Source organism: Pseudomonas sp. ACN5, from assembly GCF_002303975.1.
Classification (GTDB): Bacteria; Pseudomonadota; Gammaproteobacteria; order Pseudomonadales; family Pseudomonadaceae; genus Aquipseudomonas; species Aquipseudomonas laurylsulfatiphila.
In genome coordinates this window covers 288,358-346,028 of the sequence record NZ_MRCP01000005.1, presented here as the reverse complement: position 1 = coordinate 346,028, position 57,671 = coordinate 288,358, and the positions used below count along the sequence as shown (strand labels likewise).

Annotated in this window: 52 protein-coding genes, 1 tRNA gene and 1 pseudogene; 23 read left to right on the top strand and 31 right to left on the bottom strand. The window is 54.3% G+C overall.

Annotation, left to right across the window (positions count from 1 at the left end):
• Window positions 1-272: 272 nt before the first annotated feature.
• The 6 genes and pseudogenes from BSF40_RS12565 to BSF40_RS12540 form a co-directional block, all read left to right on the top strand.
• Window positions 273-464, top strand: a pseudogene (locus BSF40_RS12565) (integrase); the annotation flags it as partial.
• 540 nt (window positions 465-1,004) lie between these two features.
• Window positions 1,005-2,261 (top strand): hypothetical protein, encoded by a 1,257-nt coding sequence (locus BSF40_RS12560; RefSeq protein WP_095965361.1) that lies wholly within the window; start codon window positions 1,005-1,007, stop codon window positions 2,259-2,261.
• A 42-nt stretch (window positions 2,262-2,303) separates the two neighbouring features.
• Entirely contained in the window at window positions 2,304-3,317 is a 1,014-nt protein-coding gene (locus BSF40_RS12555) for a glycosyltransferase family 2 protein (protein ID WP_095965360.1), read from the top strand.
• 8 nt (window positions 3,318-3,325) lie between these two features.
• Entirely contained in the window at window positions 3,326-3,721 is a 396-nt protein-coding gene (locus BSF40_RS12550; protein ID WP_095965359.1) for a GtrA family protein, read from the top strand.
• A gap of 200 nt (window positions 3,722-3,921) precedes the next feature.
• Entirely contained in the window at window positions 3,922-4,119 is a 198-nt protein-coding gene (locus tag BSF40_RS12545; protein ID WP_095965358.1) for a hypothetical protein, read from the top strand.
• A 204-nt stretch (window positions 4,120-4,323) separates the two neighbouring features.
• Window positions 4,324-4,728 carry a hypothetical protein gene (locus tag BSF40_RS12540; protein ID WP_095965357.1) on the top strand — a complete coding sequence of 135 codons (405 nt, stop codon included), beginning with the start codon at window positions 4,324-4,326 and terminating at the stop codon, window positions 4,726-4,728.
• Between the two features lie 133 nt (window positions 4,729-4,861).
• Here BSF40_RS12540 and BSF40_RS33505 read toward each other — a convergent pair whose 3' ends face one another.
• From BSF40_RS33505 to dbpB (BSF40_RS12520), 4 genes are all read right to left on the bottom strand, one after another.
• Window positions 4,862-5,059, bottom strand: a complete 198-nt coding sequence (locus tag BSF40_RS33505; protein ID WP_141249738.1) for a lysis system o-spanin lipoprotein Rz1 — start codon at window positions 5,057-5,059, stop codon at window positions 4,862-4,864.
• Between the two features lie 726 nt (window positions 5,060-5,785).
• On the bottom strand, window positions 5,786-6,148 hold the full coding sequence (gene queD / locus BSF40_RS12530) for a 6-carboxytetrahydropterin synthase QueD (protein ID WP_095965355.1): 363 nt from the start codon (window positions 6,146-6,148) through the stop codon (window positions 5,786-5,788).
• A 43-nt stretch (window positions 6,149-6,191) separates the two neighbouring features.
• A complete protein-coding gene (locus tag BSF40_RS12525; RefSeq protein ID WP_095965354.1) occupies window positions 6,192-6,629 on the bottom strand; it encodes a hypothetical protein in 438 nt (145 codons plus the stop codon).
• A gap of 32 nt (window positions 6,630-6,661) precedes the next feature.
• The gene (gene dbpB, locus BSF40_RS12520) at window positions 6,662-7,717 is read right to left on the bottom strand and encodes a DGQHR domain-containing protein DpdB (protein WP_095974524.1); all 1,056 of its coding nucleotides are present in this window, start codon (window positions 7,715-7,717) and stop codon (window positions 6,662-6,664) included.
• A gap of 181 nt (window positions 7,718-7,898) precedes the next feature.
• On the opposite strand from dbpB (BSF40_RS12520), the gene BSF40_RS12515 reads away from it, so the two are divergent.
• From BSF40_RS12515 to BSF40_RS12480, 8 genes are all read left to right on the top strand, one after another.
• Window positions 7,899-8,834 carry a hypothetical protein gene (locus tag BSF40_RS12515; protein WP_141249736.1) on the top strand — a complete coding sequence of 312 codons (936 nt, stop codon included), beginning with the start codon at window positions 7,899-7,901 and terminating at the stop codon, window positions 8,832-8,834.
• Window positions 8,831-9,952: a DGQHR domain-containing protein DpdB gene (gene dbpB, locus BSF40_RS12510; RefSeq protein ID WP_095965352.1), complete on the top strand. Its 1,122-nt coding sequence runs from the start codon at window positions 8,831-8,833 to the stop codon at window positions 9,950-9,952. Before BSF40_RS12515 ends, dbpB (BSF40_RS12510) begins: the two co-directional genes overlap by 4 nt.
• Window positions 9,949-11,247: a tRNA-guanine transglycosylase DpdA gene (gene dpdA / locus BSF40_RS12505; protein WP_095965351.1), complete on the top strand. Its 1,299-nt coding sequence runs from the start codon at window positions 9,949-9,951 to the stop codon at window positions 11,245-11,247. The genes dbpB (BSF40_RS12510) and dpdA overlap by 4 nt, the downstream gene beginning before the upstream one ends.
• Window positions 11,244-12,299, top strand: coding sequence for a DGQHR domain-containing protein DpdB (dbpB, locus tag BSF40_RS12500; protein ID WP_095965350.1), 1,056 nt, complete (start codon window positions 11,244-11,246; stop codon window positions 12,297-12,299). The genes dpdA and dbpB (BSF40_RS12500) overlap by 4 nt, the downstream gene beginning before the upstream one ends.
• A gap of 28 nt (window positions 12,300-12,327) precedes the next feature.
• Window positions 12,328-13,029 (top strand): 7-cyano-7-deazaguanine synthase QueC, encoded by a 702-nt coding sequence (queC, locus tag BSF40_RS12495; protein ID WP_095965349.1) that lies wholly within the window; start codon window positions 12,328-12,330, stop codon window positions 13,027-13,029.
• Window positions 13,030-13,092: 63 nt separating this feature from the next.
• Complete coding sequence (gene queE / locus BSF40_RS12490) at window positions 13,093-13,728, top strand: 7-carboxy-7-deazaguanine synthase (protein WP_095965348.1); 636 nt, start codon at window positions 13,093-13,095, stop codon at window positions 13,726-13,728.
• 277 nt (window positions 13,729-14,005) lie between these two features.
• Window positions 14,006-16,204: a hypothetical protein gene (locus BSF40_RS12485; protein WP_141249735.1), complete on the top strand. Its 2,199-nt coding sequence runs from the start codon at window positions 14,006-14,008 to the stop codon at window positions 16,202-16,204.
• Between the two features lie 10 nt (window positions 16,205-16,214).
• Entirely contained in the window at window positions 16,215-22,643 is a 6,429-nt protein-coding gene (locus tag BSF40_RS12480) for an AAA domain-containing protein (RefSeq protein ID WP_095965346.1), read from the top strand.
• A gap of 28 nt (window positions 22,644-22,671) precedes the next feature.
• Here BSF40_RS12480 and BSF40_RS12475 read toward each other — a convergent pair whose 3' ends face one another.
• The 14 genes from BSF40_RS12475 to thrS all read right to left on the bottom strand — a co-directional run bounded on the left by BSF40_RS12475 (window position 22,672) and on the right by thrS (window position 41,405).
• A complete protein-coding gene (locus tag BSF40_RS12475) occupies window positions 22,672-23,394 on the bottom strand; it encodes a hypothetical protein (RefSeq protein WP_095965345.1) in 723 nt (240 codons plus the stop codon).
• Window positions 23,391-26,681: a hypothetical protein gene (locus BSF40_RS12470; protein ID WP_095965344.1), complete on the bottom strand. Its 3,291-nt coding sequence runs from the start codon at window positions 26,679-26,681 to the stop codon at window positions 23,391-23,393. The genes BSF40_RS12475 and BSF40_RS12470 overlap by 4 nt, the downstream gene beginning before the upstream one ends.
• Window positions 26,674-27,579, bottom strand: coding sequence for a hypothetical protein (locus BSF40_RS12465; protein WP_095965343.1), 906 nt, complete (start codon window positions 27,577-27,579; stop codon window positions 26,674-26,676). The genes BSF40_RS12470 and BSF40_RS12465 overlap by 8 nt, the downstream gene beginning before the upstream one ends.
• A gap of 10 nt (window positions 27,580-27,589) precedes the next feature.
• Window positions 27,590-30,154 (bottom strand): DEAD/DEAH box helicase, encoded by a 2,565-nt coding sequence (locus tag BSF40_RS12460; protein WP_095965342.1) that lies wholly within the window; start codon window positions 30,152-30,154, stop codon window positions 27,590-27,592.
• Complete coding sequence (locus tag BSF40_RS12455; protein WP_172435697.1) at window positions 30,142-33,444, bottom strand: SNF2-related protein; 3,303 nt, start codon at window positions 33,442-33,444, stop codon at window positions 30,142-30,144. The genes BSF40_RS12460 and BSF40_RS12455 overlap by 13 nt, the downstream gene beginning before the upstream one ends.
• Window positions 33,445-33,951: 507 nt before the next feature.
• Window positions 33,952-34,028: transfer RNA gene (locus BSF40_RS12450), tRNA-Pro, on the bottom strand.
• 89 nt (window positions 34,029-34,117) lie between these two features.
• Window positions 34,118-34,474, bottom strand: coding sequence for a MerR family transcriptional regulator (locus BSF40_RS12445; RefSeq protein WP_003179985.1), 357 nt, complete (start codon window positions 34,472-34,474; stop codon window positions 34,118-34,120).
• Window positions 34,455-34,757 (bottom strand): integration host factor subunit alpha, encoded by a 303-nt coding sequence (gene ihfA, locus BSF40_RS12440; protein WP_002553164.1) that lies wholly within the window; start codon window positions 34,755-34,757, stop codon window positions 34,455-34,457. Before ihfA ends, BSF40_RS12445 begins: the two co-directional genes overlap by 20 nt.
• 3 nt (window positions 34,758-34,760) lie before the next feature.
• Complete coding sequence (pheT, locus tag BSF40_RS12435) at window positions 34,761-37,139, bottom strand: phenylalanine--tRNA ligase subunit beta (protein ID WP_095965340.1); 2,379 nt, start codon at window positions 37,137-37,139, stop codon at window positions 34,761-34,763.
• 26 nt (window positions 37,140-37,165) lie between these two features.
• Window positions 37,166-38,182 carry a phenylalanine--tRNA ligase subunit alpha gene (pheS, locus tag BSF40_RS12430; RefSeq protein WP_095965339.1) on the bottom strand — a complete coding sequence of 339 codons (1,017 nt, stop codon included), beginning with the start codon at window positions 38,180-38,182 and terminating at the stop codon, window positions 37,166-37,168.
• 109 nt (window positions 38,183-38,291) lie between these two features.
• Window positions 38,292-38,648: a 50S ribosomal protein L20 gene (rplT, locus tag BSF40_RS12425; protein WP_007905879.1), complete on the bottom strand. Its 357-nt coding sequence runs from the start codon at window positions 38,646-38,648 to the stop codon at window positions 38,292-38,294.
• Between the two features lie 28 nt (window positions 38,649-38,676).
• Entirely contained in the window at window positions 38,677-38,871 is a 195-nt protein-coding gene (gene rpmI, locus BSF40_RS12420; RefSeq protein WP_002553160.1) for a 50S ribosomal protein L35, read from the bottom strand.
• Window positions 38,872-38,931: 60 nt separating this feature from the next.
• Window positions 38,932-39,483, bottom strand: a complete 552-nt coding sequence (gene infC, locus BSF40_RS12415; RefSeq protein ID WP_172435703.1) for a translation initiation factor IF-3 — start codon at window positions 39,481-39,483, stop codon at window positions 38,932-38,934.
• Window positions 39,483-41,405 carry a threonine--tRNA ligase gene (thrS, locus tag BSF40_RS12410; protein WP_007975710.1) on the bottom strand — a complete coding sequence of 641 codons (1,923 nt, stop codon included), beginning with the start codon at window positions 41,403-41,405 and terminating at the stop codon, window positions 39,483-39,485. The genes infC and thrS overlap by 1 nt, the downstream gene beginning before the upstream one ends.
• Before the next feature lie 374 nt (window positions 41,406-41,779).
• Here thrS and BSF40_RS12405 point away from each other — a divergent pair, with 374 nt between their 5' ends.
• Both BSF40_RS12405 and BSF40_RS12400 read left to right on the top strand, forming a co-directional pair.
• Window positions 41,780-42,082: a hypothetical protein gene (locus BSF40_RS12405; RefSeq protein WP_095965338.1), complete on the top strand. Its 303-nt coding sequence runs from the start codon at window positions 41,780-41,782 to the stop codon at window positions 42,080-42,082.
• 291 nt (window positions 42,083-42,373) lie between these two features.
• Complete coding sequence (locus BSF40_RS12400; protein ID WP_003179963.1) at window positions 42,374-42,586, top strand: cold-shock protein; 213 nt, start codon at window positions 42,374-42,376, stop codon at window positions 42,584-42,586.
• Between the two features lie 70 nt (window positions 42,587-42,656).
• Here the strand turns inward: BSF40_RS12400 and BSF40_RS12395 are convergent, their stop codons facing one another.
• Both BSF40_RS12395 and BSF40_RS12390 read right to left on the bottom strand, forming a co-directional pair.
• On the bottom strand, window positions 42,657-42,977 hold the full coding sequence (locus BSF40_RS12395) for an I78 family peptidase inhibitor (RefSeq protein ID WP_095965337.1): 321 nt from the start codon (window positions 42,975-42,977) through the stop codon (window positions 42,657-42,659).
• Window positions 42,978-43,147: 170 nt separating this feature from the next.
• Window positions 43,148-43,453 carry a hypothetical protein gene (locus tag BSF40_RS12390; protein WP_007975706.1) on the bottom strand — a complete coding sequence of 102 codons (306 nt, stop codon included), beginning with the start codon at window positions 43,451-43,453 and terminating at the stop codon, window positions 43,148-43,150.
• A 133-nt stretch (window positions 43,454-43,586) separates the two neighbouring features.
• On the opposite strand from BSF40_RS12390, the gene BSF40_RS12385 reads away from it, so the two are divergent.
• On the top strand, window positions 43,587-43,799 hold the full coding sequence (locus BSF40_RS12385; RefSeq protein WP_095965336.1) for a hypothetical protein: 213 nt from the start codon (window positions 43,587-43,589) through the stop codon (window positions 43,797-43,799).
• A 33-nt stretch (window positions 43,800-43,832) separates the two neighbouring features.
• On the opposite strand, the gene BSF40_RS12380 is transcribed toward BSF40_RS12385, so the two are convergent.
• The 8 genes from BSF40_RS12380 to BSF40_RS12345 form a co-directional block, all read right to left on the bottom strand.
• Entirely contained in the window at window positions 43,833-44,861 is a 1,029-nt protein-coding gene (locus BSF40_RS12380) for a nucleoside hydrolase (protein ID WP_095965335.1), read from the bottom strand.
• Window positions 44,862-44,904: 43 nt separating this feature from the next.
• Window positions 44,905-45,309, bottom strand: coding sequence for a D-ribose pyranase (gene rbsD / locus BSF40_RS12375; RefSeq protein ID WP_095965334.1), 405 nt, complete (start codon window positions 45,307-45,309; stop codon window positions 44,905-44,907).
• Window positions 45,306-46,223 carry a ribokinase gene (rbsK, locus tag BSF40_RS12370; RefSeq protein WP_095965333.1) on the bottom strand — a complete coding sequence of 306 codons (918 nt, stop codon included), beginning with the start codon at window positions 46,221-46,223 and terminating at the stop codon, window positions 45,306-45,308. Before rbsK ends, rbsD begins: the two co-directional genes overlap by 4 nt.
• Before the next feature lie 75 nt (window positions 46,224-46,298).
• Window positions 46,299-47,318 (bottom strand): LacI family DNA-binding transcriptional regulator, encoded by a 1,020-nt coding sequence (locus BSF40_RS12365; protein ID WP_095965332.1) that lies wholly within the window; start codon window positions 47,316-47,318, stop codon window positions 46,299-46,301.
• 3 nt (window positions 47,319-47,321) lie between these two features.
• On the bottom strand, window positions 47,322-48,299 hold the full coding sequence (locus BSF40_RS12360; RefSeq protein WP_095965331.1) for an ABC transporter permease: 978 nt from the start codon (window positions 48,297-48,299) through the stop codon (window positions 47,322-47,324).
• Window positions 48,296-49,849 carry a sugar ABC transporter ATP-binding protein gene (locus tag BSF40_RS12355; protein ID WP_095965330.1) on the bottom strand — a complete coding sequence of 518 codons (1,554 nt, stop codon included), beginning with the start codon at window positions 49,847-49,849 and terminating at the stop codon, window positions 48,296-48,298. Before BSF40_RS12355 ends, BSF40_RS12360 begins: the two co-directional genes overlap by 4 nt.
• Before the next feature lie 55 nt (window positions 49,850-49,904).
• A complete protein-coding gene (locus BSF40_RS12350) occupies window positions 49,905-50,876 on the bottom strand; it encodes a sugar ABC transporter substrate-binding protein (protein ID WP_095965329.1) in 972 nt (323 codons plus the stop codon).
• Window positions 50,877-51,068: 192 nt separating this feature from the next.
• Window positions 51,069-51,530 carry a hypothetical protein gene (locus BSF40_RS12345; RefSeq protein WP_095965328.1) on the bottom strand — a complete coding sequence of 154 codons (462 nt, stop codon included), beginning with the start codon at window positions 51,528-51,530 and terminating at the stop codon, window positions 51,069-51,071.
• A gap of 352 nt (window positions 51,531-51,882) precedes the next feature.
• Here BSF40_RS12345 and BSF40_RS12340 point away from each other — a divergent pair, with 352 nt between their 5' ends.
• From BSF40_RS12340 to BSF40_RS12330, 3 genes are all read left to right on the top strand, one after another.
• Entirely contained in the window at window positions 51,883-52,971 is a 1,089-nt protein-coding gene (locus BSF40_RS12340; protein ID WP_007975695.1) for an asparaginase, read from the top strand.
• A 180-nt stretch (window positions 52,972-53,151) separates the two neighbouring features.
• Window positions 53,152-53,421: a DUF1654 domain-containing protein gene (locus BSF40_RS12335; RefSeq protein ID WP_095965327.1), complete on the top strand. Its 270-nt coding sequence runs from the start codon at window positions 53,152-53,154 to the stop codon at window positions 53,419-53,421.
• Between the two features lie 4 nt (window positions 53,422-53,425).
• Window positions 53,426-54,115 (top strand): endonuclease, encoded by a 690-nt coding sequence (locus BSF40_RS12330; RefSeq protein ID WP_095965326.1) that lies wholly within the window; start codon window positions 53,426-53,428, stop codon window positions 54,113-54,115.
• A gap of 85 nt (window positions 54,116-54,200) precedes the next feature.
• Here BSF40_RS12330 and BSF40_RS12325 read toward each other — a convergent pair whose 3' ends face one another.
• On the bottom strand, window positions 54,201-54,566 hold the full coding sequence (locus BSF40_RS12325; protein ID WP_095965325.1) for a penicillin-binding protein activator LpoB: 366 nt from the start codon (window positions 54,564-54,566) through the stop codon (window positions 54,201-54,203).
• Between the two features lie 250 nt (window positions 54,567-54,816).
• Here BSF40_RS12325 and csrA point away from each other — a divergent pair, with 250 nt between their 5' ends.
• On the top strand, window positions 54,817-55,008 hold the full coding sequence (csrA, locus tag BSF40_RS12320; RefSeq protein ID WP_007975691.1) for a carbon storage regulator CsrA: 192 nt from the start codon (window positions 54,817-54,819) through the stop codon (window positions 55,006-55,008).
• Window positions 55,009-55,172: 164 nt separating this feature from the next.
• Here the strand turns inward: csrA and BSF40_RS12315 are convergent, their stop codons facing one another.
• The gene (locus tag BSF40_RS12315) at window positions 55,173-55,628 is read right to left on the bottom strand and encodes a DUF2214 family protein (protein ID WP_095965324.1); all 456 of its coding nucleotides are present in this window, start codon (window positions 55,626-55,628) and stop codon (window positions 55,173-55,175) included.
• Between the two features lie 203 nt (window positions 55,629-55,831).
• On the opposite strand from BSF40_RS12315, the gene BSF40_RS12310 reads away from it, so the two are divergent.
• Window positions 55,832-56,584 carry a carbonic anhydrase gene (locus BSF40_RS12310; RefSeq protein ID WP_095965323.1) on the top strand — a complete coding sequence of 251 codons (753 nt, stop codon included), beginning with the start codon at window positions 55,832-55,834 and terminating at the stop codon, window positions 56,582-56,584.
• Between the two features lie 92 nt (window positions 56,585-56,676).
• On the opposite strand, the gene BSF40_RS12305 is transcribed toward BSF40_RS12310, so the two are convergent.
• Window positions 56,677-56,871: a hypothetical protein gene (locus tag BSF40_RS12305; protein WP_095965322.1), complete on the bottom strand. Its 195-nt coding sequence runs from the start codon at window positions 56,869-56,871 to the stop codon at window positions 56,677-56,679.
• A 251-nt stretch (window positions 56,872-57,122) separates the two neighbouring features.
• Here BSF40_RS12305 and BSF40_RS12300 point away from each other — a divergent pair, with 251 nt between their 5' ends.
• Window positions 57,123-57,329, top strand: a complete 207-nt coding sequence (locus tag BSF40_RS12300) for a hypothetical protein (RefSeq protein ID WP_095965321.1) — start codon at window positions 57,123-57,125, stop codon at window positions 57,327-57,329.
• Window positions 57,330-57,671 lie beyond the last annotated feature (342 nt).

Sequence of the window (57,671 nt, the reverse complement as noted above, 5' to 3'; positions counted from 1 at the left end):
CTTTTGACGCCTGAAATCGATAGTTGGACATCCATACCCCCCGAGCTACCATCAGGGAATGGATGATACTGACCAGGGCAACGTATGAGCACCGAACCTAAGCACGGATGGAAATGGGCTTACCAAAAACTGCGTGGGCTGAACTGTTCACGCGGGACAGCCTTCTACAGAGCAACGCTTTATTCCCTTCGGGGTGATACGGGGTCGTTTTACGTTGATCGCAGCTGGGAGAAGGTTCGCCTTCGACGCTGATTGCAACACTCGTTTTGGGACTGCTGATCGATGTTTTCAACCACACCGCGGCAAAGGGGCTGTGCCCGGACATCCCGGCCGTCAGCACGATCAATCGCATCGAGAAGAAACAGCGCAAACGCGATACCGTCGAAGGTCTTAAAGCGATCAGGGAAAAGGCGCCAGCCTGGCTACAGAACGCGATTGGTTTTGCGCAGGTACAAAAAAGCCGATCTATCTGATCGGCTTAAGTGTCTGATTTTACTCAGGAATAATGGTCGGGACGGAGTGATTCGAACACTCGACCCCTAGCACCCCATGCTTGCAAGGGTGATAAAAAGCCTTAAAGAACAACCCATTACGTAGACGTCCACTGCAATCGACGTTCTACGCGGCTCAGCTGAGTTTTACGTTTCCCCGCAAAAGTCCCTACTGACCTTCAAGGGGAATGCCTCTCCATCTACGGCGTCCTGCCGACCGAACACCATCCCCCTCTTTTATATAGGCTGGACCACCACGACTGCACACACGGGTGGCCGTCGACATCCCACACACCGCCCTGCGTGAAAGCACTGGCATCCCCCCTGACAGACGAGCATCCAACAGCGGCGAGCTTGGGCCCAACCACGATACGCACCATTGAGTCGGAAGCTCATGGAGTGCGGTGTCACCGAAAGAAGCAGCACCAACGTCCAGCGGGTATACTCGCCGACTTCAAGATATTTTCTATCTCACCACTCGTGCAAGAACGTAATATAGAGGGAAGAACAATAATGACGTCTCTTAAACCTGCTGAGCCCATCAGCAACGATAGACGGGAGCACGCCACAAACAAATTCGACATCATTTCTAATGCAAAGTCGAAACGTATGACCAACTTAATAGCCTATGTCGCACTACTGGCAATTTGTATAACTATATTTGAACCACTGATAAGCACGCTATCAGCAAATGCATTTGACTACGTTGTTCACTTGAGGTGGGCAAGCGAAATGGAACTAGGCCAAAAGCTGATACTTCCACACCCGCTGTATCACCTACTTTCAATTCTCACAAAGAAAATATTTCTTATTACCTATGCGCAGTCGTCAACTGTCGTAATAGTGTCGTCGATATTTTTTCTTTCAGTTTTAAACTATAAAATACTGGCAGAGAGCATGCATGCAATCATCGCCATACTGTTCTCAGTCTGCCTCCTCCTTGTTACTCCACTGCAACTGTTTTTCCCTATCGACCAGCACCTCTATTTCGGCTATATCGGGATCAGCATTTACCACAGCCCTACCATGCTGCTTTTAAAGCCTCTCTCCCTCCTTGCTTTCCTCTATGCTCTCAAATCGGCCAACAGCACATCGAGCAACGGCTTATCCAGTGGCATCGCACTTGCCATGGCTTTGTTTTTCTGCGGAGTTTCAAAACCAAACTTCTTGATTATTGTGCTGCCTGCCTTTGTATTATTTCTTTTGGTCACCCACAGACTGAAGCCAGCCCTGACGAGCAAATACATATATCTCTCATTTTTTCTCCCGATCTTCGCAGTGCTTGGTCTACAGTTTTTCCAAACATTCTTCTTCCAGGATCTTTCGCAAGCTACGGGTAGCACGGAAAGCCACATCGTGGTTATGCCTTTTGAGACGATGGCTCACTACTCCAACTTTCTGCTACCGAAATTCATCCTGTCGATAGCATTTCCACTGCTGGTTTTTCTGTGTTACCCAAGAAGCTTCATACAAGATAAGGCTGTAATTTTTTCTTCCTGCTGCCTTTTCATGGGCTTGGTTCTTACGTACTTCTTCGCAGAAAGCGGTTCCAGAATGTATGACGGAAATTTCTGGTGGAGCGGACAAATGGGGCTTTACCTGGTATTCCTATTTTCTGTCGCCTTCTTGTTCAAGAATACAAAAGCCCTGACCAAGAAGAAAATCGATAAAGCAAAGTACTCTCTTTGCTTGGCACTATTCTTTTCGCACGTAGCATTCGGTGTGTTTTTTTACAGACAAGAGCTTCTTTTTAATGCGAAATTTTGGTAAAGAAGTCAGTCGAGCCCACAATTTAATAAGACATAAAATACTATGACACCAAAAGCGGCCGGGCCACATATTTCAGTCATTGTTCCGGTTTACAAAGCCGAGAACTCACTTGACGAACTTTATTCAAGATTAAGAAAGTCCCTTGAAGATATTTCACTCGATTTTGAGATTTTGTTGGTAGAAGACTGCGGAGGCGATCGCTCATGGCAGATAATAGAGCGCCTCGCCGAGGCCGACCCGCGAGTTCGTGGCATTCAGCTAAGTCGCAACTTCGGCCAGCACTACGGAATTACCGCCGGTTTGGACGCCTGCCGAGGGCAATGGGCTGTCGTAATGGATTGCGATCTTCAAGACCGTCCTGAAGAAATTCCACGCCTCTATGCCAAAGCCCAAGAAGGCTACGACATTGTTCTAGCCTTGCGAGGAAAACGAAGCGACCCCCCGCTCAAACGAGCAACCTCCTGGCTGTTCTACAAGACGTTTAGCTACTTGGCTGACTTTGAATACAATGGCGACAGCGGCAACTTCCGCATAATTTCTCGGAAGGTTGTAGATAACGTCTGTCAAATGCGAGAGCAGCTCCGCTTTTTTGGTGCACTGGTTCACTGGACAGGCTTTGCCAGTACAGGAATTGAGATTGAGCATGCGGAACGCCTGGATGGGAAAAGCACTTATACGTTTTCAAAGCTTTGGAATTTGGCTATGGAAACAATTATCGCGTACTCAGACAAGCCACTTCGACTTGCGGTAAAGCTCGGTTTCACCATGGCATTATTGTCATTTATTTACGGAGCCTACCTCATATTTACCACCATGCTCCATGGTGCAGTTGTGCAAGGTTGGACCAGCCTTATGGTCTCTATATTCTTCATCGGCGGCATTGTGATCTCGATACAAGGTATTGTTGGAATATATGTCGGAAAGACATTTGACCAAACCAAGCGGCGCCCCTTGTACATCATAGGTCAGAAAACCTACGAATCGCGACGAGAGATACACGACATGACTGTACGTAGCTCACAGCCAGCGTTTCCCGCCGAAGAAGATAGAGGGTAGTTGACCGAATGAGCTTTTTCACCACGCCTGCTTTTGGCCAATTAATCCGCTACGGCATCGTCGGCCTAGTTAACAACTCCTTGCTTTATCTCGGATATCTATTGATCGTCTATTCAGGGAGTGGCGAAAAACTGTCAATGACACTGATGTATCTAACAGGTGTCGCTATTGGCTATATCGCGAACTACAAGTGGACATTTTCTCAGAGAAAAAATCGAGGAGCATTAATCCGTTACGTGCAGATGCATGTAACCGGGTACCTGATTAACTTCTTGCTCCTGTACACCCTTGTCGACACTCTGCATTACCCTCACCAGATCATTCAGATTTTTGCGATAATAACAGTGGCGTTTTTTGGATTTTTCACCTGTAAATACTTCGTTTTCCGCGAAAGCTCGACATGAATACAAGGAGTATTCATCATCAAAACAAAACACGAACTGCCGATCCGCCAAGCCACACTGAATCAGGTCGCAACCTATTTGGCATTGCTATTGATCATACCCCTAACTGCTACAAAGCGGGCCCGGGCTTCGAATGGCGCTCTAAAGGTGCATCTGCACTACTTTTGCCTTCCGCATAACCATGCCCTGACCTGACAGGCATGAAGACTGCACTCAACCAGTTCATGCAAGGTGCTGCTGCCAGCCCGGTGTGCGCCAGCAACAGCCCATTCGATCGTGCCGACACTTGGACCATCATCGACAAGCAGGACTTCGCCATCCAGATCGAAAGCCAGCAGAGTGGCGCTCGATTCTGGTTTATTCCTGAATGGATCATCCAGGATCATCGCCATCAGTGAAGCGAGTCGTAGGCTTGCTCGCAGGTCACTCCCCGGGCTCGGGCTTGGTCAGCAATTGCAGCCAGATCGCCCGCATCGATGATCAGAAACTCATTGGGAGTACGCTGGGCCAAGGTAAGCGCGTCCATACAGGCGCCACTTGCGGCCGTCATAACTCCAGAGTAACTTTGCACGCTGATCAGTTCTCAAAGGGATGGGTTTAGAATGGAAATCATCATAACCACATTGCTGATTGGCTTTTCTTTGGGGGCCGTCTGGATTTTTGCGTTATTCATTGGGCTATGCGTCCAGGTCAAGCAGTGGTGCCATAATTGGACCAACGACACCCATTTGCCGGTCGAACCGAACATGGTTCTTGAAAAAGTGCTGGTGTTCGTTGGTGCGAGCAGTTTTGACCGATTCACCTGCGCCTTGGTCATCCTGAATGCCCTGGTGCTCTGGCCTTTTTCCCTCGTCCTAGCAGTTCCGGCAATCAGAGCCTTTCGCCAGCGTGAGCGGCGCAGGGTTGAAAAATCACTGATATGTCAAAGCGAACCAATGCATCTCTCGCCAGACACGTCGACGCCTCTCGAAACAGCTATTAATAGTCGCTCAGCCTCGAACGCTTGATTATGTAGGTGCAGCGCAATCCGCCACCTCCCCCGCGGCAGTGACAGCCCTGCGGGAGACAGCAATAGCAAAAGTATCAGGCTGATTTACTAGCGCATACCACACACATTGCGCACATAACTTTGAAGCGCCTTCAAGGCTGCTTGGTCGGCAATGATCCCAGCGCGGATATCGAAAACAGTCGATCCAGAAGCTGCAGAGAGTTCGACGGTTCCTGCATCGCCCAGGCTGGCGGGGCTGGTGGAACTGGACACGCCCCCACTACTGGAGCGACAACTTCCCGCGATGCGCAGCCGGCGAGCAGTGTCAGCAGCACGGCGCAGCTTTTCATTTTCAGCGAGGCCATTGGTCTTTTCCTTCTGAGCTTTCTGGTCGAGATCAGCAAGTGCCTTCTCGGCGGCCTGCTGCTTCTCTGTTGCTTGGCGGGCCTGCTCGGCACCAGCGTTGGCGATCTTGGCGAGGTCCGCCTGCCGGCCAGCCTCAGGCCATAGTGTGAGTTAGCAGCGGATTTGGCACCGACCAGGACCTTGCAAGGGATTCCGAGCTGACCGCTATAAGCCGCGGCCGACGGATCTTTCGAGGGTTCAGCGGCACTCAATCGGTGCCAACTACCTGCAAAATGGTTTGTCACCAAAACAGCAAGAAGTCGGGTGAATTTGCGGTCTGTTTGGCACTGCGATTTGGGCCCAAAAACGTCGAATTTGGAGGTATTAGTCAGGGGCTTGACGCTTTGGTTTGATTCCAAATCGGCCCCTGGGCCTTGTGATCAAAGGGTCTTCAGGAGGCCCACAGCCCGTCAGCAATCAATTCGAATAGATGCGCCCTCCCCGCGCTCTGTTCCGTTTCCCGAGCGCACAATCGGAAGTCCGGCTTTCGCTGCTTCCGTTTGTCTTTAAAGGCACGGCCCGCGTGACGTACAGCCGGTTTCGCTGATTTGGGATGGTGACCTGTGCCGAGCTAGACAAGAAAATTAACCACCAAACTCGACAATGAAAGCCTACACCTATCCAGTGAACTACACACGGCACATAGTTCTACTTTCTTTACACGAGAGTGGTTATACCTCCGGCCCTCTATAAATACATCCACTTGTACATGTCTCGTGAATACGTATTGCGGATAGCTCTGGAAGCAATGGCTTTAGTTCCTGCCAAACCCAAACGGCTAAAATCTCGCTCGTCGGATTTTCCAGTCCGGGAATTTCATTAAGATAATTGTGATCTAAGCGTTCATACAGAGGCGCGAAGATTTCCTTTATCTCGGAAAAATCCCTGACCCAACCCGACGTTCTATCGACAGGGCCATCAATATAAATTGCAATACGAAAGGAGTGACCATGCAGACGCCCACATTTGTGCCCTTCTGGAACATTGGGCAGTCGATGAGCGGCCTCAAAAACGAATTCTTTAAAAATCTCCACTGATTCCTCCCGTATCTCAAGCAAAAAAAAACAAACAGCTAGACTAAACCTTCCAAGACTCAAGATCGACGCATAACGCTTCAAACAAAAACTCTACAACTTTGGCTCGCCCCTCACCCAGCGCTGACGCAATGGTGATAACAGAAACCAAAATGGAGTTAACAGTGCGCAAATCGGTTACATCACTCAAACAATTCAATATTTTTTCGAGTTTCCCCAACATAGCGGCTTGGGAAAAATCTAATCCCTGCACCACATGGGTAGATGGCGTCAGGTAGAGAATATTCGCACGCGTCCGCAAACCGTAGGCTTCAGTCAGCATGCCATACCCTTCCGAAGGGAAAGCTTCGTCCTGCCCTGCGAGCCTCCTCAATGCCTCCTGAAAAGCCATGGACAGGTGAAGAATGACTTCTGAGAACTCTTTTACACTGGCGTCACTGGCCAGGGCTGGAGACAGATCCGAGGAAACCAAAGTAGTCATAATGCCTCCTAAATATTAGTAATGAGCACCAGTTAGCTAGGTACGAGTTCCGAACTTCGAACCACCCTGGTCAAATGATCAGTCAAAAGATGAATATCACCATGTAAATTCTGAACTCCATTCCATGGCCGGTTGCCTGTTTTAAAGGACCACTCTCCCGAATCGAGCGTCCAAGCTGTATATCCTTGTAGCTTTCTAAGGCCTAACTTGAATACTGGGGCCAGTGGCGCTCCTGTAGCACACAACTGCTCCATGACGAACCCCATGGAAATAATCCCCGCGCTATGGACGAGACGAGAGCTTTTAGGTGTGTGACCATGCCAAGCATTTCCAAACACCTCCTGGACCGCTTGGAAAAACTCACTGATGGCCAAGAAACACCGATCCTCACCTCCCGACAACTCAATCACCTCCCGACAGTAACCGTCAGATAGGGAATTCATTACCAGTTTCTGGAGCGACGTATCACCGATGACCCCTGAGGGGTTGGTATGCTGCTTAATCTGTCCTTGCAAAGAAGATCGATCGTCATAATTCAGCATTTCCACGATGCGGGCTGCGCGGGCGCGGGAAGTCATTCTGAATGGAAGGCCGCTGACAGACGGGAGCAGTTCATATACCAGCGACTTCGGTAATGGACTGGTGTTGTTGACGAGAATGAATTGCCGGCGAAGCTCTTCCTGATTTTCACACACAAGAGCAGACACCAGTAACTGGAACGAACTCCCCTCGAGCCCAGCTAACGCAGATAGGCGCTGCTGACCATCCACAACGAACCCAGGAGGGCCGGATGAAATATCCACCTCAATTTCTGCATAGGCTCCATTTCCTTCCACCACCCGGACTCCACTGGTAAACGCTAACACCACAGCATTGGGCATTACCGCATCGGGACGGGAGAGGTAGTCGCGGATCTCTCGTATGTGCTTGGACACCTGTGGCCGCTGAAAGCCATGAAGGGCGCCACGATCATCACGCTTGACTCGGTCGATGCTAGCGATCGCCAAAATCTGCTCAACGGTAGCCGCAAACGATACCACTTGGTGGGTTGGGCTCTGTAACGCCTTGATTGCGCTGAACTTAAGCAATGAGTCTCTTCCTTCATCGAACGGCCCCCCAGAAAGAGGGGTAGCAGCAGTATTGAGGCTCTTATACCAACCCTTCCGCATAAAAACTAGCCTAAGCGCATTGGCCCATACAGTTATTAAATGGTAAATTGTCAGCCTCAGATAAATGCAAGACCAGTCAAAACAGGCCTACAGTTTTCCCATGAGAACCGTCATCATCACCAACTGCACCAATCGAAAACGTCTCGACGGCCTGCCGCCGGTGGTGCTGAACGACGAGTGTTATTCATCGATTGCAGCCATGGCAAAGGCGTGGAAGGGGCAAATAGACGAACGTCCCACCACTCTGATGGCATCTTCACTTTACGTGGGCAGAAGCGTTTCTGACGCGAGGCGTGTAGCAACGAAGTTGGACGCGAAGCTAATGTTTGCGTCGACCGGCTTAGGGTTGATTGAAGGCGATCAGAGATGTCCACCGTACAACCTGACGGTGGCTCAGGATCCGAATTCTATCATCCCACGCCTCGAAAAATTGGGTGTGCGCGCATCAGATTGGTGGGAAGCCGTGAATGTCACCCAATCAAAGGGAAGCGCCCTAGCGGACCTCGTCAGCCAACCCGACATCGACTTGGTGCTCATTGCCCTCTCTTCAAACTATGTCCAGTTGATAGGCGAAGACCTTGGAAAAATCAGGGACACGCAGATCGACAAGCTCAGAATATTCACTTCGCGCCCAGGCATCGAGATGCTCCCCAGCCATTTACGACGCATAGCGATGCCCTATGACGAACGCCTTGAAACCTCAACACTACCAGGCACTCGCAACGATTTCCCTCAGAGAGCCCTGCGTCATTTCATTGAGATTCTTGAACTGTCGAGTGCTCCTGCTGAGATCGCTCGAAAGAGCGTCAGCGCGGCGATGGATCTTTTATCCCTAGCAAAAACGACCATCCGGCGGCGCGCATCGGACAGTGAAATTGCCTGCATGCTTGAGTGTGTGTGGGCTGACTACCAAGGCAGTTCCACCCGATTGTTACGCTACTTAAGGGACGACGCCCTAGTGTCGTGCGAGCAGTCGCGCTTTCGGAGGATCTGGCAGGACATCAAAGGTCAAGACAGCATAGAGAGCAAAGCATGACGAGCGAAGATGCGATTGTGGTGCGTGCGCTACGCACCACGCAAGGCGACAACCTTGATGTGTATGCATTATTCATCAGGGGATCTGACCTGGTCCGAATTGCCGACATCAGCCGCCTGTCGCGCGAAGACAGCAGTCCCCTCAAGGGTTTTCAGCGCCCCGAGATTAAGAGTCATGTCAAAGGGATCACTGAGTACCTCAATCAGGGAAATGTACTTTTTCCCAATGCAATTATCTTAGCGCTGTCTCCTGACCTGCGTTTTGTTGCAGCACGCGGAAGCAAGCCGACAGGCGACGCGGGGCTTTCGCAAGCGGGTACGCTGACGATCCCTATCAGGGAGGAAGGAATGAGGTCTGCCTGGATCGTGGACGGGCAACAGCGCTCATTGGCGTTGGCGAAAGCGGCCAATTCGGATCTTCCTGTGCCAGTGATCGGTTTTGTATCCGACAGCCTAACCACCCAGCGCGAGCAATTTATTTTGGTCAACAAGGCCAAACCCTTGCCCACTCGACTGATCAACGAACTACTGCCGGAGACAGGCAGCATCCTTTTGCCCCGCGAACTGAGTGCTCGCAAGGCACCAGCTGAGTTGTGCGGGCTTCTTAGCCGCGATCCCAACTCCCCTTTCCACAAACTCATAAAGCGGTCGTCCGAGCAAAATAGCAAAGCAGTGATCACTGACACCGCTGTAATAACGATGATCCGTAATAGCATCAGTAATCCGTTGGGGGCGTTGGCTCCCTACACCTCCAGCATCGACGGTGCGGCGAACGTTGAGTCCATGTACAACCTACTGACGACCTTCTGGCGAGCAGTGCGTGATACGTTTCCAGAGGCGTGGGCACTTGAATCCAAGAGCAGTCGACTCATGCACTCAGCGGGGATCATAGCCATGGGAGTGCTTATGGATCGGATCTACGCCAAAATCGGTGGTCAGCGCGAAACCTACGAAGCCGTGCTACAAGAACTGGCCAGAGTAGCCCCTTACTGCGCATGGACAACAGGTCAGTGGCCGATGATTAATGTCCAGTGGAATGAAATCCAAAGCACCCCTCAAGATATCAAGGCGCTGCAAGAAACCTTGATCCGCCTCTATATGACCAGCGCTCACCAATGAAATTTTTATACGCCGACACCCAAGACTACGTAGACCCGGACTACGATTTCATCAACGATCGAAATGCGCCGGGCCGGAAGAGATACTGGGATGACCAGTATGCGCACGAAATGATGACCCCCGTCCCTTATGATGGGCTCTTGGTCTCGATGAGCGCAGTGCGACCTGCAAATGGCGTCGCTAATTCAAAGGTTCGGTACTCGACTTCCGAGCAGCAGCGCTTCCTCAGAGAAGGCGCGCGCAAATTTCTACGACTCGATGGCATTCAGTTCAAAGATACGATGGTCCTAGGTGACTGCGGGGCTTTCGCCTATGTAGAGCACCCTACCCCCGCGTATAGCCCAAGCGAAGTAGTAGAGTTCTACTCAGATGCGGGATTCACCCACGGTTGCTCACCGGACCACATCATATTCAACTGCGACTCCAGCAATCCTCCAGCGCTGAGCCAGTCGGAAGATGTGCTGTTTCGGTACGAAATTACGCTCAAAAATGCGCAAGAGTTTCTGCGTTTAGTGAAGGAGGCGGAATGGCCTTTCGAACCTCTTGGAGCGGTGCAGGGTTGGTCTCCTCAAAGCATGGCGAACGCTGCAAAACAACTCGAAGACATGGGTTATCGCTACTTGGCGATCGGAGGTCTAGTACCTTTGAAAGTCGATCAAATCCATGAGGTTTTGAAAGAGCTTCGAGCGGTCCTTAAGCCCGAGACAAATATTCATCTGCTGGGTTTTGCTAAAGCTGAGAACATCCATGAATTCACCGGATATGGCATTACCAGTTTTGACTCAACCTCCCCCCTTATACGCGCATTTAAAGATGCGAAGTGTAATTACTACATGGGCAACAATACAAGCAAACTGGATTACTACACTGCTATCCGCATTCCTCAGGCGATTGAAAATCCACGCCTGATGCAAGGAATAAAAAAAGGCACTCTGAGCGCAGAAGAGTTACAAATCAAAGAAAAAGCGGCGTTGCTAGCGATCCGCGACTACGATAAAAACCTGCTCGACTTTGATTCAACTTTAGCCGTGCTAGTAGACTATCTCCGACTGACTCTTTCCGGATCGATATCATCATCAATAGAAATGGAAAAAGAAATCGACAAGCATGTCCGACTAATCTCACCCACGCTGAGAGATAAACCGTGGCAAAAATGCCAATGTTCGATTTGTCAGTCCGCGGGTATCGAAACTATTATCTTTCGAGCCAGCAATCGAAACAAGAGACGCGGATTTCATAACTTAGGCGTGTACCACCGCCACCTTCAGAAAACCCTGGAACTTTCGAAACAATGATCTATCGATTTAAGGGTGTGCGCGCCCAACAGGCCTCAGGGCATGATGTATTTTCGTTTGCGGCCACTCCAAATGAAATTTTAGATTTTTCTGAAATTGAGAGAGTCGGCCGCGATGAAGAAGGCCACCTCAAAGGCTTTCAGCGCCATCAAGTCGCGTCGCACATCAGAGATATTCGTGACTATCTTCAGCGCGACGATGCATTGCTTCCTAACGCAATTATTTTGGCCTTTCTGGATGGGGTAACGATTAAAGACCTCGGCGAGGGTATTGTAGAAATCATTATTGATGCTACCGAATCAAAACCAGGCTTTGTGGTCGATGGACAACAACGACTTAGCGCCCTTGCGACGATGGAAAAACCTGGATTCCAGGTATTTGTATCTGCATTGATTTGTAAAGACTACAACGAACTGCGGCAGCAGTTTGTGCTCGTCAACAATACGAGGCCGCTGCCAAAATCGCTGATCTATGAACTTTTACCGACTGTTGACGGCCTGCCAGAACGGTTCACGAGTCGTAAATTCGCTGCTCGCATTATTGATTTGTTGAATTTTCTGCCTAACTCCTCTCTATTTGGCGAGATCAAACAACATACGAATCCTAGAGGAGTACTAAGCGACATGGCGATGCAGAAGTTCGTGATGAACTCTGCGAATGATGGCGCGATTCGTAGCTTCATGAAGTTTGATGACTTTGAGGGGCGCAGCATCGAACTTATCAATAACTTCTTCCATGCAGTGCGTGTAGTTTTCAAATCGGAATGGGAAGGACTAGCGCCCAGGAATTCACGTTTGAAACACGGGGCGGGCCTGGTGTCTTTGAGCTTCGTTATGGAGTTGCTTTACTCCGATCAAGGCACAACCAGCAAGGAAGGTTTTATCAAAGGTCTAAAACTTTTGAAACCTCATACGGCATGGACAAGTGGCGATTGGCACATTTCTGAAACCGATCGACGCCCCTGGAATGGTATCCAGAACACGCCCACTGATATCGGACTACTAACTAAGTATCTGACCGAAAAACTCAAGCAAGAACTGAAACGACGCTAAATCCGGACCCAGTTCCGAGGAGAGCAGTATGCACACCAAAGCCTTAGTTTTATTCTCAGGCGGACAAGACTCAACCACCTGCCTTGCCTGGGCGCTGGGACGTTACGAGCACGTCGAGACCATTGGCTTTGATTATGGCCAGAGGCATCGAATCGAACTCGAATGTCGGCTGAATATCTTGCAGGAGGTACGTAACAGATTTCCGAACTGGGCCAAGCGACTCGGCGAGGATCACGTGCTTGACCTCAAATTACTCGGCCAAATCAGCGATACGGCGATGACCGCTGAGAAAACCATAGAGTTTGAAAAGAATGGACTTCCCAATACGTTTGTACCCGGGAGGAATCTGCTGTTCTTGACGTTCGCAGCCACTATTGCCTACCGACGGGGCCTCACAGTACTAGTCGGAGGAATGTGCGAAACCGACTACTCAGGCTATCCAGACTGCAGGGACAACACCCTTAAAGCCACCCAGGTGGCCTTGAGTCTCGGAATGGACGCTCCCGTGATCATTGAAACCCCCTTGATGTGGCTCGACAAAGCTCAGACCTGGCGTTTGGCTGAAAACCTAGGCGGTCAAGATTTTGTTAGCCTGATTCAAGAAGAGTCCCACACCTGCTACCTCGGGACTCGACAGCAGAAACATGATTGGGGCTACGGGTGTGGTACGTGCCCAGCTTGCGAACTGCGCAAAACTGGATATGAGCAGTACATTCAAGAACGAGATTGATGATGGTTCAGCGGTGGCGGATCAGTGCACTCGCCACCTACTTGAATCAGATGAGTAAACAAAATGACTTACAGCATCAAAGAAATGTTTTACACCCTTCAAGGGGAAGGCAACCAAGCGGGTCGACCCGCGGTATTCTGCCGATTTTCAGGATGTAACCTCTGGTCGGGACGAGAACAGGACAGGGCTAGCGCGATCTGTACATTCTGTGACACGGACTTCGTGGGAACAGATGGTCAAGGTGGGGATAAATTCAAAAATGCGGAAGCTCTTGCCCATGCCATTGATTCGTTTTGGCCAATATCCCACCAGAATCATAAGTATGTGGTATTGACCGGCGGAGAACCTTTACTTCAGGTCGATGACGCATTGGTAGACGCTCTGCACAAGCTAAACTTCAGCATAGCTGTTGAAACCAACGGCACCGTCGCTCCCCCCTCGGGTATAGACTGGCTTTGTGTTAGCCCAAAATCAAGCGCTCAATTAAAGATCACCCAAGGTGATGAACTGAAGCTTGTATTCCCGCAAAGTGACTCCATGCCATATTTGTATGAGCACCTAAATTTTAAACATTTCTACCTTCAACCAATGGATGGCCCACATGCAAAAAAAAACACTGAGGCCACTGTTGATTATTGCAAGAGCAACCCTAAGTGGCGACTTAGCTTGCAGCAACATAAAATATTGATGATTCAGTAGAAATTACTTAACTCAGCCTTAACGCAGGATACAACTGCTTCCCTCGCGGCTGAACTGCTTGAGAACGACCTCATCCTATATCGCAGAAAAAGCATCGCACGTCGTTAGAAAATATATAGTAGATCTCGTCCCTACCCTACCTCTTGCGGTCGCATCGCAGGTCTGCAATGCTCGGGATACAAATCTCTATTTTGAGTTTCGAATGCCCCTTTCGCTTAGCGCTTCTACGATTAAATCTTGGTTTCAGTACCGCTGCGAGCGCAAGACGCGCTACGAAATGATGGAATCCAATGAATTGGTCACTGCCGGTGTGGACAAGGTACCCACGGATGTTGGCGCATGGGCTAGCCTAGGGAACGAGTTCGAAACTGCCATCGTACAAAAACTTATCGCCACGGGACAAGCCTTGCCCCTTGCCCCTGGCGAAGACAAACTGAGCCAAGCACGTACAGAAGCTTTTTTACGAGGCAGCCTCCCGCATAATTATGCCCCACAGGCAACTCTAGACGCCCGCCGTACTGCGAGTACCGCGCTGAAGCTCCCAGACGGGATATCTCTTCGTCGCTCGTTTCCTGATCTCATACGAGTCGATCGTAGCGTAGAGCCGCCTGTATTCAGTATTATCGACATCAAAGGCACTCAGTCCGCTCGTGCGTTTCACAAAGCTCAAGTGGCTTTTTACGCCGAGTTGCTTGAAAAGCTTCTGGTAGATTTGCGAGTGCCTGGAGTTATTTCCTCTCAAGGAGAAATCTGGTGCATCAAGGAAGGAACCCTTGCAGACGAAGGCATACATCGGTCTGAGGTTTTTGACCTACAACCCTACCGCCGACTCGTGAAAGACTTTTTTAGTCGTGAACTGCTAACAATCAGTCAAAAAGAAGTATCACATTATCGCGATGACACTTTTTTCCACATCTACTACAAATGCGAACAGTGCCAATACCTGCCGCACTGCATTAAAAGCATCAATAAAGCCGATGCCGCGGATAGAGATATCTCAGCTGTTCCTGGACTTACCCACGAAGGCAAAAAAACGTTACTGCGTAGAGGAATAAGCAATTTAGGTGCGCTCACTGAAGCCGATCTTAACGCCCAAAGCCCTAACCTAAATTGGTCACTACAGCGAAGGGCTGAAGTATTGATCGCCCGTGCAAAGGCTCAGACTCAAGGAAGGCTTCAACGCATTCCGGACCTAGCGACATATTTAATGCCTCCGCGCGTGGACGCGGCACTCTACATTGTTGCGGACTATGACCCGGTAGAAGACAATTTAGTCACCCTCGGATACCGATTCAAGAGCGCGACTAAGAGTCACTCGATAGTGCGCGTACTGAAGGAAGGTGACAAATCAGCAGAAGCGAATGCAATTTCTGATGTTATGGGCAGTCTCATTGAAGACCTCACCGCGATTGATTTACATAATCAACAACACGTTGGAGATCTAAATGCGGAATTGCACGCACATATATTTCTGTTTGAGCCGACAGAAGCTCAGTACTTGCAGAACGCCATCGGTAGACATTTAGACGACCCAAGGATTAGAACTGGGCTACTGCATGCGGTGAGGCTCTTTCCGCCTGAAGATTTGGTACCAGAACCGGAGTTACGCGGTATACACCACCTTCCTGCGACAGCGCTCAGAAGCGTGTTCGAGCAATTGTTTGCATTGCCTGTACGAGTATCCTATGACCTTCGCCAAGTCAGCGAGGCGATCGCCGTCTGCGACGCGAATTTCTGCAACGTTTATAGGCCGCACGGACCGTTCCGGCGCGAGTTTTCATCGCTCTTAGCCATGGATGTAATTCGAGCTCTTCGTAACTCAGAAGATCGAGGAAATCTTGAAGCGATTGAAGCAGATGTCGAGGCTCGGCTTGAGACGACAGCGTCACTAGTTGAATGGTTACTTGAGGAAAACCTTAACTCCGCAAAACGTTTTTTGAGACTTAACAAAAGGCCATTTCGCTTCCAAACTATGCTCGACCCACTAAACGCGAAGGACTTGGACATATTGCAGGCATACGAGTTGCTAGAGGCGCGCTCGTCGATGCTAGCTACGCTGGTTCGGCTTACTCAGGCGTTCCCGCAACGACGCGCAAGCGGACAGTGCATGGCAGAACTCAAGCTTTTGAAAAGTGGCAATACTAACGGAAAACTATGGTTACTCTTCAAAATACCTCTGGAAAGCCAAGATAGCGATATATCCTCTGATGATTTCGCTCTAATTTTGACGAACGATGATCCTGATATTCGCCTCAACCCATATCGCTGGGGCGAATGCCGAGTATCGATCGCCCCTAGGCAAGATAAACACCAATTCGACAGTATCCTCGTGACCATTCACAAGCCACAAGACAAACCGCTATTTCAGCAGTGGCTACGCGAAATCGAGGGCCCAGGCTGGTTCCTTGATCGGGTTTACGAAGACTTCACCAGCTACCGCGCTCAAGAATTTCTAGCCTACCTTGACGCTAAATAGAGTCCCGCCCGTGCAAACCAAGGATGACATCAAGCTTTTCCTTCGCAACCCCCAAGAATTTGCGTCCACGCTGCTCCCGAACGATGCCGAACTGTGGATGCAAGGCCTGACCGAGGTGGTGGAACCAGCAATTAATGCTCGAGAACAAGATAAGCCACTACGGCAAGCGCAGCGCGATGCCTGGTTGGGGCTTTCTAATCAACGGGTAGGACTCATTCTTGGACCGCCTGGAACCGGTAAGACTCATGCTCTCTCATGGATGACAACTGGATATCTAGAAGCTTGCCGACGCAGTGATACGCCCTGCCGGGTTTTAGTGACAGCATTCACCCGGAACGCTATTTCAAATCTCATGGAAGGCCTCACGAAGCGCCTATCTAAGCACCTTCCAGTACCAGTACCAATGTACTACCTAGGGAAACCTGCCGGCCCTCTGCCTGAGGGAGTTGAACAACTACCTGCCATCAGTGATAGCTCAATTGACGAGATCTGGAATAAGCTTTCCGAACCACATGCGATCTTAGGCTGCACGGTCTGGCAACTGAATCGGCTTATCACAAAAGCTCCGAAGCCACCAAGCGATGGCCATACAGTTGCGCTATTTCGGCTCGTCTGCATGGATGAGGCCTCCCAGATGTTGGTATCGCAGGGGCTTATGGCGCTTGCGGCGCTGGCACCAGGCGGGCGCGTATTAATTGCGGGCGATGATCGCCAACTGCCGCCGATTCGTGAGGAACACAAGCACCATTCCTCCGGCCCTCGGCTAGGCGGATCGCTGTATTCCTTTTTGCGCTCCTGCAATACCAGCGAATTCTCGCTAGACGAGACATTTCGTCTCAACGGACCTCTAACCCGATATCCCCAGCGCAAGTTTTACGAAGGTAAATATTTTAGTGCTGCGCCTGTTTACGAACGTCGTTTAAACCTACGATCGAACTGGCGCGAGGGACTACAGGAATGGGAACAGCGTGTTCTCGACCCCGAACACCCATTGTGCGTCCTATTGCACGACGGCCCTTCTGCCGCTACTAGCAATGAATTCGAAGCAAAGCTTACCGCTCATCTTACGAGGCTTCTTCGAACCCGACTTGAACCAGGAGACTCAGACGACTCTGACCAAGCTTTTTGGGCCGAGCGCCTTGCAGTAGTAAGCCCTCACCGAGCGCAGAATGCCCTTATTCGCAAACTTCTTGGTGATAGCCGAGGCAGCAAGGTTGTGGTCGAGACAGTTGATCGAATTCAAGGCAAAGAACGCGATGCAATTATTGCGAGTTACACAGTTGCAGACTCAGAGTTTGCGTTGGCTGAAGCAGATTTCATCTTCAGTCCACTTCGGCTGAACGTCACTATCACTCGGGCACGCTCAAAGTTCATACTGCTCGTGTCGCGTAATTTGCTGGATGCCGTTCCGTCCGAACAGGACCAACTCGACTCGGCTCAAATTTTACGAGAGTTTGTATTCGAGGCCCGAGACGCAGGACAGATCGGACTCCCACTACCAAATGGGACGCCTGTTCAAGTCAATATTCGACTGGGCAGTTTCGATGAGTCCAGCGAATTACCGCAGATCAGCACACTACCAAATCCTTTGGTTGTCGACCTTCCACCGATGAGCGCTTGGCTCCAAAGCATGCTGGCGACGATTCGTAGTCAAGCCATGTCGGACAATAAGGGTGTAGCACGCGACTATCTTTTGGCAAAAGCGTTAGCTAGGCAAACAAAGGAAATTTTGTCAGATCTGATTACACTTCACCGACATGGCGTTATTAGCCTAATTCCTGTTCAGACCCAACACGGCGAGTACTTTCGTATTTATCCACTGGAACCTGCGCGCCGACTCTATAATATCGCCAAAGATACGCTTCTGGCTCACTTGGAAGAAGTGATTCAGCAGACTCGCAATGGTCGATTTCCCCCGCTCTACTACCTAGTGAGAGACCGCTTTGACTGCTTAAGCCCAGACGGTAGCGATTTGTTACATCCGATCTGTGCAGACTTGGCAGCGCAGGGCCTAGTCTGTTTCTCCCAGGATAAGTACCAGCGTCTCGTTGTGGATTTGAGTGGAAACAATCCGGAATCAAAAGAAAGAGACATTCCACCAGCCCCCCTTGATGAAAAATTGTCTGACGTTGACTTTAGCGTTCTGAATCGCCTTGAGGATTTGGAGGCCCGCCGAATAAATTTCGGAGTCTTTGAGGGCTGGCACAATATAGGAGGACTGGCAGAGAGTCTTGTCTTAAGCAAATCGGCAGTAGCAGGAGCAGTGCGCCGCTTAGAACTACATGGCCATTTGCTGCATACCGAAGATGGGCGACTGCGAAGCCGTATGGCCGAACTTGCACGCGAAGTGCGCTATGTTAAGCAGCGCTTCACTCCCGAAGACTCTGACCGACGACCTTTTCTCGTTCGAGGACTTAAGGTTGAGATACGCAATCGCAACAAGCCGAAACCTACTCACCTCTTAAGCACTGTTGTTGCTCAACTCAAAATTTTGGTGGCTAAAGAACCACTGTTTTCAGTTGCGGTTGACGCTTTATCGGCCGCACTATGTCGCGATTGGAAGGTCGAAGACCCCACGTTACGAGGCTTTCAAGCACGTTCTTTACTTACATTAGTACCCGCTTGGATGCAAACAGACGAAGCCTGTGATCGGTTTGTCATAACTGCAGACACAGGAGCAGGCAAGACCGAAGCTGCCTGTCTACCGCTTATCATCGGCGCGTTATATGATCGGCTACGACACATCCATGGCACCCGAGCCATTCTCGTCTATCCCCGTGTGCGTTTGGCGGCGAATCAGGCCCAACGCCTAACCCGCTACTTAGCTGAACTCGCCGTAGATCCTTCGGTGCCCTTACTAACAATTGGACTTCAGAACGGTGACGTGCCTAGAAGCTTCTCCCTCAAAGTAAATGAGGAAGTATGGAAGCCCGGCGTAGGAGCGCCTGGATGTTATGAATTTCCCTTCTTCCATTGTCCAAAATGCGACTCTCTCCTGCATTTAAATCCAGGAGCAGGCATCAAGGGTGCCGACCGCCTCGCGTGTATCGGAGCTAAATGCGACTGGGGGTACAATGGATGGATCGGAAGCAAGCAAGGCCTAATAGAAACTCCACCAGCATTGTTTTTACCGACAACTGAGTCTCTACACCAGTGGTTAGGAGATCCCAGGTACGGATCTCTCTTCGGGGATCACCCAGAGCATGCACCTCCGAGAGCGCTACTGGCTGATGAGATTCACCTCTACTCGCATATTCACGGTGCACAAATCGGATATGCATTACGACGACTAATGGTGCGAGCCGAGGCTAACGGCGGAAAATGTCTCGCCATCGGTATGAGCGCCACACTCGGCGAACCAACCGAAGTGTGGCGTACTCTGGCAGGAGGTAACGCCGTCACGGCAATCCAAGTTGACGATCACGAGCGCGAACTCAGTATCGAGGGCCGCGAGTACTTCTACTTCATTCAACCAGAAGTTGAGTCGCGAGGTAAGGACATCGCGGGCGCTTCCTCTACCATTCAAAGTCTGATGGTACTGGCTCATGGCATGCGACGGCGTACGGGTACAGAAGGTGGTTTCCGCAGTATCGTCTTTCTGGACTCGGTCGATAAAGTCAAGCGTCTGCACCACGACTATCAGGATGCCGAAGAGAACAATAATCTAGCGCGACTTCGCACCTATTCTTTCCCAGACTCCGCCACTGGTGGCCTGCGTCAGCACTGCTGTAAACAGCCCATTGGCTGCGATTGCTTTACGAAGGGTGAATGCTGGTTCTTCGCCGCCAACGACAATCGGCAATGGACGGCAAACGGACTTTATAAGCCGAACTCCCCCCTAAAGGTTACTAATAGCCCGGTATGGTCTGGTGCCGGTGCTCGTGCCGAGGAAATGATAAAAGACAGCGATATCGTCTTTGCTACATCATCCTTGGAGGTCGGTTACGATGACCCAGATATGACCCTCGTTTACCAACATTATGCCCCGGTCAATCTCGCAAGCTTCATTCAGCGGAAAGGTCGTGGAGGACGCGGGGCAGACGACAGGCCCTTAACCGGAATTACATTGTCGCCCTACTCAGCCCGCGACAGTTGGTATTTTAGAAAGCCTCAAACCCTCCTCGACAGTAAGCACTTTGAAGTACCACTGAACATGACCAACCACGCTGTCGTACGTGGTCAAGCCATCACTCTGGTATTAGATGTAATCGCCCGTCACGAGGCAAAAAAACAATTGTCGGGAATCGACGGATCGGGTTGCCTACACCCGAGTGTAGCAACCAACGCGGATAGAGCTTTGAAGCAAATATTCGGGAACAGCGTCTATTCCATTCTCGATACCGTTTGCTTAGATACCTTCTGGCGGACAGTCCAACTGGCGGCAGAACACCCACTCCAATCTGCAGAGAATGCCAACCAGAGGCGTGCCTGGACACCTTGGGTACCCAAAACTCTATTTGAGACCGTGAACCTCCCAGTACTTACAGTGCATTTTGAGCGGGAGCAAAAAGACGAATGCGTAAATGAGGATATTTCCCTGGCGCTCAATAATATTGCTCCGGGAAACATGACGCACCGCTATGGAAGTAGGGAACTTCACTGGCGAGCCCCTTCCGCTGGGCGTCAGCCCTGGCTGGATGCACAGGAAATGGCCGATGCCAATCAACTCGACTTTGGCGGTGCGGATGCCCTATTGCAGTTGCTTCCAGCAGAGGCACGTAAAGAAATCGGCAAAAGCAGCAGCCTGCATCCAGTTGTATTCTGCCCAAGGCACGTAAAAGCTGAAATTGGCGGTAAGTTGCAAGGTCAATGGGTCTCTCGATGGCAGGCAAATACAGACTACACAGAGCTCTTTCAAATTCCTGCCGGCACCCAAACATTGGATGAGGCGCTGAAGGTTCATCACAAGAGCAGCGGCCAGTTACGAGGTTTTCCAGTTATCCAAGCCGACGCCTCGTCTGCGCACAGCAATGACCCAGGAGTGCTATCTGGGATAATCGAACGGTTGGACATCCATACCGGTGGCACACTTACACACGTTGAGAGCGGACTACAACTGGCCCGTGTATATTGGGGTGCTGATAGCGAAGTTCGATTCTGTGATGCACGTGTAGATTCACTACAGATCAGCCAATTGTTCACCCACCCAAAGACTCTCGAAGCGGTGCTCTTCGGTTATCGAGTAACTACTGAAGGTGTCCGATTCCACATCGATAGTGCAGCCCTTTCTCGATTTGTCGATCATGAGATCGCGGCAATGAGTCCCGATAGTGAAGAGGGCAAGTGGTACCGCCTACAAATGCTGCGATATATCGTTCAGCGGCGTGCACGGAGCGTCGACATGAATAGCTATCAGGCCCAGCGAGCCGCCGAAATTATTGCGGCAGCAGCAGGTAACCCAACTCTGCGCAAGAAACTCCTACAACTGACTAAACTATGGGACAGGCGACGTGTCCGCGAGTTGTTCTTGCAGACCTATCAGGAGGTACTTCATCAGCACCCCTTGCTGTCCGAGCGCCGCACCGAACAGGTCGCGGAGGCTGCGGGTTCACAAGCCTTCCAAGATTTGCTGAGGGAAGTGTTCACCAACCTAGAGAACCCAGAACACTTTAAAATGTATCTGCGCAGCCTTGTGTTGCATAGTCTAGCGATTCGCCTTAAGCACGCTTTTGTTCTGCACGGGCGAGGGGACGAACGCCGTGTAGTGTGTCACGCTAAACTACCAATCCAATTTGGCATGGCAGCAGACGATATCGTAACGATCGCCGAGAATGGTGAGTATGGAGATGGAACTACACGCACATTCGGGGGACGGTTGGATGATGCCCTCAAGGATCTTGCTGAGGGTTTCCTCACTGAATGTCCCAATGCAGCCGAAGATGCGCTACTAGCACGGGCATGGCAAATGAAGGAGAACCACCCTCAATGGAGACTCCTGAGCCCTCGGGATGCCACAACCCTCGATAGTCTTAGGAGAGATCTTCGATTAGCCGAAAGCGACGAAGTCCCATTCCATACTTTGCTACGTGTGTTGTACGGCGTTGAGTCAATCGGCGACTATGAGTTCGCCTATTACGATCTATGGAGTGAGGCTCGACATATTGAAGATGCGTTGCGAGAACAAATGGGGCGCCAACCCTCGACCTGGGAGTTAGTAAGTGCGGTTGTCGGACGTGCTAGGGAAGGATCTGGAGCAACCCCCACTACACACGCTCTACTGCATTGCTACGCCAGCATTGAGGACGCGAACCAGGAAGACAGCTTGTCAGCAGAAGCACGTCTAGCCGATCAGATTTATCGAATAAGTGGCCACCTGTGCGTCGATGGGTGCCAGGCATGCTTGCACACCGGCAGCGACATTATGCCCGCCGGTATAGTCGAGGCCGCTGTTAGTCGCCGACTGCTAAAGAAATTCGTAGACGCGAACCTACGACAGTAGGCTGAGATGAATACCGAGGCATTGCCGCCTACGCGCTTAGGGAAATAGTTAGCAATCCGACCGCGTGATGTTGTTCAAGCCAGGGCAAAACGCTACCGTTAATACGTGACAAGGGTAGCGCGCCCTGGCTGATGTCTTGCAAGAACGCTAACACGGCTTCATCGGCACCAAAACTATCGAGTTCATCCCGCATAACTTGGCGCTCAGACCGTAACCGTTCGACCTCGACGACAACCTGAGTTGTCGAACGTTTGTTTACCTCTTTTGCTTGGCGTCCTAACATCTCCATGCGTTTTCCCAACTCTCTCGTCTCATCTACCTTGCTGAGGACAGCGCCAAGCGCCCCTATACTGGCGAACTCGCGCTGGATCAGCCTTTCAAACGCTTGGTTCACTGCTCTTTTGAGAGCACCGATCTCTCGCTCAAGGTTCGATACGTGGTGGCGAACGTCAAGATAATCTTCACGACTATCGACGCCTGCCAACCGACTACCAAGTTGCTGAATGCACTTTAACTCCGTCCGCACTTCCTCAGGGAGATCTAGATACTTCGTGCACATGGCGAAGTAGACCTCAACTTCTCGAAGTAACTCAACTAGAGACTCGCTTTGTACTACTTGCTCATATGCCTTAACTAATGCATTTCCAAAAAAGGTTCGTTCCTTTGCCGCCGGAATATCCTTCAGCAACACCTCCAACTCCTCCAAAGGTGCGAGTTCGACATCTGTTGCGTTTTCGAGCACTACATTCATGACATTTTCTCCAAGTCCGTAAGCATCCCTGCAGCAGAGTCCTGCACCTGCAGACCAAATTGGCGTACCCGCGTAGAATCTCCGCTGCTAGTTCCAGAAGTGCCAATAAACTCAAGGGCGTAGTCATAACTCCGCTTAATTGCGTTCTCTCCAAGTGTTAGCAGATCTCGAGCCTGCCGCATGTCGCCTGCTGGTGCTTCAATGCATTTCGCAAGTTTGTCAGCTAACCCTAGTTCCGGTTCGCTGCAATTATCCTCAAGAGAATCCAGCAGAAAGGCTTCTACTCGTCCAGCTGGAGAGCTTTCATTATCATCGAAAAAGTTATCGCTCTTGGCCTTAGTGTAGGCCCCCTTCCAGTCCTTGATTGCATCGGGCGCAGCCTGTGGCAACTGCTTACTAACTTCCACAAGTGCATAGTCGATCCTTTCGACGTGATCGCTCAGACTGCGACCGCGCATCATTGCGAACAGCGCCTGACCACGGTTCTTTAGCCGTTCGCCTTCGTACCGAGGGAGATCCTTTAGACGCCCATCAATCTCCTTAACCAAATCAATAATTTGTGCCATTGCATCTAGCCCTGGGCCCACTTCCCGAGGCGTGGGGGAAAGCCGCAAGCTCTCCTGCATCTGCAGAAGAGCACGAACCACCGCACCAGCATCAGCCACGCCATAACCCCTCCCTTCTCCCTGACGCAACGAGAGCGAAGACCGCAGATTCTCGCGCAGAAGCTTGTGATTTTTATCGGTTTTGGTAAGAACCTCGTTCCAGGAATTAACGCGATCCGTCGGGTTGGTAGTCGGACGGCCTTCATCGCTAAGCAAGCGAACAAATTGTTCAGCTAGCGGTTGATCTGGCTTGACGTCGCCACGGAGCCACGCCCTCGCCAGGAGTACTTGGGCGATACTGCCAGCCACCTGCCAAGGCTCCCCACCATCTAAAGCCAGTAAGCGACGCTCTAGATGTGCTTGAGCAAGTTCGGCCACCCGCCGAAGCATCCGAGAATGAAGGCGGCGATAGGCCTCCTCCACATCGGCTTGCAACTCGGAGCCCGACAATAAGGTGACATGCGCCTCAAGCCCCAGAATGAGCCATTTTTCTTTGGGTACCACAAAGTTACGAACGTCACTTTTGCGCTCGCCCTCGAACTTAATATTGTTCTCAGTGAACACGCGATCAAACAGCCAATCGGAGACGTCGAAACGATGGCGAGGCAGTCCTCTGACCAAGCTGTTGAGCAAACCTTCCCAATCATTCAGACTTCCCAATCGCCCGCCAGAGCGCCACTCTGTGAGCTCTTGTACCATCTCCTGCCATTTGTTCCGAATGGAAGCAGTCTTTGCCCCTTGTGAACGATGGGTAGCAGGTTGAGCCGTCCGGGGAGTGCTCGATGAGGGGGTTCGGCGCAAGGCGGGGGGATCAAAGGACTGCCCCAACTCTTCTGTTGTATCGGTCCTTCCAACTTCACTAGCCACCTGGGTCCTGACAGAAATCGTCCCGCTCGCTGCCGGCATGGCAGTCGCTTCCCCTGGCCAAGGAAGTCCAAAACTTTCAAAGATGGGCGCTGGGATTGCTGCAAACGCTAAGCCCTCATTCCACAGAGTTGTACCTTGCGCACCTGACGTCCCCCAGAGCGTGACAAGCCGCCGTAAGCGCTCTGCGATTTCCGGTTCATTGCTAGCCGCATACGATAGTTGGTCCTCAAGCCTTGCAGTGACTCGCGTAGCTTCCTGGGGGAGCCAATCGCTACTTTCCACCTCAGATGGAGGAAATATTCGATCATCGAGGGTGGAAGGCGTGAGCAGGACGGGGCCCAGAACGCCTTGGATCATCCCACGCGGAGTCTTGAGCGTCATGCGACCCGACGGATCCGATAGAGCCTCATACATCGTCGTAAGAGCTTGCGAAGTTAACGGATAAAGCCCGACCCCCTCACTTGCCCCAAAGGCTTGATGACAACCAAGCCTAACTAGGCACTGATCGCATCGATTGGGGATTTGGTCTTGCCTCGCGCCATTATTCCGCCACTCATCCAGAGCAGTGAGGCCCACCCGTATAGCCCGCAGATAGTTCGCGGCGAAGTGCTCCCGACTCTCGGACGTTAGCAATTGGCTGGTCTCAAGAAACTGCCCTCTATCGCCCTCCCGACCGAGTGTCACACGGTGGGTGATCCTGCCAAGATAGTTGCCTCGCAGGGAATTCATATAATTCGGTGTCAAGCCCACTACAGAGATTAAATCGCACAGATCATCACTCTGTCTTGTGGTGCTGTCGGTCACGAGGACGTCGATCAATTGGCTGTCAAGACCCTCCCAAGCAGTGATGTCTTCCAGTAGCAGTACTAGGCGTCGCTCTTCGCTCTTCAGTCGACGACGCAGCGTTAGAAAGATCTCCTTGAGCCCGTCCATAGAGATGCCCAATACATTCTGCACACCATAGTCGCGACGCCGGTTCAGCGCCTCCATGAGTAGGCAGGAATAAGGAACATCATTCTTCAGATCAGCCAGCACCTGGTCCGGAGTGTCATTAGCTTCAAGTTGCGCCAATATCGCTCGACTTTCGTGGCGTAGCTTTCTGAGAAACATTAGTGCCCTTGGCGGACAGTCCCGAACCGCAGGCTCAAGCTGACCTAATTCGGCGATGTCGTACAAGTTAAATCGCGCTACTGCCTGGTCCCGTTGCCCCCCCATACCAGCCATGATTTTAAGTACGCGTTCGGGTCCTTTCCAGCGCTCTTGCACGACAGCCGAATCCAGCAATCGTGCCAGATCATGTTTTCCGCATTCCTTAGCATCATCTAGCGGTTGTTCAAAATGTGCTTCAGCCATGCTAGCGGCAAGTGTGCGCTGAAATACATGAACGCGCCCCTCAAAGCTAGCTTCTAGCCGCTGCCCTAATTGATCAAAGAGGTTGCCATACTCGCCCCCAAGTGCATTTTTTAACTCTCGTAAGGCCCCCGGCAAGCTACCGTCGGCGCGCTGGATAAGCAGCACCATGTCCTTCTTTGGCCACTTGACCTTCATCCAACGAATCAGATGCGACTTGCCAGAACCCGGTTCGCCCTCCACTACACAGAAGACGTGACGATTTTCTGGACGCGCTAGTGCCTGCAGAACGCCTTCATCAGTCCCTTCGTCTACATCACTGGCGCGCGCGCCACCGATCGCAAGATTAGTAATGGACTGGTGTACCGCTAAAAAAGCACCTTCGCGGTTAGCTAAAGCTTCCGTCTGGAGAATTTCACGCGCAGCCTGTGCACTCCAACATGCTTTGTAAGGAAGCTCAGGCATGATTATCGGCTCCCAGTGTAAATCTGATGCTAGTAACGGCCCGAACTGGGTGGGCTTCACCCACTAGCTCATACATACCGGCCGTATCCCCAACAGCAATTAACTCAATGCGGCCATCGTCATGCAGATCCCTTAGCGCATTACTCAACACTCGGGAAAGCCTCCGGCCCATGGGGCGCAACCCCTCCCGCTGGGCAAGGTCGATGAACAACGTTCCCCCGTCGATGTAGGGCATTCGTTGTCCGAGGCTGACGAGAAAGTCTGCGAAAACATGTTCGGTAACCGGTGAAAGCGTGTCGACCAATACAGAAAGCTCTCTTTCTAGACGCTCAGTAATTGTTGGGTATAGCGCCCCACGTGCCTGTTGTGGCATAGCGAGCCCCATAAAAGTTACCCACCGAACCCAAGGCGTCAGCTTTGTACTATTAAACCGGCGCTCCTCCTCCGAGTCTGCTCGCAGCGCCTGGGCAAGGACCGTATCGGCCAATTCAGTGTTGTTTCGCTCACGAATCCAATGGGTCCCACCGTATTTTTCAGTAAGAATGACGATGGCGGCATATGCCTCGAGCACCACGTAGTCGGCATGGCCAGAAGGCAACTGGCAGAGTGTTTGATGTACCGCATCTGCAAAGCCGTCGAAACGAAGAGGTACGTTCTCTAAGAGTAAGCGGTAGCCACCATCGGTGGCAGCAATCAACCCTACACTAGCAGCCGCGCCGATTGTCTGGCTTAAAGCGGTAGCGTCCGGACCCGGTGCGACAGAGGATTCAGCCGTAAATTGCGGATTCATCCACTGCGGCACTTCATCGCGCTTCATCCATCCACCGTTAGCGTCAAGCAAACGAAGAAGAGACCAAATGCGCTCGGCGGAACCCTGAATGTCTGACAACAAACTCATAAAAATAACCTCACAAGACTAGTCTCCTCGCCATTGACTCAAGCGCTCGCTCCCGAATCGGTGCGACAACAGAGGCAACCTGCGCCATTGGTCGCCCCTCAACTTGCAGATCAGATGATACGACCAGGACAAAACACTGTTCGCGCGCCGCGTCTTCCAATGACTCAAGTCGCTGCAAAAGCTGGCGGGGATTTTTGTAGTCAACAGAAACAAGTACTGCAGTAGGCAAATTAGCAATCGCGGCATCCGCACGTTCAAGCGTCTCAAAATCATGCACGAAACCAAATTGGCAAGGTGAGTCCTTCAGCAATAATGAAAGCCGCTCCGCAACCCCGGACGGCGCAACAAACTGCTCAATGCCTGCTGCAGCCAGGCGGATTACGAGATCCCTCAACCCCTCTCCGAAATGCTCATCCAGAGGATGCACAACGCTTACGCCTGCGACGAAAGCATGAGGTTTGAAAAAGCACGGCTCCGACCAACGAGCCTTCAAGCCATGGAACGTGACTTCCTGCGGGGGGGTAAACTCGTTGCGCCGGCAAAATTCGCACCGTCCGCAGGGATCGACGATATTCGAGCCCGCCTCAACTAAATCAAACGTTCCAGTAAGTATGCAATTTGGTTCGCTTCCATCTATTAAGCAACGAAAGTGTTCAAGGTCTTCACGAGATGCTTGCTGCTCCGCGTCGCGAAGCGCTATCACTGGCACCCAGCGCAGGTCCGTGGCTAATGGCGACTCCAAAAGCCAATTGGCTAGGAGGGTAATCCGCCATACAGGCATCTCAGCGCTATCTTCCACCACATCCACTTGCAATAGCCCGCCACGCTGCAGCAGGTTGAGCAAACTCATGTTCCAAAGCCGGTGGTAATCCCCCTTAATGTCGCCCGATTTATTCCGGCCGGCGTCCAGGACCATGGCAAACCTTGGCTCCCCAGTTTTTTCGTCTGGACTGGAAGTCTGTGCATTAGCTAGTAATGTTTGCCACCGTGATGCCAATAGCTCAGGTGTCAACCAACCGGAGACAGCCTGCCGCAGCGCCAATCTCCAGTCATCATCACTGCCGGCGCTACCAACCCACAGGATAACGGCTAGTCCCTGATGTCCGTCGCGGGAAGCGCGACCAATCTCCTGATAGTAACGTGCCGGGCTTTCAGGCACGCAAGCATGAACCACCGCTCGGACATCGCGCTTATCTATGCCCATACCAAAGGCCGACGTCGCCACCACCAGATCGAGTCGGTCGGCCAACCAATCGTCAACAACCCGCTTACGCTCTCCCTCGCTGCCCATTTCACCGGTATATACCGCCAGGCGTTTGTAACCCCTTTTTGCTAACGTATCTCCAAGTTCGAGTGCATCGGTCACCAAGGTCGTGTAAACTAGGGCCGGACGCGGGAGGCGATCCACCAACTCGATTACCCGTCTCATCCGCTCCTGCGCATTTGGACAACGGTAGGTGACAAGATCGAGTTCATAACGTGGCACGCGGGCGTCAATAGCGAGGAAACGTCCAGAAACTTCATAGGCACGAATGATCTCGTTTCTCGCTGCATCGCCAATGGTGGCAGAAAGCAGAATCGTTCTAATCTCAGGACTAGTCTTCCGGAGCATATGAACTAATCCGGGTAAGCGCTGAAAGTCAGGCCGAAAACTTCGCCCCCAACTCTCGATAATATGGGCCTCATCGATAAACACACCCATCAAGCGAGCATTTAGACCAAGGGGCTTGTCGGTCGAATGGCGCGATGCCTCTATCAGCACCTGTCTCACACTTGTACTTAAAGCCATCTCAGGCGATAAAAACAAAAGCGGTACTTCGCCACGCCGGAAAGCATCAAGCAGAGCTCCCCTTTTTTCACCCGATAGCTCCGACACTAACGCAGCGCTCCCTTTAAGCCCGGGATGGGTGGCAAAATGGCTTGCATGGGCTAACGCCAGTGCAACCGTTGGAACAATCACAACCGCACACGCCCGTTCCAGCCCCATCAGAGTGGTTTGCCACCATGCGGGGGCCAACTCAAACAGCAAACTCTTTCCTGCGCCTGTTGGCATCGTCACCAGCAAACTAGCCCCGCTGGGCATACAAGCTAGGGCTTGTATCGCTGCCTTTTGGGTTGGAGTTCGGTAGTGTAGGTAGCTTGAAAATCGCAGAAGAAGAGCATCGGCCACAGCGGTCTGATAAGGCTGTCGCAGTGATACATCTAGCTGCAAGGCCTCATCGATACATACATGAAGCGGATCATGATCTTCCTTCGCATCGAGCAGCAACACTGGCTGACTCTCGATACCGCCAAGACGCAACCCGAATCTGCTCAGCAACTCCTGATCTCCTGGGTGCAGCGCTTCACGACTTATTGGCAACCGCCCCCCCACCAGCCGCACAGCCTCCTGCCACAGCGCACCACGGTCAGCACTGGCGTCAGCCGCTTCAAGAGCTTTGAAGCAACGCAGTAAGCTTCGCAAGCGCCAGCACTCGCTCTCAGAAACCGCCTCGGCAAGCGTAGTTTTACAAACAGCAATTGCCGTCTCCATACTCTGTGCTGTGGCTTTGAACACTACATCTAAATCAGACATATCAACGCCAAGCCTTCTATTTCGGTAATAGGCTGCCTCACACTTTCCAGCAGCGCCTGACGTGCTTCGAGGTCGATTCGTGCTTTGCTAGCGGTCTCTGCGGATCCTTGCTCGGCTTGCCATTTAAGCCAGCCGAGTTCAGATCGCAGATATCCCTTCAATTGCTCTACTCGGACCGCAGCCACATCACGCTGACGCTGGGCAATGACGGAGCGTGCTAGCTCAGCGCCCTGCGAGAGCGCAGAGAAAAGGTCCCCTAAATTCGGCAACTCCGAGAGTTGCTCGCGCTTAATCGGAATGGTTCGGGGTGGTTCAGATGGGGCAGTTAAGAGCTTTCGAACTGAGGAGTTTGTTACAACAGCCGCACCCGGGTCCCGCCCCGGTAACAACGCGACCAATTCGGGTATCACTTCCGGCCAATAGACTGATTCTGCCCGCAGCGCCAACCCTGCGGTCATGCCGTCCTCGGCCCACAGTGCCTCGTTGACTCGCGTTTTCACCAGCACATGCAGCAGCCAAGTTCCTTTGAACTTGGGTTCGAATGGGATGGCAAAAGCCGTAACCCGGCCGAGGTCATCACTGCTAAGTGAAGCAAGCATGCTGTCGATCAGTTGATGACCGGGCCCAAAATATTGAAGGTTTTCATGTGCTAGTGCCTGTGACCGATTAAAGGTGCCTTGGAGAAAACCTCCATGGCCACTGGTTAGCCCTGGCAGATCTACCCGGAGGTCATCCTTTTCCCATTTAAACTCGACAGCACCGCTTTCAATTCGACGCGTACGTAGACCAAGCCGGCGTGCCCAGCGGGTCACAACCTCCTCAGCCAGTTGTGAATCACAGGCCTCATCCAAATGCTGCGCTTGCACCGTCGCAAGATCGAGTTGAGGCTTAGTAGCGTCCCAAGAGAGCTCAAAAGCCTCGTCGGTGGCTGCCAGCGCTTCATCAACCCGAGCAGACAACTGGGGCAACAAACCTCTAAGTACCTGCGCACCTTCGCCGTAAGCGATGGCCATATCTCTCTGCAAGCGGGGCAAGATAAATTCAAGACCGCCCACTGAGCGTTCAAACACTTTGAACACCTCAGCGTGGACTGCAAGCAGAGCCTGCTCTGCCGCGAGCGGGCCGGTTAGGGTGATGGAAATCACTGGGCGATCCGCCGCTCGACCGATCCGGTCAAGGCGCCCAACCCGCTGTTCAATCCGGGCAGTGGAAAGAGGCAGATCCAAATGAACAACGGCACTAGCATTTTGAAAGTTACGTCCTTCGCCCCCCAACTCATCGCTAACGAGGAGCCTGCATTTCGGATTATGCTGGAAGACGAAGGCCACCTCAGCCAAATCTGCCTCGGGCATTTCCGAGTGAAATTCCTGAATTTCGCTTGAACTTAAGCGTGCCCGAAGAATGCCCACCACCTCCTTCACAGCCTGGGCATCCTGAGTAAAAACCAGGACTTGATGCGAGGCCTCTTCGGCCAAGTGAGTCTCAATCCAACGGACCGCAGATTGAATTCGTTCACAAAGCCCTGTTTCCAACCAAGCTTCAGCCAACGGGACTGCGATGTTCAACCACGCCCTCTCAGCTTCAAACGGCGGAGTAGATGCCAGGATCCGATCAATGATCAACTGCTCCTCGTTTGGACCAGGATCAGATAGAAGCCAGTCTAGGCTGCACTCGTTTCTATGGTTGACTCTATCGACTCCTAACGTAGTCAGTGCCTCCTGGCGCTTGCGTAGAAACGCTAGTGCGTTCTCAGCCGTACTTGTAGCGAAGCGCCAATACAAAGATCGCAGCGCGACCGAAGCCAAGCCATCGCCAACCGGCAACGCCTCCATGTGCCCAAGGAAGATCGCCTCATCGCGAGATGGGGCGTATTCAAGTTGGATGTGCTGGCGAGGCGCCCAATTAAGGCCCAATTGCCGCAAGGTTTTTCTTCGGTTGCGAATTACTCGGTGATCCAGTCGGTAGAACTCCTGGACGTAGGCCACCAGCTCCATGGCAGCGTCGGCGTTGCCCGCGCGCAACCGGTCTATCATCCCAGAGGCGTTTGGATCATCGGGCAGAACTTCCACCCATTCCTCAGCGAGGAACTCCAACGAGTCTTGGTCTAGTTGCCTGCCCTCGGCCCTGGCGGACTCCAGAATATTTGCCGTAAAGTTCAAGCGGTCCCAGATGCACTGCTGCTGAACCTGTCGCTGCTCAAGTAGTTCGCCATCGTCCGTTTTATAGACGTCCGGAGCGACCAGCGCCAGTAGCCCTACCAGACTTGCAACGTCGCGTTTGGAAGGCGTTGCTGAAAGTAGCAATACTCCCCAAGCGTTGAGCGCTAGTACTTCCAACAGGCTGTAAATAGGTGTTCCCGGAGGAAACTGGTGAGCTTCGTCTATTACGACAATATCCCACTCTTTGGCGCCCAAAGTCCTGGCAAAGACAGGATCAGTCGTGAGCGCCGTACTCGATACAATTAGCCTCCGTTGCTCTGCGAGGGTTGTTAGTTCAGTCCCGGTGGAGGATAGAAGTCGGTTTGCGTCTATATGGACAAACGCCCTCGCACCAAATCTCAGATAGAGTTCATTAAGCCATTGGCGTGACATGGACCCCGGAGCAATGATGAGGATGCGTAATTCAGGATTTTGTGTAAGCAGGGATTGAAGAACCAAGCCGGCTTCAATGGTTTTGCCAAGCCCAACCTCGTCGGCAAGTATGAAACGAGGCAAACGATCCCACAAGACACGGCGCGCAGTATAGAGTTGATGTCCAAGAGGTCGGACTCGAGCCCCCAGCATCGCAGGCAAACCGCTGGCCCCCTCACACCAAAGAGAAAAAATATCTTGAAATGCCCATCTCGCAAAATATTCTTTGGGCTGATACCAATTGAATGAGCGAATAGAGGTCAGGGGATCGCCCTTGCCTCCAATAGGAACAAACTGGCCTTCAACCAAAACCAGTTGAACACCATCTGCCTGTCGAATTAGATAAGAGAAGAGGCCATCATCATTAGGTTCATGTCGCTCGACAACGATACCGAAGGATACCTTTCTAGGATGGTCGGGATCGGGATACCGTACCTTTGCACCCGAACTGACGGCGAACCTGAATAATAGCTGAGCCCGAGATGAAATGAGAAATTCGGTTCGCTCGGTATAAGAGAAAAGCCTGATCTGCCCCCTATCTGCCCTCACCAAGCGACAGGTTCCTTTTTCGGGCAAATTTGGAAGACTCACCAAAGCGCCGACTGGAATTTCCTTTTGATTAGAATCCTGTGGACCCCGATCCTTCCTATCCAACTCCATGACTACTCCATATGAGCCGCTGCGCCAGCGCTCGACGCTAGCCTCGAATACCATACTTTTTTTGCGAAAACCTCGTTGGCATCAATGATAGTCAGCAAAATCGAAGAGGAAACTAACAATGCCTGCGAACTACCAATTCTTCGCTGCAGAGGCGATATCGTGATGGCAAGATTTCGTACATTCCCGCGTCAGCGGTTCAACATTTAGCAAATATCCATCCTTGACTGCCTGGTTCATGCAACTGTCCTAGCCTCACTCGTGCTCACGGGGGTACCTATTCTTCCTTACCGCGCCAGACAATCTGGGCTAACCGGAAATAATGCCACTATGATATCAGCGGAGAAAATTCTACGCAGCGCGCATTACACCCACGCCTATCGATCGAACGACTAGATCCGACTTGAGAATCGAGGGAGTATTAATTTTTTTGTGGGGGTAAATGTGGGGGTATTTTTCAGACATGAAAAAGCCCAACCTTTTAAGATTGGGCTAAGTCATTGAAAAATATGGTCGGGACGGAGTGATTCGAACACTCGACCCCTAGCACCCCATGCTAGTGCGCTACCGGACTGCGCTACGCCCCGACTAGGCGTGTTACCCGTTCCTCATCTCGAGGAACGCTCAAGAATATATCGCAAGCTTTTGAAAACTGGAAGTATTTAAAAGCAGGAATTTATTTCTTGAGTACCACCAGAACATCTTCGAGCTCGGCGATCATCTGGCGGATCATTTGCTTGTATTGGGTGGTGTCGTCTTTGGCTTCATCACCGGACAAGCGCAGGCGCGCTCCGCCGATGGTGAACCCCTGATCATAAAGAAGCGCGCGGATCTGCCGGATCATCAGCACGTCCTGGCGCTGATAATACCGGCGGTTTCCGCGGCGCTTGACCGGGTTGAGCTGAGGAAACTCCTGCTCCCAGTAGCGCAGCACGTGTGGTTTTACCGCACACAGCTCGCTGACTTCACCAATGGTGAAGTAGCGTTTGCCCGGGATGACGGGGAGCTCGTCGTTATGACTTGGTTCCAGCATAAGCCTCAACTCGGGCCTTCAACTTCTGCCCTGGACGAAAGGTGACCACACGGCGAGCCGTGATCGGGATTTCTTCCCCCGTTTTCGGATTGCGGCCAGGCCGCTGGCGTTTGTCCCGAAGGTCGAAATTGCCGAAACCGGACAATTTGACTTGTTCGTTGTCTTCGAGAGCGTGCCTGATTTCTTCAAAAAACAGTTCGACCAATTCCTTGGCCTCCCGTTTATTCAGGCCCAGCTCTTCATACAGACGTTCCGCCATCTCAGCTTTCGTCAGAGCCCCCATACGTCACTTCCTTAACGTGGCGTTCAACCTTTGTTCGAGCGAGGTGAGGATGTTTTGCGTTGCGGTATTCACCTCATCGTCATTAAGAGTGCGCGATGGATGCTGCCAGGTCAAGCCGACTGCGAGGCTTTTTCTATCAGGATCAATGCCTTTACCCTGATACACGTCAAATAGCCTGAGGTCTGTCAGCCATTCGCCTGCATTTTCACGGATTACGTCCAGTACAGCCGTGGCTGCAATATCTTTGTGCGCAATCAGTGCAAGGTCACGACGCACTTCAGGAAAGCGCGATAACTCGTGGAATTTAGGCATTTTGCCCGACGCGACTTCCGCCAGAACCAACTCGAAGACGAAGACCGGACGGTCGAGACCGAGGGTTTTCGACAATTCGGGGTGGATCGCGCCAATGAAGCCGACCAGACGACCATCGCGTTCGATGCGTGCGGTTTGGCCCGGGTGCAATGCCGGGTGCTTGCCAGGCACGAAAGTGAACGCATCCAGGGCGCCGGCGAAGCCCAGCACCGCTTCCACGTCAGCCTTGACGTCAAAGAAGTCGACGGTATCGCGACCCTGTGCCCAGCCTTCCGGCAACCGACTGCCACAAACCACACCGGCGAGCATCGGCTCTTGCTTCAGGCCTTCGAGCTGACCGACAAAACGCAGGCCGCTTTCGAACAGACGTACGCGATCCTGCTGGCGGTTCAGGTTGTGCTGAAGCACCTTGACCAGACCCGGCCACAAGGACGAACGCATCGCGGCCATGTCATTGGAGATCGGATTGGCGAGCAGCAGCGGCTCAACACCCGGATTAAACAGTTCGAACTGTTTCGGATCGATGAAGCTGTAGGTAATTGCTTCCTGATATCCACGGGCAACCAGCAGGCGGCGCAGTTCAGGCAGGTCGCTACGGGCTTCGGCCTTGGCTTGCGGCGCCAGACGCGCTTGCGGATAACGAACCGGCAAACGGTTGTAGCCGTACAGGCGTGCCAGTTCTTCGATCAGGTCGACTTCCAGGCTGATATCGAAGCGATGGCTTGGCACTTCTACACGCCACTGCCCTGCCCCGTCGGCAGTAATGGCCAGGCCCAAGGCATTGAGCAGACGCTCCACTTCAGCCGAATCCATTTCCATACCCAGCATCTGGGTAATGCGCTGGGCACGCAGGGTGACCGGAGCAATTTTCGGCAGGTGCTGTTCGCTGACGGTCTCGATGATCGGACCCGCTTCACCACCGGTGATTTCCAGCAGCAAGCCAGTCGCGCGCTCCATGGCCTCGCGGGCCAGTTGCCAGTCCACGCCACGCTCATAGCGATGGGATGCATCGGTGTGCAGACCATAGGAACGGGCCTTGCCTGCCACGGCGATCTGGTCGAAGAAGGCGCTTTCCAGGAACACATCACGGGTGGTCGCGGACACACCGCTGTGCTCGCCACCCATGACGCCAGCGATTGCCAGTGCGCGGGAGTGGTCGGCAATCACCAGCGTATCGCTACGCAGGCTGACTTCCTGACCGTCGAGCAGCACCAGCTTCTCACCGTCTTCGGCCATGCGTACACGGATGCCACCGTTGATTTCGGCGAGATCGAAGGCGTGCAGTGGCTGACCCAGCTCCAGCATCACGTAGTTGGTGATGTCGACGGCAGCATCGATGCTGCGCACATCCGCGCGACGCAGGCGCTCTACCATCCACAGCGGTGTAGGCCTGGACAGGTCGACGTTACGGATCACACGACCCAGATAACGCGGGCACGCGGCTGGCGCCAACACTTCTACCGAACGCACTTCGTCATGCGCGGCAGGCACCGAAGCCACCACCGGACGGACCACTGGAGCGGCGTACAAAGCACCCACTTCACGGGCCAGGCCGGCCAGGGACAGGCAGTCGCCACGGTTCGGGGTCAGGTCGACCTCGATGCTGGCGTCTTCCAGGTCCAGGTAAACGCGGAAATCCTTGCCCACCGGCGCATCGGCCGGCAGTTCCATCAGACCGTCGTTACCTTCACCGACCTGCAGTTCGGATTGCGAGCACAGCATGCCGTTGGATTCAACGCCACGCAGCTTGGCCTTCTTGATCTTGAAGTCACCTGGCAACTCCGCGCCGATCATGGCGAAAGGAATCTTCAGGCCCGGGCGCACGTTGGGCGCACCGCAAACCACCTGGAAGGTTTCCGAGCCGTTACTGACCTGGCACACGCGCAGCTTGTCGGCGTCCGGGTGCTGCTCGGTGCTCAGCACCTCGCCAACCACCACGCCACTGAAAACACCGGCGGCCGGCGTAACGCTATCGACCTCAAGACCGGCCATCGACAGACGAGCAACCAGCTCATCGCGACTTACCTGCGGGCTAACCCAGCCACGCAGCCATTGTTCACTGAATTTCATCCTGCTCTCCTAAGAATTCGTTACGACTAGCGAAATTGCGCGAGGAACCGCAAGTCGTTGTCGAAGAACAGACGCAAGTCGTTCACGCCGTAACGCAGCATGGCCAGACGCTCAACGCCCATGCCGAAGGCAAAGCCCGAGAACTCTTCCGGGTCGATACCGGACATGCGCAGCACGTTCGGGTGAACCATGCCGCAGCCCATCACTTCCAGCCAGCCGGTCTGCTTGCAGACGCGGCAGCCTTTACCGCTGCACATCACGCATTCCATGTCGACTTCAGCGGATGGCTCGGTGAACGGGAAGTACGAGGGACGGAAACGCACCGCCAGTTCCTTTTCGAAGAACACCCGCAGGAACTCTTCGATGGTGCCTTTGAGGTCGGCGAAATTGATGTCGCGATCGATCAGCAGGCCTTCGACCTGATGGAACATCGGCGAGTGGGTGATATCGGAGTCGCTGCGGTATACGCGGCCTGGGCAGACGATGCGGATCGGCGGCTGTTTCGACTCCATGGTGCGGACCTGTACCGGCGAGGTATGGGTGCGCAACAGCATGTTCGCATTGAAATAGAAGGTGTCATGCATCGACCGGGCCGGGTGATGGCCTGGGATGTTGAGCGCTTCGAAGTTGTGATAGTCGTCTTCGACCTCAGGGCCTTCGGCGATGCCGTAGCCGATACGGGTGAAGAATTGTTCGACGCGTTCCAGAGTGCGGGTAACCGGATGCAGACCACCGGAGGTCTGACCACGGCCAGGCAGGGTCACGTCAATGGACTCGGCGGAGAGTTTGGCAGCCAGATCGGCTTCTTCAAACAATGCCTTGCGCGCATTAAGGACCTCTGTGACACGCTCCTTGGCAACGTTGATCAGCGCACCGACCTGCGGACGCTTTTCTGCCGGCAAATTCCCCAGGGTCTTCATCACCTGAGTCAATTCACCCTTCTTGCCAAGGTAGTGAACCCGGATTTGCTCCAGGGCATTGATATCTTCAGCGCTTTGCACAGCCTCTAGTGCTTGAGAGACGAGCGCATCCAGGTTTTCCATGTACAGACTCCAGATACAAAATAGGGGAAGAGCTTGAAGGCTCTTCCCCTATTTATGACGTTTAACACCTGACCCCACAGATGCGAGGCCGGGTGACTGTCGGGGGTACTTAAGCCAAGGTGGCTTTAGCTTTCTCGACAATCGCAGCAAACGCCGCTTTTTCGTTCACTGCCAGATCAGCCAGAACCTTACGGTCGATCTCGATGGACGCTTTTTTCAGGCCGGCGATGAAACGGCTGTAGGACAGACCGTTGATACGAGCACCAGCGTTGATACGAGCGATCCACAGAGCGCGGAACTGACGTTTTTTCTGACGACGGTCACGGTAGGCGTATTGGCCTGCCTTGATTACCGCTTGCTTGGCAACACGGAATACGCGGGAGCGTGCGCCGTAGTAGCCTTTAGCAAGTTTCAGAATTTTTTTGTGACGCTTACGGGCAATGACGCCACGCTTTACACGAGCCATGAGTTACTTCCTCTATTCTTGACTAAAATTAACGAAGGCGCAGCATGCGCTCGACTTTTGCCACGTCAGACGGATGCAGCAAGCTGCTACCGCGCAGTTGACGCTTACGCTTGGTCGACATTTTGGTCAGGATGTGGCTCTTGAAAGCGTGCTTGTGCTTGATACCGTTAGCAGTTTTCAGAAACCGCTTAGCAGCACCACTTTTGGTCTTCATTTTTGGCATGTTCGGATACTCCGCATTCAGTTGATAAACATAATCAGAAGGCCTGCCGTGCCCTGTTGATTACTTCTTCTTTTTCGGGGCGATGACCATGATCAGCTGGCGTCCTTCCATCTTAGGATGCTGTTCGACCGAACCGTACTCGAGCAAGTCACCTTCAACTCGCTTGAGGAGTTCCATCCCCAGCTCCTGGTGGGCCATCTCACGGCCGCGGAATCGCAAGGATACCTTGGCCCTGTCCCCGTCACTCAGGAAACGTACCAGGTTGCGCAGTTTTACCTGGTAATCCCCTTCCTCCGTCCCTGGACGAAACTTGATTTCTTTAACCTGAATCTGCTTCTGGTTTTTCTTGGCCGCAGCAATCTGCTTCTTCTTTTCGAAGATCGATTTGCCGTAGTCCATCAGTTTGCAAACAGGTGGTACTGCATCGGCGGAAATCTCCACCAGATCCAGCTTGGCCTCTTCAGCCTTAAGAAGCGCGTCTTCGATTGACACAATCCCGAGCTGTTCACCTTCAGCCCCAATTAACCGAACCTCGCGTGCCGAGATATTCTCGTTGATCGGGGCTTTCGGTGCAGTTCGTTTATCTTGTCTCATTTCACGCTTAATAATAATTACTCCGAATCTTGGCGACCACGCCGGGAAACCGCTTGGGCGAGGAACTCAGCGAACTGGGCGACGGGCATCGAGCCCAGGTCAGCACCTTCACGAGTACGCACAGCGACAGTCTGCATCTCGACTTCCCGATCTCCGATAACCAAGAGATAAGGAACCTTGAGCAAAGTATGCTCGCGGATTTTAAAGCCGATCTTTTCATTTCTCAAGTCAGACTTGGCACGAAACCCGCTTTCGTTGAGAGTTTTTTCCACTTCGGCGGCAAAATCAGCCTGTTTATCAGTGATATTCATCACCACTGCCTGGGTCGGAGCCAGCCACGCAGGGAACGCACCCTCGTAGTGCTCGATCAGGATTCCGACGAACCGCTCGAAGGACCCCAGGATCGCCCGGTGCAACATCACCGGGTGCTTGCGACTGTTGTCTTCGGAGACGTATTCGGCTCCCAGACGCACAGGCAGGTTAAAATCGAGCTGCAGGGTACCACATTGCCAGACGCGACCGAGGCAATCTTTCAGCGAGAACTCGATCTTCGGACCGTAGAACGCACCTTCGCCCGGCTGCAGATCGTACGGCAGGCCCGCGCTGTCAAGGGCTGCGGCCAGTGCCGCTTCGGCGCGATCCCAAAGCTCGTCGGAACCGACGCGTTTTTCCGGACGAGTGGACAGCTTCATCTCGACATCTTTAAAGCCGAAATCGGCGTAGACGTCCATGGTCAGCTTGATGAACGCGGCGGACTCGGCCTGCATCTGCTCTTCGGTGCAGAAGATGTGGGCGTCGTCCTGGGTGAATGCGCGCACACGCATGATGCCGTGCAAGGCACCCGATGGCTCGTTACGGTGGCATGCACCGAACTCGGCCAGGCGCATCGGCAGTTCGCGGTAGCTCTTCAGGCCCTGGTTGAACACCTGCACGTGGCAAGGGCAGTTCATTGGCTTGATCGCGTAGTCGCGGTTTTCCGACTGGGTGGTGAACATGTTGTCGGCGTAGTTGGCCCAGTGCCCGGATTTCTCCCACAGGCTGCGGTCAACCACTTGCGGCGTCTTGATTTCGAGATAGCCGTTGTCGCGCTGAACCTTGCGCATGTACTGCTCGAGCACCTGGTACAGAGTCCAGCCGTTCGGGTGCCAGAACACCATGCCCGGCGACTCTTCCTGGGTGTGGAACAGGCCCAGGCGCTTGCCGATCTTGCGGTGGTCGCGTTTTTCGGCTTCTTCGATGCGCTGGATGTAAGCCGCCAGTTGCTTCTTGTCCGCCCATGCGGTGCCGTAGACGCGCTGCAATTGCTCGTTCTTGGCATCGCCACGCCAGTAGGCGCCGGACAGCTTGGTCAGCTTGAAGGATTTCAGGAAGCGGGTGTTCGGCACGTGCGGACCGCGGCACATGTCGACGTATTCTTCGTGATAGTACAGGCCCATGGCCTGTTCGTTCGGCATGTCCTCGACCAGGCGCAACTTGTAGTCTTCGCCACGGGCCTTGAACACTTCGATCACTTCGGCGCGCGGAGTGACTTTCTTGATCACGTCGTAATCTTTCTCGATCAGCTGCTGCATGCGCTGTTCGATGGCCGCCAGGTCGTCCGGAGTGAAAGGACGTTCGAAGGCGATGTCGTAATAGAAACCTTCGTCGATGACCGGCCCGATGACCATTTTGGCGGTCGGGTACAACTGTTTGACCGCGTGGCCAACCAGGTGGGCGCAAGAGTGGCGAATGATCTCCAGCCCCTCTTCATCCTTTGGCGTGATGATTTGCAGCGACGCGTCGCTGTCGATGATGTCACTGGCGTCGACCAGCTTGCCATCGACCTTGCCGGCAACGGTGGCCTTGGCCAGGCCTGCACCGATGGAGGCGGCGACCTCGGCTACGGAAACCGGGTGATCGAATGAACGTTGACTGCCGTCGGGAAGAGTAATAGTTGGCATGGCGCCTCCTCTCCTAGTGGTGACCCCTACCAAAGGTCACGTGGGTTGGGATGAGCCAGTACAAGATCCGGTCCAGGCCATTCAATGACGAACGCCTGCCTTACAGCGGCAGGAGCCTTGCGGCCAACCGGAAAACCGAACCAGAGTGACTGGGATTCAAATCAGGGTTAATCGTGCATCTGCCGCGACCGGGACTGAAGGTCCGCCGGAGCCTGCAAACGCCCGAGCGGGGCATGCTAGCACAGATGAACGGTGGTAGCTGCGCAGAGGCTTTCCAACGCGGCAAATCAGCTGCTTTTATGCCAGAGTGATGAACTTGAGCCGCGCGTTAGCGCTCAGATAACAAGACATCGACCTCAAAGGAGCATCCTGGCATGCGTCTGAATCGTTTTTTCGCTGTAGTCGCACCAATCGTTCTGCTGCTGCCGCTGGCCGCCCACGCCGAATGGCCAAAAGGTGAACGCGAGAAGTACATGTCTCAGTGCGTGCCTGCGGCCGCGCAAAAAATCGGTGAAGCCGCGGCCAAAGCCCACTGCGCTTGTGGTGCGGATGCAATCAAGTCGTTCCCGGCCAGCGACATCCAGGCATTGATGGATAACAAAGCCAGTGACGCCATGAAACAGAAAGCCTTTGACCAGATTGCAGCCTGCAAGGCTGGGAACAAAGCCAAAAAATAAGCACAGATCGGCGTTTTCAACCCTGTTTTACTGGCAAAAAGCCCCCGAAACAGGCCATTCCGTACAATTTATGAAGGTTTTACAGCTTTTTTTATCGCCTTCACTTTCGGCTAGAAGCCTTATAAAACGGGGCTTCCAGCCATTTCAAGGCATAAAGAAACCACGACTGATCGGCAAACAGCTCACCCGGGGGGGTCCCAAACCGAACATTTCGACTATGATACTCGGGTGTGCCCAGTTGGCCTGAGCAGCACAGTACTACTGAAAATATATGTTTCTTGGAGATACACCATGTCTAATCGCCAAACCGGCACCGTTAAATGGTTCAACGATGAAAAAGGCTTCGGCTTCATCACTCCTCAAGGTGGCGGTGACGACCTGTTCGTACACTTCAAAGCTATCGAAAGCGACGGTTTCAAAAGCCTGAAAGAAGGCCAGACTGTTTCCTTCGTGGCTGAGAAAGGCCAAAAGGGTATGCAAGCTGCTCAAGTTCGCCCAGAGTAATTTCCAGGCGCACTAAAAAAACCCCGTCCATGTGACGGGGTTTTTTATGGATGAAACAAAAGCCTGGGGATCAACCGCAGTTGACCCGGGTGACCACCCTGCTGGCATCGGTGTTCAGGTTCAGGCGATCGGAACGGTACTCCAGCGTCACCATATCGGTTGGCAGCAGGAACCGCGCGCTTTGCGCCCCTGCGCGGGTACGCGCCTGCTCAAGCAACTGCGGCGATGCCTGTTTGCCGATGGTGAACTCGGCAGCCTTCGCTTCACAGCGGCTGTGCCCCGTGTCAGTCGTCGCAATATCCGCAGGTGCCGACTCCGTAGAGGCAGTGCTGCAACCGGCCAGCGTGGCAACGGCCAGCAAAGTACCCAATGACGCGAGCTTCCAAGGCATGAAGCCTCCTTATTTCAATGATTAAGCTGAGATCGTGCGACAACCAGACTGGCGTTTGGTTTCACAGGCAGGCAGTGCCAGCACCCTGCCCGCAATCCGGACGAGCCGCGATTCTGCCTGAGCGCCGCCCTCCCCTTAATCACTGAATCGTGACTGAATATGAACAACGCTCAATAGACGTCGATGTAGTCGTAAGGCGGATTGGGCCAGTTCTCTTTCAAGGCATTGAAGATCTGCATGACCCAGACTTCATCGCTGGCCGCGACCCGTCCGACATATCCGGAGCCCTTGGCCCAGGTTTCGAGCCGGAACAACAACCCGTCGATATCGGTACCGCCCACGACACCCGAGGAGATATAGGCAATGCCTCCCTTGGTGACCCGCAACTGGGTGTGCTCATCGTCACTGGCGCCGGCCAGCAACTGACGCACGGCCTCGAGGGTCAGGCCATCCGGGGAGTTCAAATCGATCTGCACAGCGTGCTCCTTGAAAATTCGACAGAGACCAAGTGTCGCATAGCCCTTCTTTCATGCCTAAGTCGACGTGTCAAAAGCCCCGCAAAATGGTTAACTCGGCACTCAGACCTCCCCCGACTTCACGAGTGCCATCATGACCACCGTAAGTATCGACGCTGACATCAAGGCAAAGTGGCAGGACGGCCACAGCTCCTACAGTCCAGGCAGCACGGAAGAGCTTGCCATTATCGGTATCGACCTGCTGGTCAGGGACCTTGGAACCGAAGCCGCCCAATCGTTCATCGAGCAGATTTTCGAGAAGCACCTGTCGGACCAGAAGGGCGACGCTGCCAGCGGGCGGGGGTGAACCCCGCAGGCAGGCAGCTGCGGGGCATGCAGCTTATTTCAGACGGGCCAGACGCTCGGTCAGCAGATCGAAGAAGCCCTGGGCATCGCCGCTTTCAACCCAGAACGCATTCTTCGGCGCTTTCAAGCCGTCATACCAGTCAACGATCGTTTGCCCGAAAGTCGGCCCCTCGCGGCTGTCGACCACCACATTGACCGAGCGACCGCTGAACAATTGCGGCTTGAGCAGGTAAGCGACCACCGTGGCGTCATGCACCGGGCCACCCGAAATGCCGTAGTGTTCGATATCGCCTTTGATGTATTCATTGAGAATGTCGCCCACCAAACGGCTGGCATTGTTGTTCAGCGCAGCAATCTGTTTCAGACGCGCTTCGCTGGTCAGGATCTTGTGGGTCACATCCAGCGGCAGGTAGGTCAGCTTCACGCCACTCTTGAGCACCACTTCGGCGGCTTGCGGATCGGCGAACAGGTTGAACTCGGCCACCGGCGTGATGTTGCCGCCGTTGAAGTGCGCACCGCCCATGACCACCACTTCCTTGATGCCCTGGACGATACCTGGCTCCTGGATCAGCGCCAGGGCCAGGTTGGTCTGCGGGCCAAGCATGGCGATAGTGATGCTGTGGGGCTCGGCGGATTTCAGGGTGTCGATCAGATAAGCGATGGCACTGCCCTTGGCCAGGCCTTGTTTGGGCTCATGCACGGCAATGCCGGACAACCCTTCCTTGCCATGAATGTCCTCGGCATAGATGGGTGAGCGCATCAAGGGCTTCGGCGCTCCCGCATAGACCGGCACCTCTTCGCGCCCCGCCCACTCCCGGGCCAGTCGCGCATTGCGCGAGGTCTTGTCGAGGCGAACGTTGCCCGCAACGGTGGTCAGCGCCCGGACATTCAGCTCGTCCGGCGACGCCAGGGCGAACAACAGGGCAACGACATCGTCAGCCCCCGGATCGGTGTCGATGATCAAATCGATTTTTTGCGCCGCCTGGGCGTTCGTTGCGGTAATCAGGGACAAAAGCAGCAGACTCCGGAGCAGTTGGTGCAGTTTCTGAGCATAGCGATACATGGCGCACTCCTTGTGCATGGGAAATCCAAAGGCAGGCAGTCCGTCAAAACGTAACCCCGGCGAACAGCACGATATTGCAGTACGGCTGGCACTCGCCTGTACGAACAATCGCCCTTGCCTGTCGGCTCAGGACCTTGAATTGTTCATGGCTGAGCACCTCACGGCGCCCCAGTGCGCCTTCACCGTTCAGTTCATCCAGGGCGATCAGGGGCGACGGTTTTTTATCGAAAATCTCCTGAGCCAGCACATGGCTTTCGACCTGCATCTCACTGAGCACCACCTTCAAGGTGCTGACAAAATCCGGAATGCCCTGGGTCAAGGCCAGGTCGATCAATTCAACGCCCGGTGGAACCGGCAAACCGGCGTCCCCAATGACGACCATGTCGCCATGCCCCAATGAGGCGATCAGCCGCGACAAGGCGATGTTGAGCAAGGGTGTCTTTTTCATGGAGTTTTAAACGCCTGCACATCGCTCAAGGCGGGAATCGAAGGTTGCGCGCCGGCCCGGGTGACCGACAGCGCCGCAGCCACCTGACCGAAGCGGATCGCCTGTACCTCATCCTGCCCCGCAGCCAACGCCGCAGCGAAACCACCGACGAACGTATCGCCCGCCGCCGTGGTGTCGACAGCCTTTACGACGGGCGCGGGGAAATGTTCGAATCGCTGGCCATCGGCAAACAGCGAACCTTGCGCACCGAGGGTGATGATCACCTTGCCGGCGCCCAGGGCAATCAGCCGGGTCGCCGCCGCTTGCGCGGTCTCCAGGGAGTCAACCGACACTCCGCTCAAGGCCGACGCTTCGCTCTCGTTGGGAATCAGGTAATCGATAGACCCGTACCAGTGCGATGGCAACGGACGGCTGGCCGGCGCCGGGTTGAGGATGACCGTCTTGCCCAGCTCGCGCCCCCGCTTGAGTGCATGGCCAACGGAGGCATCGGGCACTTCCAGCTGGCAGATGAGCACGTCCGCCGCTTGTATCACCGAATCAAAACGGTCAATGGCTTCAGCGGTCAATGCACCGTTGGCACCAGGGACGATCACGATGGTGTTCTGACTGCTGTCGTCGACCACAATCAATGCCACGCCGCTGGAACCGTCAACGGTGCTCACCGCCTGGCAATCGATCTGCTCGGCCAACAGCGCCCCGCGCAACGCCTCACCATAGGCGTCATTGCCCACGCAGCCGATCATCGACACCCGGGCTCCGAGCCGTGCCGCAGCCACAGCCTGATTGGCGCCCTTGCCGCCGGAGACGGTGGCAAACGACTGACCAATCAGCGTTTCACCACCCCTGGGCAAACGCGGCGCCCGGGTCACCAGGTCCATGTTCAAACTGCCTATTACCACTACTTTTGCTGGCATACGTTGCTACTCATCGATTCTGTTTCGGCGACACTGTCGGTTCAGCGGCTTTCTGTTTTCAACGGCTTTCTGTTTTCAACGGCACTGGTCAAACACGCCGGCCAACGGCGCCGTCGATTCTCGGATGACAATACTCGGCGTCACGATCCGCTGATCGGTCGCCAGGCCCGGCGTGGCGATTCGCCGCAAAAGCACTTCGGCAGCCATTTCACCGAGCTGCAGGATCGATTGCCCCACCGTGGTCAACGACGGGTAGACATACCGGCTCATCTGGATATCGTCGAAGCCGATCACCGACAACTCGCTCGGTACGCGAATATTGCGCTCGGCGGCGGCCCGCAGCACACCGATGCCGATCATGTCATTGGCGGCAAAAATGGCGGTAGGCGGATGGCTTTCCAGCAAAATCGCGGCAGCACTGTAACCGCCGGTGCTGGTGAAATCGCTTGCCAGCACGCGCTCGGGAGAGACTTCGACGCCCGCCTCTTTCAAGGCCCTGCGATAACCCGCCAGACGCATCTGCGCCACACTGGTGTTTTCCGGCCCGCTGATCGTGGCGATATCCCGGTGGCCCAACTCCAGCAGGTGTCGGGTCGCCAGGTACGCGCCGTACTCATGGTCGATACGCACCAGGTCGGCATCGACACCGTCCAGTCCGCGGTCAACGATCACCATGGGCGTGCGCACGCCTTTCAGACCCTGTACCAGGCCACTGTCGCCGCCGGCCGAGGCGACGATCAGGCCGTCGATGCGTTTTTCCAGCAACACACGCAGGTAGCTGCGCTGCTTGTCCGGATTGTCGTCGGAGTTGCACAGGATCACGCAGTAACCGTTTCGCTCGCAGTAATCCTCAATCCCCCGGGCCAGCTCGGCGAAGTACGGGTTGAGGCTGTTGGGAACCAACAGGCCGATGGTCGCCGTAGTCTTGGCCTTGAGTGAACGGGCCACGGCGCTGGGGACGTAGTCGAGGGTCTTGATCGCCGCCTCGACCTTGATCCGGACTTCTTCACTGACCGGGCGGGTCTTGTTCACCACATGGGAAACCGTGGTGTAGGAAATGCCGGCAAGGGCTGCCACATCTTTGATAGTCGCCATGACTCAGGTCCGCCGGCTTGCGCGTTGACTGCGATAAGTGTCCAGCACCACCGCCACCACGATCACGGCGCCGGTAATGATGCGTTTGGTCGGTTCCGTTGCCCCGATCTGCGCCAGCCCCGCGGCCAGCACGGAAATGATCAGAACGCCAAAAAACGTGCTGATCACCGAGCCGCGCCCGCCCATCAGACTGGTCCCGCCGATCACCACGGCGGCAATCACCTGCAACTCAAGACCGGATCCGGCATTCGGGTCGGCGGCTTCCAGGCGAGAAATCTGGAACAGCGCGGCAATGCCGGCCAGCAGTCCCATCAGGCTGAACACCAGGATTTTGTAGGGCTTCGGATTGATCCCCGCCAGCCGTACGGCCTCTTCATTGGTGCCGATACCGATCAGGTAGCGACCGAACACCGTGCGGGTCAACACGGCCTGGGCGATGAATATGATCAGCAACGCAATGATGAACGAGGGTGAAATGCCGAAGGCGATCGGATTGGACAACCAGGCGAACGCATCGCCGATGTAGGCCGTACGCGACCCGGTCATCTGGTACGCCACTCCGCGCGCCATTTCCAGCACGCCCAGGGACACGATGAACGACGGTATCCGCCACGCCACCGTGATCGAACCGGTGAGGGTGCCTGCGAGCGCCGCGACGGCCATGCCGAGCAACGCTGCGGGCAGCACGCTCCAGTCCCAGCCCAGTATCGCCACGCTGACGGTCGAGGCCGCCAGTGCCAGCACCGAACCTACCGACAGGTCGATGCCCCCGATGATCAACACAAAGGTCATGCCGACCGCCAGCACCATCAGGTCCGGAATCTGGTTGGCCAGGGTGCTGAACGTATCGTAGGACAGGAAGTGACTGCTCAACACCGAGAACAGCACGATCATCGCCAACAAGGCACCCGCCAGGCCCAGATAGGTGCCCAGGCCATAGAAGTTGCCACTGCGTGTGCCGGCCAAAGAAGCGGTTTTCATGGAAGATCCCTAGGCGCGGCGTCGAAGCGCTGCGCATCACGTTTTTGGTAGCCGGCAAAAGCAGCGGCAAGCAACTCATCCTGGGTCCAGCTGTCGCGATCGAACGTATCGATCAGGCTTCCTGCTGACAGCACACCGATCCGGTCGCAGATCAGCATCAGCTCGCGCAAGTCGCTGGAAACCACCACCAGCGCCTTGCCCTTGCGGGTCAACTCACCGAGCAGGTTGTAGATATCGAACTTGGCGCCGACGTCGATGCCCCGGGTCGGCTCGTCGAACAGCAGCACCGAGCAATCGCGCTCCAGCCAGCGACCGATGACGACTTTCTGCTGGTTACCACCGGACAACTCGGACACCGACTGTGCCGGACCGGAGCTGCGAATGCGCATGGCATCGATCTGTCGCTGGGCCAGGGCGTTTTCGCCATCGTTGTCGACAAAACCGGCGCTAGAGATGCCGGGCATGTTGCCCAAGGCGATATTGGCACCGATCGACTGCGTCAACAAAAGGCCTTCGCCCTTGCGATCTTCAGTGATCAGCGCGATGCCATGCCCGACCGCATCCACCGGCGAACGCACAGTAATGACCTGCGCCGGCGAGCCCAGGGCTATCGTGCCGCTGTCGGCGATATCGGCGCCGAAGATCAGGCGCAACAACTCGGTGCGCCCCGCGCCGATCAAACCGGAAATGCCGAAAATCTCGCCGGCACGCACTTCGAACGACACGTCGCGAACCTTGTCGGATCGGCTCAGGCCCTTGACCGTCAACACCGGGGCGCCGATCTTGCGCGCGCCCATATCGATGTGCTCACCGAGCTCGCGACCGACCATCAGGGTGACCAGTTGCTCGCTGTTGTAGTTGGCCATCGGCGCGACACAGACCAGATTGCCGTCGCGCAGCACGGCAATGCGTTGCGCGACCCGCGCCAGTTCTTCGAGGCGATGAGAGATATAGATGATCGATACGCCGCGAGCCTGCAGGCGGGTGATCTGCTCGAACAGCATTTCGACTTCACGTGCCGTGAGCATCGCGGTGGGCTCATCGAGAATCAGCACATGACAATCGCCGATCAGGTTGCGGGCGATCTCTACCATTTGCTGATGACCGATGCCCAGTTCGCCGACCAGGGTATCCGGGTCAATGGCGTCGAGCCCGACCTGAGCCATGGCCTCGATGGCAGCCTTGCGCAATTGCTTGCGACTGATCCAGCCGCCGCTGTTGGGCAGATTGTGAAGAAACAGGTTTTCCGCCACCGACAGGGTCGGCAGCAGATTGAGTTCCTGCATGACCATGCGGATGCCGAGGTCTTCTGCCTGGCTCCGGCTGCCTGGGCGATAGTCCTGCCCCTGAAACTGCATCTGGCCGGTAGTCGGCGCGACCAGCCCGCCAATGATTTTCGACAGCGTGCTTTTGCCTGCGCCGTTCTCGCCGGTCAGCGCCAGCACTTCACCGCGCATGAGCGTCAGGTCGATGCCGGCCAGTACCGGTTGGGCGTAGGTCTTGCCGATACCGCTGACCGAGAGGACAGCGTTCGTAGCGCAAGCGGACATAAAAACTCTCCACGCGCCCGTCCGGCTGGACGAGCGCCGTTGCGTCGCCAGAAGGTTACTGTGTGACCTGCTCTTTGGTGACCAACTCTACCGGCGTTTCGATCACGCCATTGGCGCCGCCGTCGACCTTCTCGCCCTTGAGAATCTTCAACGCCGTCTCGATGCCGAACACCGCCTGCCTGGCTGCAAACTGGTCGGCAGTGGCGAGCACTCGGCCATCCTTGAGCATCGGCTGGATGGCGTTGATGTTGTCGTAGCCGACCACTTGCACCTTGCCGGCCTTGCCCGCGGCGCGCACGGCAGACACCGCGCCGACCGCCATGCTGTCGTTGCCGGCCAACAGGGCCTTGGTTTGCGGATATTCGCTGAGAATCGAGGCGGCCACCTTGTTGCCTTTGTCGATTTCCCAGTCACCGGATTGCAACGACACGACCTTGATCTGCGCCGCCTCCATCGCATCCTTGAAACCTGCGGTGCGCTGCTGGGCATTGGTGGTGGTAGACACACCTTCGATGATGCCGACTTCGTCACCGGCCTTCAGCTGCTTGGCCAGGTAGTCGCCCACCAGCCGCGCCCCCTTGCGGTTGTCCGGGCCTACGAACGGTACATTGATGTTTTTGCTTTTGACCACGGCGGGGTCCAGCTGGTTGTCGATGTTGATCACGGTGATACCGGCATCGATGGCCTTCTTGATCACCGGCACCATGGCCTTGGAATCTGCCGGCGCAATCACCAGCGCATTGACCTTGGCCAGGATCATCTGCTCGACGATGCGCGTCTGGCCGGCGGTGTCGGTTTCATCCTTGATGCCGTTGGAGATCAGCTCGAATTCGCCGGAGTGATCTTTCTGATAGGCCTTGGCGCCGTCTTCCATGGTCAGGAAAAACTCGTTGGCCAGGGATTTCATGACCAGTGCGACTTTCGGTTTTTCTGTGGTTTCAGCGAAGGCAGAAGAGTCAGGCAGTGCAGCGGATGCGGCAGCCAGCACAGCGACAGCGAGAAGACGTCCAGCAAATGGCAGCTTCATGGGTTCACTCCGATCTTATGATTATTGTGAGCAACGCTTGCGCTGGCGTAAGCTTCACGACCCACTGTGATGGAAAGCCATTACAGGGGGCGCGCAAACGTTTGCGTGACCCAGACTATGCGAATCCTGCCGGTATTTGTCAACGACCTGAAAAGTGCCTTCAGAGCGGATTGGCGAAAAACGGCACTCAGTTCATGCCGTGGTGTTAACCACCGATCCCGTGCCGGAACCCTTGGTCAACTCTTTGACCAGACTCGCACTCACCTGAAGGATGGCGCCGTTGGTTGCGGCAACCTGCGCCTGAATGGCCGCTACCGCGGTGGTCTTGGCTTCCGGGGTCGGATAGGACGCCGCCTGGGCCTGGGCTAATTGCTGCTGTTGCTCACGCAATTGCTGCTGCAACTCCTTCAGGCGCTTGAGCAGGATCTTCACCGCAAAACTGGTGTTATCGCTGGTTTCCGATTCGGCCTGTGCGCCGGCACTTTGCCCCAGACCTGTCGGACCGGTTTTAACCTGGGTGCCGTCGCCTTCCTTTACCCCCAGCGCCTGGCCCCCTGCATCCTCTGTCGCATCGCCCGAGGCACGAATGGTCGCCGCAGGCTTCCCCCCGATGGTGATGTTTGCGGCATTCGGGAAGCCAATGGATAACGACATGTGAACTCCTGCAGAAATAGATCCCTTGGGGGAGCATCGACCGACGCGCGCTTTTCTTTAGTCGTTAACGAAGATTTCACGCGCTCAAGTCTTGAACAGGACTGCCCTCCGTTTCGGAGAGCCGAACGCAAAAGCTAAACATGTTCGGCAATCCGGACGCCCGGCCCCGGAACCGCCTTAGGACACAAACTGCAATACCGTTACAAATCATTAAGTTAAGCGTATTTTTCGATTCAGGGTGTTACTGGTACAGATCCTGCTCTTCTCCTCGCACCTCCGGCGTTCAGATTCGCCCGGGGCGTATCTAGATGAACCTGCATCTGCACCGTCTCACAACTAGAAGAGAAAAATAATGACATCTGCACTCAAGACCTTTGTTCCGGGCGCCTTGGCCCTGCTGCTGCTTCTGCCGACCGCCCTTCAGGCCAAAGAAGCCGAAACCCAACAGAAACTGGCCAACGTGGTGATCCTGGCCACCGGTGGCACCATTGCCGGCGCCGGCGCCAGCGCCGCCAACAGCGCGACCTATCAAGCGGCGAAAGTCGGCATTGAACAATTGATCGCCGGCGTTCCAGAACTGAGCCAGGTGGCCAACGTTCGTGGCGAACAGGTCATGCAAATCGCTTCCGAAAGCATCACCAACGAAAACCTGCTGCAACTGGGCCGCCGCGTAGCCGAACTGGCCGACAGCAAAGACGTCGATGGCATCGTGATCACCCACGGCACCGACACCCTGGAAGAAACCGCGTATTTCCTGAACCTGGTGGAAAAAACCGACAAGCCGATCATTGTCGTGGGTTCCATGCGCCCGGGCACCGCGATGTCCGCCGATGGCATGCTCAACCTGTACAACGCCGTGGCCGTGGCCAGCAGCAAGGATGCGCGAGGCAAAGGCGTGCTGGTGACCATGAACGATGAAATCCAGTCGGGTCGCGACGTCAGCAAAATGATCAACATCAAGACCGAAGCGTTTAAAAGCCCCTGGGGTCCGCTGGGCATGGTGGTAGAAGGCAAATCCTACTGGTTCCGTTTGCCAGCCAAGCGCCACACCATGGATTCCGAATTCGACATCAAGACCATCAAGAGCCTGCCTGACGTCGAGATTGCCTATTCCTACGGCAATGTCAGCGACACCGCCTACAAGGCGCTCGCCCAATCAGGCGCCAAAGCCATCATCCACGCCGGCACCGGCAATGGCTCGGTATCGTCGCGGGTAGTCCCTGCCCTGCAAGCCCTGCGCAAGGACGGCGTGCAGATCATTCGCTCTTCCCATGTCAACGCCGGCGGCTTCGTATTGCGCAACGCCGAACAGCCTGACGATAAATACGACTGGGTCGTGGCCCACGACCTGAACCCGCAAAAGGCCCGAATCCTGGCGATGGTCGCGCTGACCAAGACCAATGACAGCAAAGAGCTGCAGCGGATGTTCTGGGAATACTGATTCGCCCTCGCCCGACCGATCCGGTCGGGCACCCTGTGCGCCACTCTCCAGTCCTGGCGATTGGCGCTGCTCGATCTGACAAAAAAACTCCCTGCGCCTTACACCAAATAGAACAAACCGCTGTCAGAGGATTTTCTTGATTTTTAAGCAGTTGCGAAATTGCCTACAGTTAAATACTGTATGCACGTACAGCTTAATAAGGATAATTCCGTGGACACTACCTCTGCCTCTTCTGACACCTACGTACGCATGGGCCTGCGCGTTCAGAAAATCATCAACTCCCCCACCGCACAAAAGGCCAGGGCAGCACTGATCTTCCGCCTGCCTGACGAGCCGGTGGATGAATGGGAACGCTTGCTGGAAGAAATCGACGAGAACGACAACGTCACCCTCGCCTATCGCGACGATGGCGGCGTGCAGATTTTCTGGGTTGTGCCGAAGGAAGATTGATTCGATGAGTGCCCGCTGGTTTGCTTTGTTTTTTGTGTTTTTTGTCATGGCTGCGCAAGCCGACGCTCCGCGCACCTTCACCGAAGCGAAAAAGGTCGCGTGGAAGCTCTACGCTCCCCAATCCACCGAGTTTTACTGTGGCTGCAAGTACACCGGCAACCGGGTGGACCTTGCCGCCTGCGGTTATGTGCCGCGTAAAAATGCCAAGCGCGCATCCCGCATCGAGTGGGAGCATATCGTTCCGGCCTGGCAGATCGGCCATCAACGCCAGTGCTGGCAAGAAGGCGGTCGCAAGAACTGCACCCGCTACGATCCGGTTTACCAGAAGGCCGAAGCTGATTTGCACAACCTGGTGCCCAGCATCGGCGAGGTCAATGGCGATCGCAGCAACTTCAGTTTCGGTTGGCTGCCCGAACAGTCGGGACAGTATGGTTCGTGCCTGACCCAAGTCGACTTCAAGGCCAAGAAAGTCATGCCCCGCCCTTCCATTCGCGGCATGATCGCCCGGACCTACTTCTACATGAGCAAGCAGTATGGCTTGCGCCTGTCGAAACAGGATCGACAACTGTACGAAGCCTGGGACAAAACCTACCCCGTACAGGCCTGGGAACGGCAACGCAACCAGAGCGTGGGGTGCGTCATGGGACGCGGCAACGAGTTCGTCGGCCCGGTGGACATGAAGGCCTGCGGCTGAGTCCAGGCGGCACCTGAAACAAAAAAGGCCTTGAGGCTAAACCCCCGAGGCCTTTTGGTTTGCCCAACATCTTCGCTGCCGACTGTTATTGAGCGGCCGGACGCTCAAGCACCAGCAATTCGATGTTCTGTTTCTTCGAGCGAGTGAGCACAGCACGGACCTCATCCTGTTTGGCTTCGGCCTCGGCTTTCGAATTGAACGGCCCCATCAGGATTCGCGTATTGCCATTTTCCTTGACGACGCTGGACATGAAACTGTGTTCGATCAGCCAGCCACTCAAATCACTGACCGCCTGAGGGGTTTCACCTCGCACTTCAAGATCCCATTGCGGGCCGGACGCTGCCGCGGGTACGGCAGCCACGGCCGGCTTTGGCTTCGGCGCATCCACACTGCTGCCCTCTCCACATCCCGCCAGTGCCAACATCGCGAGTACCAAGACCATTTTGCGCACGGCGTTTCCCTCTAAATGCTTAAAGCGGGGATTTTAACATCCATGAATACTTCACGAGTGCCATAAAATGGGCTCAAAACAACGAGAATCATGGTGGCGGCCTCTGTATAGTTACGCCTTGGGAATTAATGCCACATCTGCGCGTCAGAAAGAGGCACCCAAACTGTGAGACTTCGCACTAATCTATACATACCACCGACCTCTGCACTGTCCGAATCAGGTGCCCCACAAAGCAATCAAGGAGAAGACCATGCTGATACTCACCCGCAAAGTCGGTGAAAGCATTAATATCGGTGATGACATTACGATCACCATCCTGGGCGTAAGCGGCCAGCAAGTCAGGATCGGCATCAACGCCCCGAAGGACGTTGCAGTGCACCGTGAAGAAATTTATCAGCGCATTCAGGCCGGCCTGACCGCCCCGGAAAAGCCGCAATCCTGAGTTCTGTTGCAGTCAGTAGCCAGCCCGTTCAGTGCGCAACCACGGCTGGCTAAAGATTCAGCATCGCATCGAGGCTTTCAGGGGTCGATACTAGCGACAAGCTCAAGGCTCTGGCTGTCGGACGTTTCTTGTTTATCCTGGGGAAGGACGCGCTCGCTGCGTGATCAAGCAAACATCACCCCGCGCGCCATGCCAGTCGCCGCCACCACTATCAACAGCACCAGCAGTGCCTCGACATGACTGATCCGTGCAAACAGCTTCGCACGGCCGGTATCGAAGGCGACTTTGCGGCCCAGCGCTATCCGCCATTTGATCAACGTCACCATGGGTGCAATCTCCAGCAGCAAGATCAGCACGAACAGCGTCATCTTCAGATGAAACAACGGCTGATGCAGGTAATAGTCCGTGCCTTTCTCGTACCCGCCAAAGGCTCGCATCCCCCCGCTGATCAGTAACACGACAGCTGAAATACCCCAGATATTGTCCGCCATCAGGACACTGCGCACTTCTGCGGTCCCATCGGCCAGACGCCGAAAAGCCGTGCCTCGAGTCAGCACCGCCCAGAATCCCAACGCAACCGCCAAAAGATGAACCGCCGCCAGAAACCAATGAGTCAGCATCGAGAAACTCCTGCCAGGTAGAAGCTGTATGAGCCTGACAGTAGTAGCCCATGAAATGGCTGCTTGCACGGCATCCTCGGACCAGGCCCGGTACACAATATGACAGACCAACTAGACTCCACTGCGCTGGCATTGAGCGACCGCGGCAGTCCCAGCCCCAACAGCAACTCACTCTCACCGCATTGAACTGAGTAAACAAAATCATGTGTGAATCATGTGATTCAAGCTCTGCTTCAAACACAACAGGCCGTCGTCGTTTTCTTCAATTTGCCGGATTGAGCGCAGGCGCCCTGCTGCTTGCCGGCACACTGCCCGGCCAGATCATCCAGGCAGCCGAAAAAGCGACAGCCCCACCCAAACCACAAAACGTGATCAGTCCCGACATGGCGCTGAAAAGACTGATGGAGGGCAATGAACGATATGTAAGCGGTACATCCAAGACTCATGATTTCAAGGCTGAGCGAGAGGCCCTGGTGTCGGGTCAAAATCCGTTTGTGGCCGTGCTGAGCTGCTCTGACTCGCGCATCGCCCCGGAGTATGCGTTTGACACTGCGCGCGGCGATCTTTTCTCCATCCGCGTCGCGGGCAACTTTGTCACCCCGGAAGGCCTGGCCAGTCTTGAATACGGGGTTGCCGTGCTGGGCGCCCCGCTGATTCTGGTACTCGGCCATGAGAGCTGCGGCGCCATCGAGGCCGGTATCAAGGCCGTCAAGGACCAGACGGTTTTCCCCGGCCATATCCCGAAACTGACTGACGCGCTCAAGTCGGCCATCGAGGCCGTGCTCAAGCAACCCGGGAACCTGATGGAAAACGCCACCGCGCAGAACGTCAAAAATTCGGTCAACAGCCTGAAACAGGCTTCGCCGTTGCTGACCGATGCGCAGAGCAAAGGCATGCTGAAGATCGTGGGAGGTGTCTATCGCCTGGCGAGCGGCAAGGTAGAGCTCATCGCCTGACCCACAACGCGCACATCGCCAGCATCGGCGCATAACCCCCGCATGCAAAGAGCGCCGCATGCAAAGAGCCCAGCGCGATGGCTGGGCTCTGGTTACTTCCGGTTTTCCATCATTTTGTCGGCCAGGGCTTTAGCCCTCTCGATCAACAGGTTCTGCCTGTCTTCGTGCGTAGCCCCGCCCACAACCGGGGCTGTCAGATTGCTTTCGGCAATCAACGCAGCGCAGAAGTATTGATCCCAAACGGCTTTGTCTACGGGTGCCTGTTTGCTGATTTGATCGACGTTCATGGGCGGCTCCTTTCAATGAGGCAGCCCCACTAGTTTACGCCTGAATGGCCAAGAATCCGGATCATCATCCACCGTTGTCCGCCATTCGTCGCCTGCGAAAACACAACGATGAGTTCAACCGCATCCGTGGCTTGAGGATTGCACAGATCGCGCGTAGCAGCGCCAGAACGACATAATTCTGGCGCAGCAGCCATTCAATCAATGCTTAAGGACTCCAGCGATACGCTTGGTCAGTCACCGGGAGATGTAACGTGTCAACGCTCAACGAAATCGCAATGAACCACGCGAGAATGGCTAAGGAAAAAGCAGCAGAGTCGACCGAACTGAGCGAGCGACACCTCCAGATTGTAGGGAGCTTCGAGGTACCGTCCATTGACGTACAACAGAACGTCCCCATGCACCTGATCGCTGGAGCGCAGGAGGTGCATCTGGTTCATGCGACGGGTTTCGCGCTCTGACCTTTTATGAGGCAAGCGACATACTGATCGATTTACCCGGCAACAGGTAAGTGGATTCGGCACTGGCAATGGAACATGCCATCTGGATGCAATCACCTGTTGCCTGGCTCCCACCCACTCCTCGCATCACAATCCCCCAAAAAAATCCCGCAGGCGTAACGCAGTGGGTGAGACTCGTGGCAAGGTGCCGATGGACCTGGCTTTGCTTTCGTCGGGTCTGAAGGCAGGATGCGCGCCTACCAACAAGAAACCACCGCACTCCAGGGTTATCCAATTGGTTGTAACCATGACTAAAGACCGCGTAAACGAAATCGATTTACTTCGGTTTATCGCGGCAATTGT

Excerpts from the sequence above, each read along its gene's own strand:
- BSF40_RS12560 (WP_095965361.1), top strand. The coding sequence starts at position 1,005 with ATGACGTCTCTTAAACCTGCTGAGCCCATCAGCAACGATAGACGGGAG.
- BSF40_RS12555 (WP_095965360.1), top strand. The coding sequence starts at position 2,304 with ATGACACCAAAAGCGGCCGGGCCACATATTTCAGTCATTGTTCCGGTT.
- BSF40_RS12550 (WP_095965359.1), top strand. The coding sequence starts at position 3,326 with ATGAGCTTTTTCACCACGCCTGCTTTTGGCCAATTAATCCGCTACGGC.
- BSF40_RS12545 (WP_095965358.1), top strand. The coding sequence starts at position 3,922 with ATGAAGACTGCACTCAACCAGTTCATGCAAGGTGCTGCTGCCAGCCCG.
- BSF40_RS12540 (WP_095965357.1), top strand. The coding sequence starts at position 4,324 with ATGGAAATCATCATAACCACATTGCTGATTGGCTTTTCTTTGGGGGCC.
- BSF40_RS33505 (WP_141249738.1), bottom strand. The coding sequence starts at position 5,059 with ATGAAAAGCTGCGCCGTGCTGCTGACACTGCTCGCCGGCTGCGCATCG.
- BSF40_RS12525 (WP_095965354.1), bottom strand. The coding sequence starts at position 6,629 with ATGACTACTTTGGTTTCCTCGGATCTGTCTCCAGCCCTGGCCAGTGAC.
- BSF40_RS12515 (WP_141249736.1), top strand. The coding sequence starts at position 7,899 with ATGAGAACCGTCATCATCACCAACTGCACCAATCGAAAACGTCTCGAC.
- dbpB (WP_095965352.1), top strand. The coding sequence starts at position 8,831 with ATGACGAGCGAAGATGCGATTGTGGTGCGTGCGCTACGCACCACGCAA.
- dpdA (WP_095965351.1), top strand. The coding sequence starts at position 9,949 with ATGAAATTTTTATACGCCGACACCCAAGACTACGTAGACCCGGACTAC.
- dbpB (WP_095965350.1), top strand. The coding sequence starts at position 11,244 with ATGATCTATCGATTTAAGGGTGTGCGCGCCCAACAGGCCTCAGGGCAT.
- queC (WP_095965349.1), top strand. The coding sequence starts at position 12,328 with ATGCACACCAAAGCCTTAGTTTTATTCTCAGGCGGACAAGACTCAACC.
- queE (WP_095965348.1), top strand. The coding sequence starts at position 13,093 with ATGACTTACAGCATCAAAGAAATGTTTTACACCCTTCAAGGGGAAGGC.
- BSF40_RS12485 (WP_141249735.1), top strand. The coding sequence starts at position 14,006 with ATGATGGAATCCAATGAATTGGTCACTGCCGGTGTGGACAAGGTACCC.
- BSF40_RS12475 (WP_095965345.1), bottom strand. The coding sequence starts at position 23,394 with ATGAATGTAGTGCTCGAAAACGCAACAGATGTCGAACTCGCACCTTTG.
- BSF40_RS12470 (WP_095965344.1), bottom strand. The coding sequence starts at position 26,681 with ATGCCTGAGCTTCCTTACAAAGCATGTTGGAGTGCACAGGCTGCGCGT.
- BSF40_RS12465 (WP_095965343.1), bottom strand. The coding sequence starts at position 27,579 with ATGAGTTTGTTGTCAGACATTCAGGGTTCCGCCGAGCGCATTTGGTCT.
- BSF40_RS12460 (WP_095965342.1), bottom strand. The coding sequence starts at position 30,154 with ATGTCTGATTTAGATGTAGTGTTCAAAGCCACAGCACAGAGTATGGAG.
- BSF40_RS12455 (WP_172435697.1), bottom strand. The coding sequence starts at position 33,444 with ATGGAGTTGGATAGGAAGGATCGGGGTCCACAGGATTCTAATCAAAAG.
- BSF40_RS12445 (WP_003179985.1), bottom strand. The coding sequence starts at position 34,474 with ATGCTGGAACCAAGTCATAACGACGAGCTCCCCGTCATCCCGGGCAAA.
- ihfA (WP_002553164.1), bottom strand. The coding sequence starts at position 34,757 with ATGGGGGCTCTGACGAAAGCTGAGATGGCGGAACGTCTGTATGAAGAG.
- pheT (WP_095965340.1), bottom strand. The coding sequence starts at position 37,139 with ATGAAATTCAGTGAACAATGGCTGCGTGGCTGGGTTAGCCCGCAGGTA.
- pheS (WP_095965339.1), bottom strand. The coding sequence starts at position 38,182 with ATGGAAAACCTGGATGCGCTCGTCTCTCAAGCACTAGAGGCTGTGCAA.
- rplT (WP_007905879.1), bottom strand. The coding sequence starts at position 38,648 with ATGGCTCGTGTAAAGCGTGGCGTCATTGCCCGTAAGCGTCACAAAAAA.
- rpmI (WP_002553160.1), bottom strand. The coding sequence starts at position 38,871 with ATGCCAAAAATGAAGACCAAAAGTGGTGCTGCTAAGCGGTTTCTGAAA.
- thrS (WP_007975710.1), bottom strand. The coding sequence starts at position 41,405 with ATGCCAACTATTACTCTTCCCGACGGCAGTCAACGTTCATTCGATCAC.
- BSF40_RS12405 (WP_095965338.1), top strand. The coding sequence starts at position 41,780 with ATGCGTCTGAATCGTTTTTTCGCTGTAGTCGCACCAATCGTTCTGCTG.
- BSF40_RS12400 (WP_003179963.1), top strand. The coding sequence starts at position 42,374 with ATGTCTAATCGCCAAACCGGCACCGTTAAATGGTTCAACGATGAAAAA.
- BSF40_RS12395 (WP_095965337.1), bottom strand. The coding sequence starts at position 42,977 with ATGCCTTGGAAGCTCGCGTCATTGGGTACTTTGCTGGCCGTTGCCACG.
- BSF40_RS12385 (WP_095965336.1), top strand. The coding sequence starts at position 43,587 with ATGACCACCGTAAGTATCGACGCTGACATCAAGGCAAAGTGGCAGGAC.
- BSF40_RS12380 (WP_095965335.1), bottom strand. The coding sequence starts at position 44,861 with ATGTATCGCTATGCTCAGAAACTGCACCAACTGCTCCGGAGTCTGCTG.
- rbsD (WP_095965334.1), bottom strand. The coding sequence starts at position 45,309 with ATGAAAAAGACACCCTTGCTCAACATCGCCTTGTCGCGGCTGATCGCC.
- rbsK (WP_095965333.1), bottom strand. The coding sequence starts at position 46,223 with ATGCCAGCAAAAGTAGTGGTAATAGGCAGTTTGAACATGGACCTGGTG.
- BSF40_RS12365 (WP_095965332.1), bottom strand. The coding sequence starts at position 47,318 with ATGGCGACTATCAAAGATGTGGCAGCCCTTGCCGGCATTTCCTACACC.
- BSF40_RS12360 (WP_095965331.1), bottom strand. The coding sequence starts at position 48,299 with ATGAAAACCGCTTCTTTGGCCGGCACACGCAGTGGCAACTTCTATGGC.
- BSF40_RS12355 (WP_095965330.1), bottom strand. The coding sequence starts at position 49,849 with ATGTCCGCTTGCGCTACGAACGCTGTCCTCTCGGTCAGCGGTATCGGC.
- BSF40_RS12350 (WP_095965329.1), bottom strand. The coding sequence starts at position 50,876 with ATGAAGCTGCCATTTGCTGGACGTCTTCTCGCTGTCGCTGTGCTGGCT.
- BSF40_RS12345 (WP_095965328.1), bottom strand. The coding sequence starts at position 51,530 with ATGTCGTTATCCATTGGCTTCCCGAATGCCGCAAACATCACCATCGGG.
- BSF40_RS12340 (WP_007975695.1), top strand. The coding sequence starts at position 51,883 with ATGACATCTGCACTCAAGACCTTTGTTCCGGGCGCCTTGGCCCTGCTG.
- BSF40_RS12335 (WP_095965327.1), top strand. The coding sequence starts at position 53,152 with ATGCACGTACAGCTTAATAAGGATAATTCCGTGGACACTACCTCTGCC.
- BSF40_RS12330 (WP_095965326.1), top strand. The coding sequence starts at position 53,426 with ATGAGTGCCCGCTGGTTTGCTTTGTTTTTTGTGTTTTTTGTCATGGCT.
- csrA (WP_007975691.1), top strand. The coding sequence starts at position 54,817 with ATGCTGATACTCACCCGCAAAGTCGGTGAAAGCATTAATATCGGTGAT.
- BSF40_RS12315 (WP_095965324.1), bottom strand. The coding sequence starts at position 55,628 with ATGCTGACTCATTGGTTTCTGGCGGCGGTTCATCTTTTGGCGGTTGCG.
- BSF40_RS12310 (WP_095965323.1), top strand. The coding sequence starts at position 55,832 with ATGTGTGAATCATGTGATTCAAGCTCTGCTTCAAACACAACAGGCCGT.
- BSF40_RS12305 (WP_095965322.1), bottom strand. The coding sequence starts at position 56,871 with ATGAACGTCGATCAAATCAGCAAACAGGCACCCGTAGACAAAGCCGTT.